Source organism: Novosphingobium sp. SG751A, assembly GCF_013149295.1.
GTDB lineage: Bacteria > Pseudomonadota > Alphaproteobacteria > Sphingomonadales > Sphingomonadaceae > Novosphingobium.
In genome coordinates this window covers 1-57671 of sequence record NZ_JABGCB010000007.1, presented here as the reverse complement: position 1 = coordinate 57671, position 57671 = coordinate 1, and the positions used below count along the sequence as shown (strand labels likewise).

Annotated in this window: 44 protein-coding genes and 1 pseudogene (1 of these 45 running past the window's edge); 15 read left to right on the top strand and 30 right to left on the bottom strand. The window is 61.6% G+C overall.

The annotated features are described in order from the left end of the window. Positions 1-587: the start of an efflux RND transporter periplasmic adaptor subunit gene (locus FHW96_RS10890; protein WP_253950877.1), read on the bottom strand. Its footprint begins 670 nt before the window's first position; the window shows 587 of its 1257 coding nt (coding positions 1-587); the start codon lies at positions 585-587; its stop codon lies off the left edge, out of view. Between the two features lie 85 nt (positions 588-672). Here FHW96_RS10890 and FHW96_RS10885 point away from each other — a divergent pair, with 85 nt between their 5' ends. Beyond that, positions 673-1182, top strand: coding sequence for a DNA-deoxyinosine glycosylase (locus FHW96_RS10885; RefSeq protein ID WP_253950876.1), 510 nt, complete (start codon positions 673-675; stop codon positions 1180-1182). Positions 1183-1292: 110 nt separating this feature from the next. On the opposite strand, the gene FHW96_RS10880 is transcribed toward FHW96_RS10885, so the two are convergent. From FHW96_RS10880 to FHW96_RS10865, 4 genes are read right to left on the bottom strand one after another with little or no spacing between them, the layout of a single operon-like run. Then, positions 1293-2672 (bottom strand): efflux transporter outer membrane subunit, encoded by a 1380-nt coding sequence (locus FHW96_RS10880; protein WP_172340601.1) that lies wholly within the window; start codon positions 2670-2672, stop codon positions 1293-1295. After that, on the bottom strand, positions 2669-3640 hold the full coding sequence (locus tag FHW96_RS10875; RefSeq protein ID WP_172340600.1) for an HlyD family secretion protein: 972 nt from the start codon (positions 3638-3640) through the stop codon (positions 2669-2671). Before FHW96_RS10875 ends, FHW96_RS10880 begins: the two co-directional genes overlap by 4 nt. A gap of 11 nt (positions 3641-3651) precedes the next feature. Then, positions 3652-3882 (bottom strand): DUF1656 domain-containing protein, encoded by a 231-nt coding sequence (locus tag FHW96_RS10870; RefSeq protein ID WP_172340599.1) that lies wholly within the window; start codon positions 3880-3882, stop codon positions 3652-3654. Next, complete coding sequence (locus tag FHW96_RS10865; RefSeq protein WP_172340598.1) at positions 3879-5774, bottom strand: FUSC family protein; 1896 nt, start codon at positions 5772-5774, stop codon at positions 3879-3881. The genes FHW96_RS10870 and FHW96_RS10865 overlap by 4 nt, the downstream gene beginning before the upstream one ends. 147 nt (positions 5775-5921) lie before the next feature. Between FHW96_RS10865 and FHW96_RS10860 the strand changes: the two genes are divergently transcribed. Continuing rightward, positions 5922-6806 carry a LysR family transcriptional regulator gene (locus FHW96_RS10860; RefSeq protein ID WP_172340597.1) on the top strand — a complete coding sequence of 295 codons (885 nt, stop codon included), beginning with the start codon at positions 5922-5924 and terminating at the stop codon, positions 6804-6806. Positions 6807-6936: 130 nt separating this feature from the next. Beyond that, positions 6937-7926 (top strand): VacJ family lipoprotein, encoded by a 990-nt coding sequence (locus FHW96_RS10855; protein ID WP_172340596.1) that lies wholly within the window; start codon positions 6937-6939, stop codon positions 7924-7926. Positions 7927-7949: 23 nt separating this feature from the next. On the opposite strand, the gene FHW96_RS10850 is transcribed toward FHW96_RS10855, so the two are convergent. From FHW96_RS10850 to FHW96_RS10820, 7 genes are all read right to left on the bottom strand, one after another. Beyond that, the gene (locus tag FHW96_RS10850) at positions 7950-8288 is read right to left on the bottom strand and encodes a P-II family nitrogen regulator (protein ID WP_172340595.1); all 339 of its coding nucleotides are present in this window, start codon (positions 8286-8288) and stop codon (positions 7950-7952) included. A gap of 14 nt (positions 8289-8302) precedes the next feature. Beyond that, positions 8303-11434, bottom strand: coding sequence for an efflux RND transporter permease subunit (locus FHW96_RS10845; RefSeq protein ID WP_172340594.1), 3132 nt, complete (start codon positions 11432-11434; stop codon positions 8303-8305). Further along, positions 11431-12567: an efflux RND transporter periplasmic adaptor subunit gene (locus FHW96_RS10840; RefSeq protein ID WP_172340593.1), complete on the bottom strand. Its 1137-nt coding sequence runs from the start codon at positions 12565-12567 to the stop codon at positions 11431-11433. Before FHW96_RS10840 ends, FHW96_RS10845 begins: the two co-directional genes overlap by 4 nt. Before the next feature lie 4 nt (positions 12568-12571). Continuing rightward, on the bottom strand, positions 12572-13801 hold the full coding sequence (locus tag FHW96_RS10835; RefSeq protein WP_172340592.1) for a TolC family protein: 1230 nt from the start codon (positions 13799-13801) through the stop codon (positions 12572-12574). A gap of 176 nt (positions 13802-13977) precedes the next feature. Beyond that, the gene (locus FHW96_RS10830) at positions 13978-15360 is read right to left on the bottom strand and encodes an alkaline phosphatase family protein (RefSeq protein WP_172340591.1); all 1383 of its coding nucleotides are present in this window, start codon (positions 15358-15360) and stop codon (positions 13978-13980) included. Next, the gene (locus FHW96_RS10825) at positions 15360-17618 is read right to left on the bottom strand and encodes a TonB-dependent receptor (RefSeq protein ID WP_172340590.1); all 2259 of its coding nucleotides are present in this window, start codon (positions 17616-17618) and stop codon (positions 15360-15362) included. Before FHW96_RS10825 ends, FHW96_RS10830 begins: the two co-directional genes overlap by 1 nt. Before the next feature lie 127 nt (positions 17619-17745). Beyond that, the gene (locus tag FHW96_RS10820) at positions 17746-17994 is read right to left on the bottom strand and encodes a GlsB/YeaQ/YmgE family stress response membrane protein (protein ID WP_172340589.1); all 249 of its coding nucleotides are present in this window, start codon (positions 17992-17994) and stop codon (positions 17746-17748) included. Positions 17995-18516: 522 nt separating this feature from the next. Here FHW96_RS10820 and FHW96_RS10815 point away from each other — a divergent pair. The 3 genes from FHW96_RS10815 to FHW96_RS10805 all read left to right on the top strand — a co-directional run bounded on the left by FHW96_RS10815 (position 18517) and on the right by FHW96_RS10805 (position 22791). Continuing rightward, complete coding sequence (locus FHW96_RS10815) at positions 18517-20451, top strand: ribonucleoside-diphosphate reductase subunit alpha (RefSeq protein ID WP_172340802.1); 1935 nt, start codon at positions 18517-18519, stop codon at positions 20449-20451. Between the two features lie 391 nt (positions 20452-20842). Then, the gene (locus FHW96_RS10810; protein WP_172340588.1) at positions 20843-21232 is read left to right on the top strand and encodes a PepSY-associated TM helix domain-containing protein; all 390 of its coding nucleotides are present in this window, start codon (positions 20843-20845) and stop codon (positions 21230-21232) included. Between the two features lie 494 nt (positions 21233-21726). Next, on the top strand, positions 21727-22791 hold the full coding sequence (locus FHW96_RS10805; RefSeq protein WP_172340587.1) for a ribonucleotide-diphosphate reductase subunit beta: 1065 nt from the start codon (positions 21727-21729) through the stop codon (positions 22789-22791). 264 nt (positions 22792-23055) lie between these two features. Here the strand turns inward: FHW96_RS10805 and FHW96_RS10800 are convergent, their stop codons facing one another. Both FHW96_RS10800 and FHW96_RS10795 read right to left on the bottom strand, forming a co-directional pair. Continuing rightward, positions 23056-25005, bottom strand: a complete 1950-nt coding sequence (locus tag FHW96_RS10800) for a tetratricopeptide repeat-containing sulfotransferase family protein (RefSeq protein WP_172340586.1) — start codon at positions 25003-25005, stop codon at positions 23056-23058. Positions 25006-25110: 105 nt separating this feature from the next. Then, positions 25111-27651 (bottom strand): TonB-dependent siderophore receptor, encoded by a 2541-nt coding sequence (locus tag FHW96_RS10795; RefSeq protein ID WP_172340585.1) that lies wholly within the window; start codon positions 27649-27651, stop codon positions 25111-25113. A gap of 539 nt (positions 27652-28190) precedes the next feature. Here FHW96_RS10795 and FHW96_RS10790 point away from each other — a divergent pair. Together FHW96_RS10790 and FHW96_RS10785 are read left to right on the top strand one after the other, a co-directional pair. Continuing rightward, positions 28191-29759: a flavin monoamine oxidase family protein gene (locus FHW96_RS10790; RefSeq protein ID WP_172340584.1), complete on the top strand. Its 1569-nt coding sequence runs from the start codon at positions 28191-28193 to the stop codon at positions 29757-29759. A gap of 5 nt (positions 29760-29764) precedes the next feature. Continuing rightward, positions 29765-30214: a cytochrome c gene (locus FHW96_RS10785; protein ID WP_172340583.1), complete on the top strand. Its 450-nt coding sequence runs from the start codon at positions 29765-29767 to the stop codon at positions 30212-30214. Between the two features lie 669 nt (positions 30215-30883). Here FHW96_RS10785 and FHW96_RS10780 read toward each other — a convergent pair. Then, on the bottom strand, positions 30884-32752 hold the full coding sequence (locus tag FHW96_RS10780; RefSeq protein WP_172340582.1) for an ABC-F family ATP-binding cassette domain-containing protein: 1869 nt from the start codon (positions 32750-32752) through the stop codon (positions 30884-30886). Between the two features lie 82 nt (positions 32753-32834). On the opposite strand from FHW96_RS10780, the gene FHW96_RS10775 reads away from it, so the two are divergent. Continuing rightward, the gene (locus tag FHW96_RS10775; RefSeq protein ID WP_172340581.1) at positions 32835-33656 is read left to right on the top strand and encodes a rhodanese-related sulfurtransferase; all 822 of its coding nucleotides are present in this window, start codon (positions 32835-32837) and stop codon (positions 33654-33656) included. Positions 33657-33717: 61 nt separating this feature from the next. Next, entirely contained in the window at positions 33718-34707 is a 990-nt protein-coding gene (locus FHW96_RS10770) for an LLM class flavin-dependent oxidoreductase (RefSeq protein ID WP_172340580.1), read from the top strand. Here the strand turns inward: FHW96_RS10770 and FHW96_RS10765 are convergent. The 5 genes from FHW96_RS10765 to FHW96_RS10745 all read right to left on the bottom strand — a co-directional run bounded on the left by FHW96_RS10765 (position 34676) and on the right by FHW96_RS10745 (position 38040). Continuing rightward, positions 34676-35212: a DUF2478 domain-containing protein gene (locus tag FHW96_RS10765; RefSeq protein WP_172340579.1), complete on the bottom strand. Its 537-nt coding sequence runs from the start codon at positions 35210-35212 to the stop codon at positions 34676-34678. The genes FHW96_RS10770 and FHW96_RS10765 overlap by 32 nt on opposite strands. Then, positions 35209-35514, bottom strand: coding sequence for a cystatin domain-containing protein (locus FHW96_RS10760; protein WP_172340578.1), 306 nt, complete (start codon positions 35512-35514; stop codon positions 35209-35211). The genes FHW96_RS10765 and FHW96_RS10760 overlap by 4 nt, the downstream gene beginning before the upstream one ends. Positions 35515-35707: 193 nt before the next feature. Next, complete coding sequence (locus tag FHW96_RS10755; protein ID WP_172340577.1) at positions 35708-36700, bottom strand: LacI family DNA-binding transcriptional regulator; 993 nt, start codon at positions 36698-36700, stop codon at positions 35708-35710. A gap of 156 nt (positions 36701-36856) precedes the next feature. Further along, positions 36857-37594, bottom strand: a complete 738-nt coding sequence (locus FHW96_RS10750) for an anti-sigma factor (protein WP_172340576.1) — start codon at positions 37592-37594, stop codon at positions 36857-36859. Next, complete coding sequence (locus FHW96_RS10745) at positions 37591-38040, bottom strand: RNA polymerase sigma factor (RefSeq protein ID WP_246404509.1); 450 nt, start codon at positions 38038-38040, stop codon at positions 37591-37593. The genes FHW96_RS10750 and FHW96_RS10745 overlap by 4 nt, the downstream gene beginning before the upstream one ends. Before the next feature lie 134 nt (positions 38041-38174). Between FHW96_RS10745 and FHW96_RS10740 the strand changes: the two genes are divergently transcribed. From FHW96_RS10740 to FHW96_RS10725, 4 genes are all read left to right on the top strand, one after another. Continuing rightward, positions 38175-39401: a S8 family serine peptidase gene (locus FHW96_RS10740; RefSeq protein ID WP_172340574.1), complete on the top strand. Its 1227-nt coding sequence runs from the start codon at positions 38175-38177 to the stop codon at positions 39399-39401. 109 nt (positions 39402-39510) lie between these two features. Beyond that, positions 39511-40305 carry an OmpA family protein gene (locus FHW96_RS10735; protein ID WP_172340573.1) on the top strand — a complete coding sequence of 265 codons (795 nt, stop codon included), beginning with the start codon at positions 39511-39513 and terminating at the stop codon, positions 40303-40305. A 172-nt stretch (positions 40306-40477) separates the two neighbouring features. Continuing rightward, positions 40478-41449: a hypothetical protein gene (locus FHW96_RS10730; protein ID WP_172340572.1), complete on the top strand. Its 972-nt coding sequence runs from the start codon at positions 40478-40480 to the stop codon at positions 41447-41449. Between the two features lie 289 nt (positions 41450-41738). Next, positions 41739-43664: a methyl-accepting chemotaxis protein gene (locus FHW96_RS10725; RefSeq protein ID WP_172340571.1), complete on the top strand. Its 1926-nt coding sequence runs from the start codon at positions 41739-41741 to the stop codon at positions 43662-43664. Between the two features lie 355 nt (positions 43665-44019). On the opposite strand, the gene FHW96_RS10720 is transcribed toward FHW96_RS10725, so the two are convergent. The 10 genes from FHW96_RS10720 to FHW96_RS10675 form a co-directional block, all read right to left on the bottom strand. Next, a complete protein-coding gene (locus FHW96_RS10720; RefSeq protein WP_172340570.1) occupies positions 44020-44202 on the bottom strand; it encodes a hypothetical protein in 183 nt (60 codons plus the stop codon). Between the two features lie 83 nt (positions 44203-44285). Continuing rightward, positions 44286-45011: a M48 family metallopeptidase gene (locus FHW96_RS10715; protein ID WP_216650862.1), complete on the bottom strand. Its 726-nt coding sequence runs from the start codon at positions 45009-45011 to the stop codon at positions 44286-44288. Further along, entirely contained in the window at positions 45008-48292 is a 3285-nt protein-coding gene (locus tag FHW96_RS10710; RefSeq protein WP_172340569.1) for an HsdR family type I site-specific deoxyribonuclease, read from the bottom strand. Before FHW96_RS10710 ends, FHW96_RS10715 begins: the two co-directional genes overlap by 4 nt. Next, entirely contained in the window at positions 48289-49227 is a 939-nt protein-coding gene (locus FHW96_RS10705) for an Abi family protein (protein WP_172340568.1), read from the bottom strand. Before FHW96_RS10705 ends, FHW96_RS10710 begins: the two co-directional genes overlap by 4 nt. A 208-nt stretch (positions 49228-49435) precedes the next feature. Beyond that, positions 49436-49804, bottom strand: a complete 369-nt coding sequence (locus tag FHW96_RS10700; RefSeq protein WP_172340567.1) for a hypothetical protein — start codon at positions 49802-49804, stop codon at positions 49436-49438. Beyond that, positions 49804-51069: a restriction endonuclease subunit S gene (locus FHW96_RS10695; RefSeq protein ID WP_172340566.1), complete on the bottom strand. Its 1266-nt coding sequence runs from the start codon at positions 51067-51069 to the stop codon at positions 49804-49806. Before FHW96_RS10695 ends, FHW96_RS10700 begins: the two co-directional genes overlap by 1 nt. Continuing rightward, a complete protein-coding gene (gene rhuM / locus FHW96_RS10690; RefSeq protein WP_172340565.1) occupies positions 51069-51923 on the bottom strand; it encodes a RhuM family protein in 855 nt (284 codons plus the stop codon). Before rhuM ends, FHW96_RS10695 begins: the two co-directional genes overlap by 1 nt. After that, a complete protein-coding gene (locus tag FHW96_RS10685) occupies positions 51923-53431 on the bottom strand; it encodes a type I restriction-modification system subunit M (protein ID WP_172340564.1) in 1509 nt (502 codons plus the stop codon). The genes rhuM and FHW96_RS10685 overlap by 1 nt, the downstream gene beginning before the upstream one ends. After that, entirely contained in the window at positions 53428-54222 is a 795-nt protein-coding gene (locus tag FHW96_RS10680) for a restriction endonuclease subunit S (RefSeq protein ID WP_172340563.1), read from the bottom strand. The genes FHW96_RS10685 and FHW96_RS10680 overlap by 4 nt, the downstream gene beginning before the upstream one ends. Positions 54223-54249: 27 nt before the next feature. Beyond that, positions 54250-56205 (bottom strand): AIPR family protein, encoded by a 1956-nt coding sequence (locus tag FHW96_RS10675; RefSeq protein WP_216650860.1) that lies wholly within the window; start codon positions 56203-56205, stop codon positions 54250-54252. A 933-nt stretch (positions 56206-57138) separates the two neighbouring features. On the opposite strand from FHW96_RS10675, the pseudogene FHW96_RS10670 reads away from it, so the two are divergent. After that, positions 57139-57600: pseudogene (locus FHW96_RS10670) on the top strand (ArdC-like ssDNA-binding domain-containing protein); the annotation flags it as partial. Positions 57601-57671: the final 71 nt, after the last annotated feature.

Sequence of the window (57671 nt, the reverse complement as noted above, 5' to 3'; positions counted from 1 at the left end):
CCCACGGCGGCGCGGTCAGCCGAAACCGTGCCTTCCAACTGGCCCACCGTCGCGCGCTGGGTGTCGAGCGTCTGGCGCGCCACCGAATCCTGCGAGGCCAGCGTCTCATAGCGCTTGAGGTCCAGCTTGGCCGAATTCAACTGCGCCATATCCTTGGCCAGAGTCCCCTCGGCCTGAGCCAGCGAAAGGCGATAGGGGCGCGGGTCGATCTGGGCGATGACCTGTCCTTCGCGCACCTGCTGGCCTTCCTTGAACAGGATGGCGAAAACCGTGCCCGAAAGCTGGCTGCGCACGGCGGCCGAATCGATGGGCGTCACCGTGCCGATGGCGTTAACCTCGACCGGCATATCGCCAAGGCCCACCGGCACGGCCGAAACCGCCGCCGCAGGCCGCCCGGAGCGCGCATTCTTTTGCGCCCCGGCGCCTGCAAACCATTTGCCGATCAGCGCCACCGCCACCAGTCCGATCACCACCAGCGCATAGGCCAGCCAAGGTTTGCGGCGGGGCCGATGGTCTTCATAATAGGGCGCGGTGTCGGACATGGTGGCATACTCCATCGGCGGCAAGACCGGTGTTTCAAAGGACATCAGAACGCGGCAAGCGATCCACAGCTTGCCCATCGGTTACATTTGGCAGATTGCCACAAGCTGACAACGAAGAAAGTATCGTCAATTGCAACAGAACGTAACAGGCGAGATGCGCTCTGCGGCATTTACGATGGTGGCTGATGACCGGACCCGACTCTTGCTGCTGGGCAGCCTGCCGGGGCAGGCCTCGCTGGCAGCGGGGCGATACTATGCCCATCCGCGCAACCAGTTCTGGCGCCTGCTCTCGCCGGTGGTCGGGGCGGATCTGATGGCAATGGAATATCAGGCGCGGCTTGCTACGCTGCTGGGCGCGGGAATCGGCCTGTGGGATGTGGTGGAAAGCGCCCGGAGGCGCGGCAGTCTCGACGCCGACCTGCGCGAGGTGGAGGCGCGGGATCTGCGCGGCGCGGCGGCCCGCCTGCCCGCGCTGCGGGCGATGGGGTTTAACGGGGCCAAGGCCTTCGCCATTGGGCGGGGGCAGCTCGGTGATGATTTTCCGGTGCCCCTGATCGCCCTGCCGTCCAGCAGCCCGGCTCATGCGGTGGGGATTGAGGCGAAGCAACCGGCATGGGCGGCGTTGGGGCAGTGGCTTTAAAATTTCAACACCGCGCCCATCAACCTTGGCCGAAACCGAAGCGCAACACCGACAGTAATGGGATTGCAAAGGGACAAGTCCCTTTGCCCGCCGGAGGCGCTTCTAAAACCTCACCACCCACCACCAAGCGCCAGGAACAGATTGATTTGATCCAGCACCAGCGCTTCCTTGGCCGCCTGCTCGCGCTGCGCCGCCAGCAGCGCCGTGTTGCGCCCGCCGATGTCCACCTGCGCCGCGGCCTTGCCGCCCTCGCGCAACCGGCGGAGCTGGTCGGCGGTTTGGTCGGCGGCCTCGCGCGCCTCGGTCAGGGAAAGGAGGCGGTTATGGTTCTCGCCATAGGTGGAGATCGCGGTCTGCACCTCGCGCAGGGCGTTGAGTACTTTGCCGTCGAACTGGGCCAGCGCGCGGGCGGTATCGGCCTTGGCGGCGCGGACCTTGGCGCGCGGGCCTGCGCTGGGGAAATTCCAGTGGATCAGCCCGGCGATGCTCCAGCGATTGGTCGCCGCCTGGCCCAGATCTTCCAGAATGCCTGTGGTACCGCCGGTCAATCCGATGCCGATTTGCGGATAAAGCTCAGCGGTGGCCACGCCGATTCGGGCGGTGGCGGCGGCGAGTTGGCGCTCGGCGGCGCGGATGTCGGGGCGGCGCGCGATCATTGCTGCGCCATCGCCGGTGGGCAGCGGCTGCGACAATTTGGGCAGGTGGTGGCAGGCTTCGGCCTCGCGCGGATATTCATCGGGCGTGCGGCCCATCAGGAAGGCAAGCCGATAGAGCGCCGCGCGCGACTTGATCTTGTCGAGCGGCAGCGCGGCCCGCGCATCGGCCAGACGGGCCTTGGCGGCGGAAACCTCGATCGCGCTGCCCCGGCCTTCGGCCTGCAGGCGCTCGGCAAATTCGACCAGCCGCTCCTGCACTTCCACCGAATGCTCGACGATGGCTTCCATCTCCTGCGCGCCGCAGACCTCGACATAGGACTTGGCCACTTCGGCGGCCAGCGTCACCTTGACCGCATCGGCCAGTGCGCCAACAGCGCCTTCATCGGCCCGCGCGGCCTCGGCCCCCCGTTTCAGACGGCCGAACAGGTCGAACTGATAGCTGACCCCGCCGCCGACCGAGCCGAGATTCATGACCGGCAAAGGTTCGGTGAGCAGATAAGATTCGCCCGAAAGCCTTGCGCGCTGGGCGGCGGCCTCGACGGAAAATTCCGGCTCATTGGCGCCCTCGGCCGCCTCGGTCATCGCCCGCGCCCGGCCCAGAGATGCCGCCGCCACGCGCAATTCGGTGTTGGCGCTCAGCGCCTGTTCTTCGAGCCGATCCAGCACCGGATCGTCATAGAGATGCCACCAGCGCGGAGGCAGGGGGGCCTGCGCGGTCATGCCGTCGGCCTGCGACAATTTGGCCGAAACGGGCTTGGGCGCCTGATAATTCGGCCCCATCACGCATCCGCTTAACGCCAGCGCCGTGCAGGCCGTCAGTAACCCCCGCCTCACTTCGCGCCGTCCCGCGCCAGTGTGACCGAGGCGGTCCGCCCGGCGATCAGGGCAATGTCGGCGGGCGGATTGTCCAGCTTGATGCGCACCGGCACGCGCTGGGCCAGACGCACCCAGCTGAAGGAAGGATTGATCGCGGGCAGCATCTTGGAGCTGGCCAACCGGTCATGGTCCTCGATCGCGGCGGCCAGCGAGGCGACATGGCCGGTCAGCACCTTGCTCTCGCCCATCATGCGGATGGTGGCGGCCTGACCCACATGGACATGGGGCAGCTTAGTCTCCTCGAAATAGCCCTCGACGCGCAGCGAGGCGGTGTCGATCAGCGCCATCACCGGCGCGCCCGCGCTGACATAATTGCCCACGCGCAGGTTGAGGTCGGACATGCGCCCGTCGGTGGGCGCCACCACCCGCGTGCGCGCCCGGTTGAGCAGCGCCAGATCGCGCGCATCACGCGCCGCCGTCACCCGCGCCTCGGCCTCGGCCAGCATGGCGGATGCCTCGGCGGCTTTGGCCTGCGCCTCGGCGGCCTTGGACTGGCTCTGCTCGGTGGCCTCGGCGGCGACCAGATCGCCCAGCTTCTGGTTGCGCGTGGCGTCGCGGCGGGCCTGGGTCAGCACCACATTGGCGCTCTGGATCGCGGCGCGCGCGCGCGTCACATCGGCCTGCGCGCTCTGCAACTGGCTGTCGGCCTGGCGGATGGCCAGATCAAAGCGGGCCGGGTCGATCTGAAACAAGAGGTCACCCTTGCGCACGGCCTGATCGTGGGTGACGAAAACCTGTGTCACCAACCCGGCCACATCGGGCGCCACCTGCACCACATCGGCCCGCACGCGCCCGTCGCGCGTCCATGGATCGGCCTGATAATAGGTAATCAGCGCGCGCCCCGCCACAAGCGCGGCCGCCACCAGCACGCCGGTCACAGCATAGCGGACGACTTTGGAGCCAGCAGGAGAAAGCGAGAGAGTCATGGCAGGGGGCCTTATAGCGGGGAATGCAGCAGGGACGGCACAAGCGGCGGCAGCCACAGCGTGACCAGCGCCCAGACGAGAATGAACATCGCGGTGTCAAACAGCACAGGATGCCATACGAAACGATAAAAACGGATGGCGATCAACAGCCGGTGCAGCAGCAGCGCGATCAGCAGCGCGATGCAGCCATGCACGGGGGCCGCGTCAATATAGATGCCGCCAAGGATATATTCGGCGCTCATGCGTAACCTCCGGCGCGAAAGGCGGGGGCGTGGGGAAACAGATTGCGGCGCAGCGCCACCAGCGCGGCGCGGCCCTGTTCCGGCTCGGTGATCAGCGTGGCCGACGTGGCCAGTTGCGGCAAGGGCTGGCTTTGCGTCAGGCGCAGCGCAATGTCGATGGCCTCGAGCATTTCCTCAGGCGCCGCCGTGGCGCGCTTGTCGGACCAATGTGCGGTGCCAAGGCGCAGCATATGTTCGAGCGCGGCGGCAAGGGCGGGCGTGGCATGGCTGCGCAGATGCTGGATCTGGACGATGTTCATGGCGATGCGAATGTCGCGCAGGCCCGCCGTCGCCATATCGGTATCCGCGCCCAGACGCTGGGTGATGAGCGCGAGCTGATCGGTGCTGCGCCCAAGGGCAGCCAGCGCATCGGGCGGCGAGGAGGAGCGCGCCAACGCCACCAGATCACGTCGCATCCGTCCGTTCAGCCGGGCAATCGCCACATCCTTGCTGATCGTGGTCAGGCCCGCCGTCATCCCTGCGGCCACGATCATCGCCACGAACTGGGCCAGATTGGTGTTGAGGAAATGTGCAAAATCGGCGGTATAGGTTTCCTGCAAGGCCAGCGTGCTGCAAAAACCCATCATCAGCGCCAGCGAGAACAGGCCATAGCGCGGATTGGGCAGCAGGCTGCCAAAGAGCAGCAGCGCGGGCGAGAGCACCAGCACCAGCGGAAAGAACCCGTCGATCTGGGGCAGGATATAGAACAGATACAGCCCCGCCAGCGGCATGGCCGAGAGCGTGGCCACGCCGAAATTGAGGATGGCGGGCACCGGATTGTCCATCGCCGCAAACAGACAGCAGAACACCCCCGCCAGCGCGGCCGCCGAGGCGCCATCGTGCCAGCCCGAGAGGATCCAGATCGCGCAGACCACCAGAATGGTGAGCGTGGCCGCCACGCCCGCGATCAGCGCCGACATCGGATCGGCATGCAGTTCTATCGTGCCCTTCTGCTCCTGAGCCGAGAGCGGCGAGGGGCTTTGCGGATTGCCCAGATGGACCAGCAGCGCATCGCATTCGTCCAGCAGCACCCCCGCCTGCCGCCGCCTCAGTTCATAGCTTTCGCGCAGCAATTCGCTCCATTCGTCCTCGCCATCGCCGATCGCGCGCCGCCGGTCCGCCATGCCCGAGAGCACCGGCAAGAGCAGCAGCACGCGGCGCAGCAGCGCCTGTACGCTGGCGGTCGCCTCGCGCCAGTGGGATGTGTCGAAGGGGATGTGCGTGGCCAGCAGCGTGCATTCCACCGCATCGACGGCCAGTTGCTGGCGGTCGCGCAGCGAGGTGGTGGGCGCCGCTCCGCCCAGAATATCGTCATACCACCCGCGCGCATCGGCCAGCCAGCGTTTCAGGCGCGGCTCGAGCGCGGTGGCCACCGATTTGGGCCAGAGCAAACTGTGCGCCAGCGTGGCGCAGGTGATGCCCAGCACGATTTCGGTCACGCGCGCGGCGGCAATGTCGAACACCGCCTCGGGCCGGTCCACGGCGGGAAAGGCGATGATCGCGGCGGTATAGCCCGCCAGCATCAGCATATAGGCGCGCGGCGAGCGGTCGAGCAGCGAGACGGCCAGCGTGACCCCCACCCAGAGCGCGAGGGCAAGGCTGAGCAATTCGGGCCATTCCACCAGCATCGGCACCAGCGCGACCGCCACCGTGGCGCCGCCGCCCGTGCCGATCACGCGATAGATCGCCTTGGACCGGGTCGCGCCCGAGAGCGGGCTGGACACGATATAGGCCGTGCTCATCGCCCAAAAGGGCATGGGCAGGCCGACGAACAGGCTGATCCACAGAGCGAGCAGCGCGGCAAAGGCGGTCTTGGCGGAATAGGCCCATGCGGACCAATTGGGCAATGTCATGCGCAACGACCGCAGGCGGAATGGGGCAACAGATCGATCACGAAGGGGCGACTCGAAAGGGGGGACATCTGTGCCTTAGGCCTCCTTATGCCCTCATACCACACAGCAGTCTGGCGTTTAGCTATAAATATATTTATGGTATGGCTTATGTCGCTCCAACATCTGCGCACCTTTGTCGAAGTCTATCGCCAGCGCTCGATCAGCGGGGCCGCGCGCAGCCTTGGCCTGACGCAACCGGCGGTTTCCCAGCATATCGCCGCGCTTGAGGCTGCCATCGAGCGCGACTTGTTCACCCGCCAGCCCAAGGGCGTGATCCCCACGCTGGCGGGCGAGGAGCTGGCCGCCAGCCTTGGCGACCGGCTCGATATTGCCGAGGCGGCGCTGGCGGCGGCGCGGGCGCGCTCGTCCGACATGACGGGGTCGGTGCGATTGATCGGCCATGGCGATTTCCTGGCCGAGGTGGTGGCGCCGCGCCTGTTGCCGCTGCTCCATTCGGGCCTGCGCATCAGCCTGCATACCGGCGACCGTGAGGCGATCCGGCAGGGGCTGATCGAGGGCAATTACGACCTTGGCCTCTCTGCCTATGTGCTTGCCGACCGTCGGTTGCGCAGCGCGCGCATTCATGAAGAGCGCGTCTATGCCGTGGCCGCGCCGAGAGTTGCCGCGCGCATCATGGCGGCCCCTGATTTGCGCCGGGCGTTAATGGCCGAACCGGTGCTGGCCTATCATCTCGAACGTCCGCTGGTCGAGGATTGGCTGGTGGAAAACCGCCTGCCCGGCCCGCCTGTCAGCCCGGCGGTGGTGGGGCAGGATCTGCGCTGTCTGCGCAGCCTGTTGATGCAGGAATTCGGCTGGACTGCGCTGCCCGGCTATCTTTGCGGCGATCTGATTGCGCGAGGGCAATTGGCCGAAATCATCGCCCCGGTCGAGCGCCCCGTTCACACTTATTCGCTGGTCTGGTCGCCTGCTGCCCTGCGTCATCCGCGCGTGGCTTTTGCGCGAAATGCGTTAATGGCGGGCAGCTTTCCCTAAAAGGGACATTTTCCCACCGGTTTGTCGCAATTTGTCGTAGTTACCACTAGGCAGTCGGCACGAGTTCTCTACAAGGAATGTGCGATGGCGGGGGCCTGAGTTGGGGAACTGTGTAATGTGGGGACGGGCCGTGTCAGGTCGTGGGGGAAAGGACAGCCTGTTGAAGGGCGGGCTGGCGCTGGCATGGATGCTGGCCGCATCGCCCTGTTGGGCGCAATCGGTTTCAGCCGATGCTGCACCGGGCGTTGCTGCGCAGCATAGCGCGGGCGTGGCGCAGGATGCGGCAACAACGCCCAATGTTCCCCCGGTTCAGGACGCCGCTCCGACATCGGCTCAGCCTGCGGCATCCACCCCAGCTTCCGCCGAAACCCAGCCTGCCGAGCCGCCGCGTCACACCGGCCATCGTGGCGCCGAGGAAGAGCCCGGCATCGTGGTTTCCTCGCGTCCGCTGGCGCCCGATCCCGGCCGAGCCATCAATCAGGCCTCCTTTGCCGTGACACAGGCGATTGACAATGCGGTGCTCGAACCCTTTTCCAAAGGGTATGAAGCGGTCGTGCCTTCGCCGGTGCGCGATGGCATTCACAATGCGCTTTATAACCTGCGCGAACCGGTGATCGCGGCCAATTTCCTGATGCAGCACAAGATCGGCAAGACGGCCGAGACCGTGGCCCGTTTTGTCCTCAATTCGACGATCGGTCTGGCCGGGATCTTTGATATGGCCAAGCGCAAGCCGTTCAGAATGCCTTTTCGTGAAAACGGTTTTGCCGATACGATGGGCTTTTATGGTGTGCCTAACGGGCCGTATATTTACATGCCCTTGTTCGGATCGACGACCCTGCGCGATCTGACCGGGCGCATTGTGGATCGTGCGGCCTTGCCTCTGGCAATCGGCCGCAATGTCCTGCCGACGGCGGCCGTCGTGCCGATGATCGTTCTGGGGATTGTTGATCGCCGCGTGGTCAACAAGGAGCGGCTGCGGCAGGAAAAGGAAGCAGCCGATCCCTATACGACCACCCGCGACAATTATCTGCGCCGTCGGGCCGATCAGATCGAGGGTCTGCGCCATCCTCATGGCGAGGGCGAAGGCGGCAAAAAGGCCGAAAAAGAAGAAGAGGGCTGATCGCCAGCCCTCTTCGTCCATGCTTAATCCTCTGCCTCGGCGGCGATGAACAGACATTGTTCGACCCGCATGGTCCAGATCAGCCCGTCGCCCTGGCGGGCGGTGCGGGTGATCTGGCGGATCGTGTCATAGATCGGCTTGGCATTGGCCTCGTCCACGACGATGTGGATCATGGATTTGGGCGTGAAATCGACCAGATCCTGCTTGATCGTCCATGGATTGTTGCCCAGCTTTCCCGTGCCGCTGCACCCTTCGACGCGGGCCACGGTCATGCCGGGAAATTCCGGCAATTGCCGCAGCGCCACGCGCAGCATTTCAAGACGGCTGGGCCGAACTACGGCGCGGATTTCAATCATGGCCATGGTGTTTTCTCCCCTCAGGCCTCGACGCGTTCATCATCAAAGAAGCGATAGATCGTGGGCAGCACCACCAGCGTCAGCACCGTGGAGGTAATCAGCCCCCCGATCACCACGATGGCCAGCGGCTTTTGCACCTCCGACCCCGGCCCTGTGGCGAACAGGAACGGGATGAGGCCCAGCAGAGCCACGGTCGCCGTCATCATCACCGGGCGGAAACGCAGGGTTGCCCCCTGAACCACCGCCTCGCGCACCGATTTGCCCTCATCGCGCAGGTTGCGGATATAGGAGACCAGCACCACGCCGTTGAGCACCGCAATGCCCCAGAGCGCGATAAAGCCCACCGAGGCCGGCACCGAGAGATATTCCCCCGTCACCGCCAGCCCCACGATCCCGCCGATGGAGGCAAAGGGCAGCACCAGAATGATGAGCGAGGCCAGACGCAGCGAGTTGAACAGCACGAACAGCAGGAAGAAGATCGCCGCCACCGTGATCGGCACGATGATCATCAAATGGCCCAGCGCGCGCTCCATATTCTGGAATTGCCCGCCCCATTCGAGATAATAACCATCGGGCAGCTTGATCTGTTTATCGACCTTCTGCTGAAGCTCGGCCACGAAGCCGCCAAGGTCGCGGCCTTTGACATTCATGCCGATGACGATGCGGCGCTTGCCCATTTCGCGGCTGATCTGCGCGGGGCCGTCCGACACTACCACTTTGGCCACGTCCGCCAGACGCGCCTGCGCGCCGCCCGGCGAGGTGATCAGCAGGTTCGAGATCGCCTCGATATTGTTGCGATAGGCTTCGGGCAGGCGGACCACGCCGGGGAAGCGGCGCTCGCCTTCAAAGATCTCGGTGGCCTGTTTGCCCCCCACAGCCGTTTCGAGCAGATCATTCACATCGGCCACATTGAGGCCAAAGCGCGCCAGCGCCGCCCGGTCGATCTCGATGGAGAGATATTGCTGGCCGCTGACCTTTTCGATGCGCAGATCTTCGGCGCCTTGCAGCGATTGACCCACGCGGGCGATTTCCTCGGCCACGCGCTTCAATTCGTCCATGTCATCGCCAAACACCTTGACCGCGATGTCGGAGCGCACGCCTGTCACCATTTCGTCCACACGGTCGGAAATGGGCTGGGCCATGACGATCTGCACGCCGGGCAGAGCTTTAAGCTTTTCGCGCATCGCGTCGGCAATATCGTCCTGATTCCACCCCTTGGGCCATTCCTCGCGCGGTTTCAGGCTGACGATGGGGGTGGATTCATTGGGGCCTTGCGGATCGGCCGGGCTTTCGCCGCGACCCACGCCCGACACCGCCGATTTGACGCCGGGCACCTGCATGATCAGGCGCATGCCCTCCATCTCGATCTTGATCGATTCATCCAGAGCGATGTTGGGCACACGGTTGATGCCGGGCACCACCGAGCCTTCCTTCATTTCGGGAATGAAGGCCGTGCCAAGGAAGGGCAGGATCGCCAGCGTCGCCAGAAAGCCGCCCACGGCAAGGCTGATCGTGCGCTTTTCATTGCCCAGCGCCCAATGCAGCATCCGCAGATAGTACTTCTTCATCACCTTGATGACGCGGGTGTCGTGGTCTTCCTCGCCCCCGTGGCTGCCCTCATGGGCCTTAGGCGCCTTGAGCAGATAGGAGGACAGCACCGGCGTCACCGTCAGCGACAGCACCAACGAAATGGCCAGCGCGATGGCGATCGTATAGGCCAGCGGAGAGAACATCTTGCCCTCCATCCCCTGCAGCGTCATCAGCGGGAGGAAGACGAGGATGATGATCCCCACGCCAAAGATCACCGGCGTCGCCACCTCGACCACGGCGCGCAGGATGATACGGATCTTGCTTTCCCCGCTGTCGCGCGTCTGGCCCAGCAGGAGGAAGGCGTTTTCCACCACCACCACCGACCCATCGACCATCAGGCCGATGGCGATGGCAAGGCCCCCCAGCGACATGAGATTGGCCGAGATGCCAAGGTAATTCATGCAGATGAACGTCAGCAGCGGCGTCAGCACCAGTGTGGACACCACGATGACCGAGGACCGCACATCGCCTAGAAAGACGAACAGCACGATCACCACCAGCACGATGCCTTCCATCAGCACCTTGACCACGGTGTGGATGGCCGCATCGACCAGTTCGGAACGGTCGTAATAGGGCGCGATCTTGAGGCCATCGGGCAACATGCCCTTGCTGTTGATCTGCTCGACGCGCTCCTTGATCTTGGTGACGATGGCCTTGGCATTGCCGCCCGCCATCATCAGCGCGATCCCGCCCACGCTTTCAGTCACGCCATTCTTGATCAGCGCGCCGTCGCGCACGCCCGGCCCGATCTTCACCTCGGCCACATCGCGCAGATAGACTGGCGTGGCCGCGCTTTCGCGGATGACGATCGATCGCAGGTCGTCCTCGCTTTTGACCAGACCCACGCCCCGGATCAGATATTGTTCGGCATATTGGGGCAGCACGCCGCCGCCCGCATTGGCATTGTTGCGGGCCACCGCCTGATAGACCTCGGCCACGCTGACCGAATAGTGGCGCAGCTGATCGGGGTTGACCAGAACCTGATATTGCTTGGCAAAGCCGCCCTGCGAATTGATCTCGGCCACGCCGGGAATCGAGCGCAGCAGCGGGCGCACCACCCAGTCCTGCACCGTCCGGCGGCGGGTTAATTCCTCTTGAGACAGCACTGAATTGCCGTCACCCGGCTTGTCCAGCGTATATTGATAGACCTCGCCAAGGCCCGTCGAGACCGGGCCCAGCACCGGGGCAATGCCCGGCTGCATTTTCGAGCCGACCTCGATCAAGCGCTCCATCACCAATTGGCGCGCGAAATAGACATTGGTCTTGTCGGTAAAGACCAGTGTGATCAGCGACAGGTTAGGCTTGTTGAGCGAGCGCATCTCCTCAAGGCCGGGCAGGCCCGTCATCGCCACTTCGATGGGCACGGTGGCCATGCGCTCCACCTCTTCGGGGCTGCGGCCCCAAGCCTCGGTGGCAATCTGGACCTGAACATTGGTCACATCGGGAAAGGCATCGACCGACAGTTTCGACGCTGCATTCAGGCCAAAGCCCAAAAGCACCGCCGCCACCACGATCACGATCAGGCGCTGTTGCAGCGCCGCGCGTATCAGGGACTGGATCATTGGCCTTCCAATGCCTGCCGGTTGCGCTCGTTATTCAGATGGAAGGCGCCTTCGATGGCGATGCGCTCGCCCGGCTTGACGCCCGAAATCACCACCCTCTTGCCCGCGACCTCCTCGCCCAGCGACACAGCGCGGATGCGGAATTTGGAAGGCGCGGTTTCGACAAAGACATAGTCCTTGTTGTTCTCGCGCACGATGGCCGCATTGGGCACCACGGGCTGCTTTTCGGGCGTGGCCGTCACCAGCATGGTGGCCAGCATCTGGGGCTTCAACTCCCCGCTGCGATTATCCAGCTCGGTGCGCACCACCACGGTGCGCGTCTTGGGATCGACCACCTGGCCCACATAGACCAGCTTTCCCTCACGCTTGGCCCCGCCCAGCGCGGGAATTTCCAGCGCAACGGTCTGGCCCTGTTTCACGAAACGCACCTGTTGTTCGGGCACCAGCGCGGTGGCCCAGAGCTTGGACAGATCGGCCACCACGAACAAAGCGTCGGCCGGCTGCACCACTTGCCCCAGTGCCAGATTGCGTTCGACCACCACCCCGTTCATCGTCGAAAGGATCGGGGTGGAGGAGGAAATCACCCCTTGCCCCCCCAATTGCCCCAGCGCCGAGGCCGATACGCCCAGCAGGCGCAATTGATCGGCGGCGGCGCGCATTTCGGCATGCGAAATGCTGGCCTCGCTCTGGCGGCGCTGCAATTCGGCCGCCGCGATCACATCGGCGGCGTAAAGCTGCTGGGCGCGTTCGGCGGCGCGGCGGTTCAGCTCATATTGCGAGCGAGCGCGCAGATAAGCGAGCTGCTGCGTGGAAAGGTCCGAGCTGTTGATCCGGCCCAGCACTGTCCCGCGCGCCACGTTCTGGCCGATATTGGCGGCCATGTCGGTCACGCGGCCCGTCACGGTCGCGCCGATGCGCGCCACGCGGTTTTCGTCAAACGTGATCTGGCCCGCTACGCGCAGCGTATCGGACACAGCCTCGACGCCCACCGGGGCGACTTTGACGCGGCCCTGCATATTGGCGCCGGCGGCCACCGTCTCGGGGTCGATCTTGGGCTTGGCGGCTTTTTCATCATCGCCGCAGGCGCAAAGCGCCAAGGACAGAGCCAGCGCCACAAAAGGAAATTTGTTCATGGGTTTATCTCTGCGCAAGATTGGAGCTGAGCCGCTGGATTTCGACCAGCGCCACGGCAAGATCGAAACGGCTGTTGATAAGATCGGCGCGCGCGCTACGGAAAACGCGCTGGGCGTCCAGAACGTCGATCAACCCGCGTTCGCCAAAGCGATAGGCCGCCTCGGCGACCTTGAGCGCCGATTGCGCCTGCGACACCACGCCGCCTTCCAGCGCGGCGACCGTGTTCTGGGCGATCTCATATTGTTTGTACGCGATCACCAGTTCCTGACGGACCGCATATTCGCGCGCCTCAAGCCCCAGCGTGGACTTGGACAACTGCGCCTCGGCGGCGGCCACCGGTCCCTTGCGTCGGTCCCAGATGGGCACGGTCAGGCTGACGCCAAAACGGGTCTGATCCTGCTCAGCGTCGCCGCTGCGTTCGGCGCGCAGCGCGATCTGCGGCAAACGCAGCGCCTCTTCGGTACGCAGGCGATAGCGCGCCTGATCCTGTTGCGCGCGGGCCTGAACCAGATCGGGGTTGGTGTGCGCGACCTGCTCGACCAATTCGTCAAACGGCGGCAATTTGGGCAAGGTCTGCAAACGGCCCGTCACGGTGAAATTTTCCGGCAGGGCGGGGCCTACCATCATCCGCAACTGGCTGCGCGCCTGTTGAACCCGCAGCGCGGCGGCGGCGGCGGTCTTTTGCACGTTGAGCAATTCGGCCTCGGCGCGGATCGACTCGAATTTGGCCGTTTCGCCCTGCTTGACGCTGAAGGACACCTTTTGCTGCATCGAGCGTACGATGCCGACATCTTCCTCGGCCACGACCTGTTCGGCGCTGCGGCGCAGCAGGTCGTAATAGGCCATGCGCAGATTGGCGAGCCAGTTGGTCACCTGCCCGGCAAAGCCCGCCTCGCTGGCCGCCAATCCGGCGCGGGCCGCCTCGATGCGCGGCGTGCGCGAAAAGGGCAGGTCGAGCGGCTGCGACAAGCTGTAGCTGGTGGCGGTGCCTGAAATCCCGCTGGCCACTGGCTTGTATCGCATGGGGCCGGTCATGAATTCGACCGTGGGGTTGGGCAGGGCGCGCGCGGTGCTCACCTCGCTGCGGGCGATGGCGACATCGCGCTGAGCAGCCTGAAGAGCAGGATTGGTGTCCTGAGCCAATTGCTCAAGATGATCGAGAGTATAGTTTTCCTGTGCCATGGCGTTTCCGCCGCTCAGCAGAAAAAGCACCAGAATATGGTGTGATCGCATCAGTAATCGAACTCCGCGAGGGCTTAATCCCGTATTTCCAGAACCCTCCCGACGGACGACTGACTATACTATGTTCTATCGCTGTCGGATTGTGGGGTATGGGAAAGCCGGCGGAGCGGCAAATAAAAATCCAATAAACAATTTGCATTTGACGCGCAGGTGCAAGGCCCTGCGCGTCAGAGATTTGAGAAGGTGATGGCGGGCGCCTCGGCCTGATCCAGCCGCGCGCCCATGATCCGCGCCAGCGTGGGCGCAATCGCGCGCATGTCGATCTCGCCCAGATCGCGGCCTTTGGGCACGCCCGGCCCGGCCATGATAAAGGTTGAGCGCATGCGCGGATCGCCGGGGAAGAAGCCGTGCATCCCCTTGTAGGGCGGCACAAAACGCAGCGGCAGGCCCGGCGCGATAAAGCCGGTGGCCAGCATCGGCGGGGCAAGGTTAAGATAGAAGCTGGCCTGAGGATTGCCGCCCGCCTTGGCGATGGCATCGCCCTCCAGCATATCGGTGATGCGATTGGCCGGATCACCTTTCAGGCCCAGCAGCAGGTCGCGCACCCTGGCCACCAGCGCCGCATCATCGGGCCGCGCCAGCACCACCGCCACCGACCCGCCCGAGGCCCATGCCGCCGCGTCCCAACTCTCGATCTTTTGCCGCCCCAGCGGATCGGGCGCGGACAGGCGGATAAGGCCCGCATCAATCAGCGCGCGGCTCAGGTTAAAGGCATTGTCCACTGGGGCAAAGCCATGATCGGAGACCAGCGCGATCACCGCATCGGGATGCGCCTTGCGCTCGGCGGTCACCAACCGGCCGACGATGGTGTCAAGCCCTTCCAGCACGGCATGGCCGGCCGCGCTGTCGGGCCCGGTCTCATGCTCGGTATGGTCCAGAGCGGCCAGATAGACGGTCAGGAAATCGGGATGATGCGTGGCGATCAAGCGGGCGGCAAACCGCCCCCGCGTCTGGTCGGCGGCTAAATCCTCGGCTTTGCCCGGCGCGTAGGGGCCTTCCTTGGCCTCCAGTTCCGGCAACAGGCCGGGGGTGGCAAGCGCGGCCAACAGTTTGGCGTCATCTTCATGCCCGGTGCGCCAGATCTGCGGCAGGTTCCAGCCGATCCTTGCCCCCACGCTGACGGGCCAGTGGACATTGCCGGTGGTCAGCCCGCGCGCCCGCGCCGCGTCCCACAGGGTCGGCACCTTGATGTCGGCGCCATACCAGTACCAGCCGTCCTGATTGATCGCGGTGGGGTCGAAGGTCACATTGTTGACCACGCCATGATGGGCCGGATCGACCCCGGTGATCAGCGTCGTATGGCTGGGATAGGTCAGCGTGGGGAGCACGCCCACCACGCCGCCCGCATGCGCACCTTCGGCCAGCAGCGCGCGCAGGGCCGGGATTTTTAATCCGCGCCGGTCGGCCTCGATCACATCGCCCGGCCGCAATCCGTCGATGGAGATCAGCAGCACCGGGTGATGCGCCGGTTTTGTTGCCGGTTTCGCCGTGGCGGCAGGGATGCACCCCACCGCCAGCAACAGACCCAGAAGCGCGGATTTCACACCCATCAGAAGCCCGCCTTGACCGTGCCGAACACCGCGCGCGGCGCGCCTACCATCAAGGTCTGGTTGTCGCCGCTGAAGCCGAAGCCATTGGTGCCGATGGTCGAGACATATTTCACATCGAACAGGTTTGTCGCATTGACCTGAAGCTCGATGGGGCGGTCCGAGAAGGGCGTCTTGACGCGATAGCCGATGCTGGCGTCAACCAGCGTGCGCCCGCCCACGAACTGATCATTCGTATAGGTGAAATAGCGCTTCGACATGTAATTGACCGCAACCCGGCCAAAGATCACCTTGTTGTCATAGGCCAGTTCGGCGCGGGCCAGATGCTTGGGCGCATCCACCGTGGTCTTGCCGACCAGCCTGTAGGTGCCGATGTCGTCGCGATAGGTGCTGTCATTATAGGCATAGGACAGGGTGGTGGAGAAACCATGGCCCAGACGGGCGTTGACCAGCGCCTCGATGCCTGCCGAGCGCACACCGCCCACGTTCGAAAGCAGATTGGCCGAACCCACGATCCCGGCGGCGGTGGGGATCACCAGCAGGCGATTGTGGAAGTTGGTCAGATAGGCGCCCAGCGTGGCATTGATGCGCGCGTCCGAATAGCGATAGCCGGCCTCATACGTGTCCGAGCTTTCGGGCTTCAGGCTGCCTTTCACCGCGTCGAACCCGGCCTGCGTGGCCGAGAAGGGGCCGCTGGTGGTGGCGGATTGATAGGCGCGGGTGGACTGGGCAAAACCGGCGTAGATTTCACTGTTGCCGCCGATCTTATAGGCCGCGCCGATGGTGGGCTGGAACCAGTCCTTGGCCGCGATCCGGCCCGAGGCGCGACCGCCCGCGATCACGGGGGTGGCCTTGTTGATGACGGCAAAGCCCTTCCAGCCCAGATTGATGGTCAGGTCGCCATATTTCACCGTATCGGCCACATGATATTGCAGCGTCTCGGTGGCAAAGTTCAGCTCCCACTGGGTGGCGAAGGGGTTGCTGGGCCAGTCGAGCAGGCCCTGACCCGGATCGGTGCGGCTGAGCACGGCGTAATAGCGGCGGGCCTGATTGAAGGCATTGTGTTCCCACCAGCCGCCGACGGTCAGCTTATGCGCGCCGATCTCGCCGTCGATATGGCCAAAGATGCCGCCGCGCTTGATCGCATATTCGGTGGTGCGCAGCGAGAGCGGGATGCCGTTCGGGCTGTTGACATAGGGCGTCCACCAGAGGCCGCGGCCCTTGTTGTCATGATAATAGCCCTTGATCTCGCCGGTGAACTTCTCGCTCAACCGGGTCTTGGCGCCGATCCAGCCGAGGAAATCCTTGCGCAGACCGCCGCCCGAATAATAAGCGTCATCGGCATTGGCAAAGGGGGCGGGCCATGCCGTGCCCGCCGAAGGATTGGTGGCCACCGCGCCCGAATAGCCATTGTTGGCGGCCACATCGGCCACCTTCACGGCCAGCGCGTAATTGTTTGAGATATTGTCCCAGTTATAGCCGAGGCGGCCCAGCATTTCGAGGCTGAGATCCTGATAATCGACCTCGGCGCGGTCGGAATAGGAGCCATAGGCCGACAATTCGGTCGCGCCCACCTTGCCCACGATCTTGGCGTTCACCAGCGTCTGGCGCTGCTGACCATAGCCCTTCCACTTGGCGGTTTCGTGGTGATCGACCGAAATAAAGCCGCGCACGTTGCCATTGGCATCGGCCGCATTGACTCGGCCAAAGGTGCGCCAGCTGTTGAAGCTGCCATAGGTGGCCGCGCCGTCCAGCGCGAAATGGTCGAGCGGGTCCATGCTGGAAAATTCGACCGTGCCGCCAAGGTTGTTGGTCGCCTGCGTGCCCAGGGCGCCTGCGCCCTGTGTCACGCGGGTGGCGCCGATATTGTCGGTGATGATTGCGCGGCTGACATGCAGTCCGTTGAGGTTGCCATAGGTGGCATCGCCCAGCGGTACGCCGTCGAGGGTGAAGCCAAGCTGGTTCTGATTAAAGCCGCGGATCGAGACGCGCGTGGCCCATTCATACGAACCGAACGGATCGGCGCTCTGGAAATTGACGCTGGGCAGGTTCTCGATGGCCTTGAACGGGCTGGTGCCGGGCACCAGCACGGCCAGATCCTTGGTGGTCAGCGTTTGCGCCTGACGCACGATGCCTTGCCCCACCACGACGATGGCGTCCGATTCGCCCGCATCGACGGCGGCGGGCGCCTCGGCGGCATGGGCGATGCCAAGCGGGCAAAGCGCGCTGGCGGCAAGCAGAAGATGGCAAAGTTTGGACATGACGACCCCCATGTGCGTGAATGCAGTGATGGGGCGCGGCCTAAGACTGGCCTGTTACGGACAAGTGGCGGAACAGAGGCGCTTTGGTGACGTTTGTGTGAAGATTACAAGACGTTGCTTATTTACATCAATGCCAGCCCATATGCCGCCCGATGAAGATCAGCGCCATAGCCCCCACCACCGAGGCGAGGAACCCGGCCGGGCGGGCGGGGCGCCCCACATCGCCGCGATTGACCACCAGATCGGCCAGCAGCGATCCCCCGATGCCCAGCAGAATCGTCATCCACCACCCCATCGGCACCGTGCCCAGATAAACGAAGCGGGCGATCAGCCCGACAACAAGCCCGGAAAACAGCGCGGCGATCAGGCGGAACATCGGTTTTCTCCGGAAGGGTTGGGTGTTGTAGAAGATTAGTACAGTCCGGCGCGAAGCGCAAAGCCGATCCGCAAGGCACATGCAGATGTGGAGAACTTTTTTGCTTTTTGCCCAATTTGACGCTTGCATGACAGGCCAATGCCCGATTTCCGCCGCGTCGCCGCGCCAGCGGATGGGCGCGGTTAAAATGCGCGACGGGGCGCTTTCCTCTTGCGCATGTTTCCGCCTTTGAGGCACAACAAGTTGTGGCCGGTGAAGGGCACCGACCTCTATCCCTAGTTTCGGTTGCTTGAGGCAGGAATGCCTCGATGCGAGACGATTCTGTGGAAAAGAGCAGCCCCTGCAAGCGCCGGAATGATCGATTTCAACACCATGGAGGGGCAGAACGTGGATTTCAGCAGCGGGGATGAGCGAGCCGAACGCAACAGCGATCTTTCGACTTTGCCGCTGACGGAGCCGCAGACGGGTGCCGATGGCGCCGCCGTTCTGTCCGAAAAGAAGGAGGCGGGCGCAAGCCCGGCTATGCCGATGAATGATAAGACCGATATGGCCGCCGATTTACTGACTGCCGAACGCGCGATGGGTGATCTGCTCAGTGTGGCGGCGGCTGCCGCTTCCTCGCCGAAACAGCCCGAGGACACCAAGCGCGTCGATGCGCGCCGGTTCAACATCGTCACCGATCCTTCGCGCGATGCGCTGCTGACCGATTTCGGGCGCGAGACGCTCGATGACCGCTATCTGCTGCCCGGCGAAAAGTATCAGGACCTGTTCGCCCGTGTGGCCGACGCCTATGCCGACGATGCCGATCATGCCCAGCGGATCTATGACTATATTTCCAAGCTGTGGTTCATGCCTGCAACGCCGGTGCTCTCCAACGGCGGCACCGGGCGCGGCCTGCCCATTTCGTGCTATCTCAACACGGTTGAGGACAGCCTGGACGGCATCGTCTCGACCTGGACCGAAAACGTCTGGCTCGCCTCGCGCGGGGGCGGCATCGGCACCTATTGGGGCAAGGTGCGCGGGATTGGCGAGCAGGTGGGCCTGAACGGCAAGACCAGCGGCATCATCCCCTTTGTACGCGTGATGGACAGCCTGACGCTGGCGATTTCGCAGGGGTCGCTGCGTCGTGGTTCGGCGGCGGCGTATCTCGATGTCAGCCACCCGGAAATCGAGGAGTTTCTCGAAATCCGCAAGACCAGCGGCGACTTCAACCGCAAGGCGCTGAACCTGCACCATGGTGTGCTGCTGACCGATGATTTCATGCAGGCGGTGCGCGACGGGCGCGAGTTTGAGCTGAAATCGCCCAAGGACGGCAGCGTGCGCGGCAAGGTCGATGCGCGCAGCCTGTTCCAGAAGCTGGTCGAAGTGCGTCTGGCCACCGGTGAGCCTTACCTTGTGTTCTCCGACACGGTGAACCGCATGATGCCCAAGCATCACCGCGATCTGGGGCTCAAGGTCTATACCTCGAACCTGTGCAGCGAAATCACCCTGCCCACCGGCAAGGACCATCTGGGCAATGACCGCACCGCCGTGTGCTGCCTCTCCTCGCTCAACCTTGAGACGTGGGACGAATGGAATGGCGACAAGCGCTTTATCGAGGACGTGCTGCGCTTCCTCGACAATGTGCTTCAGGACTATATCGACCGCGCGCCCTCCGAAATGGCTCGCGCCAAGTACTCGGCAAGCCGCGAGCGCAGCGTCGGCATGGGCGTGATGGGCTACCACTCCTTCCTGCAAAAGAAGGGCATCGCCTTTGAAAGCGCGATGGCAAAAGCGTGGAACCTGAAAATGTTCAAGCATGTCTCGGCCAAGGCCGACGAGGCGAGCATCCTGTTGGCGCAGGAACGCGGCGCATGCCCGGATGCGGCCGACATGGGCGTGATGCAGCGCTTTTCTTGCAAGATGGCGATTGCGCCGACCGCCTCGATTTCGATCATCTGCGGCGGCACCTCGGCCTGTATCGAGCCGATCCCGGCCAACATCTATACGCACAAGACGCTCTCGGGTTCGTTCGTGGTCAAGAACCCCTATCTGCAAAAGCTGCTGGCCGAAAAGAGCAAGGATTCCACCAATGTGTGGAACTCGATCCTTGAACAGGGCGGCTCGGTCCAGCACCTCGACTTCCTGTCGCCCGACGAGAAGGCGACCTACAAGACTTCGTTCGAAATCGACCAGCGCTGGCTGCTCGAATTCGCCGCCGACCGCACGCCCTATATCGATCAGGCCCAGTCGCTGAACCTCTATATCCCGGCCGACGTGGACAAGTGGGACCTGATGATGCTGCACTATCAGGCGTGGGAAAAGGGCATCAAGTCGCTCTACTACCTGCGCTCGAAGTCGGTGCAGCGCGCAGGGTTTGCCGGCGGGGTCGAGGCGGACAACACTTCCGAGGCGCCCAAGATCGAATTGAGCGCGGGCGAGCAGACGGACTATGAGGAATGTCTGGCCTGTCAGTGAGTTTTGGCAGGGTTTAATGCCTCCGGCGGGCAAAGGGACTCGGTCCCTTTGCAATCCCGTTACTGGTGGTGCCTTGTTGGCTGCAATGCAGATGGGGTGATGGATTGAAAGCCTGCGGCGCTTGTTAATGGCGCCGCAGGCTTTAATCATTCAAATATCGCGTCCGACACCCATCGGCTGAACCCATGGCGCAACGCAGGCAGTAACGGGAGCGCGAGGGACGAGTCCCTCGCATCTATCCCTTCCTTCTTCCCCCTGACACGCCTTGCGACACTTTCTCACCCTTCGCGGCTTGCCAATATGTCGCATTGCCTGCTTTGCATCCTTGCGTAACCTTGGGCGCGCAACGGGACCGCGCTCGGTCAGGACAGCATTCTAGGAAGGGAATTCAATGCGTAAGTGGCACCGCTGGCTCAGCCTGTTTTTCGGCGTTTTCATGTTGTGGATGGCCGTTACCGGCGTGCTCAGCCAGATTGTGCCGTTGACGCAGGCCAAGCCGCAGCAGGCGCAGGGTACCCCGGCCTCGATTTCCAAGCTCCAGCCCGACTTCGTCTGCCCCGCCGATGTGATGTGCCGGCCCAAGCAAAAGGGCGGCCAGAGCCTCGTCGGCCTGCTCCACCACCTGCATTCGGGCGAGACTTTCGGCCCGATCGGCGTGGTGATCTCGACGCTCACCGGCTTTGCGCTGCTCTTCTTCTCGATCTCGGGCATCTGGCTCTATGTGCAGATGTGGGGGTTCCGCAAGGGGCGCGGGCTGTCGCCGCGTTGGTTCTGGAAATAAGCCTTTGCCTCCGGCGGGCAAAGGGCGGGGGCCCTTTGCAATCCCGTTAATGGAGTTACCTTGCGGTCGGGCGCGCTATGCTCGCATATTGAAAGCCTGCGGCGCTTTTTATCGGCGCCGCAGGCTTTCCTGTTTCTACGCGGCGTCCGACACCCAAGGTCGAACCCCTGACGCAACGCAGACAGTAACGGGAGCGCGAGGGACCAACCGATTTGTCTCGACAAATCGGCTCTTTCAACCAGTCCCTCGCATATTTCCTGCCTTCTTCCTTCCCCAAAAAAATCCTCCGCCGAATCTGTGGGAAAGCATCCGGGGCCGATGCATCGCGGCGCCGAAACTGTTATCAAGCGCGCACAGTCGATGTAACGCATATCCACAAGACCTTGTGGTTGCCTGCTCGCAATACCATCTATCTGTTGATGGGTCGGACCGCGCTTCTATCGGCGCTCCCGCCCGTCTCGGGCCTTGAAAACCGCCGATTCTGGAGTAGTCGCATGTCCCTTCTCGAAGCCAGTAAGACTTACAAACCCTTCGAATATCCGTGGGCTTACGACTTCTGGAAACGTCAGCAGCAGGTCCACTGGCTGCCTGAAGAAGTGCCGTTGGGCGAAGATTGCCGCGACTGGGCGCAGAAGATTTCCGAGCATGAGCGCAACCTGCTCACCCAGATCTTCCGCTTCTTCACCCAGGCCGACGTGGAAGTGCAGGACTGCTATCACGAAAAATATGGCCGCGTGTTCAAGCCCACCGAAATCAAGATGATGCTGGCGGCGTTTTCGAACATGGAAACGATCCATATCGCGGCCTATTCGCATCTGCTCGACACGATCGGCATGCCCGAAACCGAATATGGCATGTTCCTCGAATATGAGGAAATGAAGGCCAAGCACGACTATATGGCCAGCTTTGGCGTCGATTCGGACGAGGATATCGCTCGCACTCTGGCCATGTTCGGCGGCTTTACCGAAGGGCTCCAGCTCTTCGCCTCCTTCGCCATGCTGATGAACTTCCCCCGCTTTAACAAGATGAAGGGCATGGGCCAGATCGTCACATGGTCGATTCGCGATGAATCGCTCCACTGCGAAGGCATCATCAAGCTGTTCCACACCTTCGTTCAGGAACGCGGCTGCCTGACCAAGGCGGTCAAGGAAGACATCATCGATTGCTGCCAGAAGACGGTGCGCCTCGAAGACGCCTTCATCGACCTGGCCTTTGAACAAGGCCCTGTGCCGGGCATGAGCGCCAAGGACATCAAGCGCTACATCCGCTACATCGCTGACTGGCGTCTTGGCCAGTTGGGCTTTCAGCCGATCTACATGATCGAAGACCACCCGCTGCCCTGGCTCCAGCCGCTGCTTAACGGTGTCGAACACGCCAACTTCTTCGAAACCCGCGCCACCGAATACTCCAAGGGCGCTACCCGCGGCGACTGGAACACGGTGTGGACCAGCTTCGATTCGCGCCGCAAGGCCAAGGCCATCGACCCTGCCGCGCTGATCTTTGATGAGGGCGCGGGGACCGAGGATATGTTCAAGGCGGCGGGGATTGCGGCGGAATAAGCGTTTGGTGGCTTATTCGCTTTGCGATTTTTAAAATGCGAGGGGCTAGCCCCTCGCGCTCCCATGACTGTCTTTGTGGCGCCATGAGTTCGGGCTTAGGTGTTGGACGCGAGGTTGAAATTTAACAGCCTGCGGCGCCGGCCAAAAGCGCCGCAGGCTTTCAATATATAAGCATAGCGCCCCCGCCGCCAACGAAGCGCCCTCCGTAACGGGATTGCAAAGGGCCCTGCCCTTTGCCTGCCGGAGGCAAAACCTTTTAATCCCCTACCGCCACCCCTCCAACGCATCCCCCAAGACTTCCTTCAACGGTCCCAGATCGCTTTCAAACGCCCGCCAGTGATCCAGCCCGGAACGATAGATCGGCCGCCGCACCTGCTCGCTGGAAACGGTGCGCACCGCGCGATCATTTTCGAAAAACCGCAGACAGGCCGGATCGAAGCCGACCCCCACCGCGTCTAGCAGGCGGCGCACCTGCCCCTCGGTATCCTCGACCAGATCCTCATAGACCAGCGTGTGGACGGCCCCCGGCGCTACTTGCGCAAAGTGGCGGATCAGCGCGAGATAGTGCCGATAATAGCGTCCCAATTCTTTGAGATCATAGGAAAACTCCTGCCCTTCGGCAAAGAGCTGTTTGAACCCTGAAAAACAGGCCGCCATCGGCGCGCGGCGCACATCGACGATCCGCGCATGGGGCAGGATCAGCCGGATCAGGCCGATATGCCGGAAATTGTTCGGCATCTTGTCGATAAACCGAGCCCGCCCCAGCCGCCGATGCACCGCCGCCCGGTCCAGATATTCCTGACCCCATGCGCGCACCTGCGCCGCATCCGCCGTGGCCAGCGCATCATCCCCGCCCGCCGCAATCCGCGCCGCCAGCGCCCCGATATAGGGCAGCTCCATTGTGCCCTCGATATCCGTGTGGCTGGCCAGAATCTGTTCGACCAGTGTGGAGCCGGAGCGCGGCAGGCCGACGACGAAGATCGGCGCATTGCTGTCTGCGCCCCATCCTTCGCGCCGGGCAAAAAACTCTGGTGTAAACAAAGCCTCGATCCGTGCCGCCTGCGCCGGATAATCCTCGGCCGCCATGGCGAAATGGCGCCGCACCAGCGCATTGCCCCGCGCATAATGGGCAAAGGCATCGCCCGCGCGGCCTGCATCCTCGGCGGCGCGGCCCACGGCAAATTCCAGATGCAGCCGGTCCACCTCGGCCAGATCGCCGCGTGCCAGCAATCCGCGCATCGCCGCCAGATCGCCCTCGCTCAACGCCGCCACTTTCAGATTGGCCAGCGACCACCACGCCTCGCCGACATGCGGCGCCAGCGAGGCGGCGCGGCGATAGGCGGCGATCGCGCCGTCACGCTCGCCCTTGGTGCGCAGCGCATGGCCATGATTGATTGCCACGCGCGGATTGCCGGGAAATTCGCGCGCAAGGCCGGCATGCAAAGCCTCGGCCCCGGCCTCGTCGCCCAGCAGCGCCAGACAACCGGCCTGAAGGTTGCGATAGGCCGGATTGGCCGGTTCAGCAGCCAGCAAAGGCGTCAGCTCGCGCATCGCCGCCTCGGCCTCTTGCCGTACGAACAGCGCGCGGGCCAGATCGAAGCGGGCCAGCGTAAAGCCGGGATCAAGCGTCAAGGCATGGCGCAGCAAAGTTTCGGCATTATCAAAGGCCCGCACCGTCACATAGCAAGCCGCCAGCAGGCGCGAGGCCTCGGCATGGTTGGGCTGGGCCAGCAGAAAGGCGCGCAGGATCGGCTCGGCCTGACCATGGTGGCCAAGGGCGACCATTTCGGCCGCCCGGCCCACATCGGGATGATCGGCCGAAAGTCGCGCCAGCGCCGCCTTGGCTCGCATCTCGCGCGCGCCATCGCCCATGGCAAAGGCCGCATCGGCCAGCGCCTGCCACGCCTCGCCCAGCGCGGGGTCAAGCTGGACCGCCGCCTCAAGCTGTGCCAGCCCGTCGCCCGCCCGTCCGGTCGCGCGCAGGCACAGGCCTAATTCATAGCGCGTGCGCGCCGCGCGGGGGAAGGCCTGCGCCAAGGGAGCCAGCAGGCCCAGCGCCTCGACACACCGCCCCTGTCGCCGCAGGGCCGAGGCAAGGATCAGGCGCGGGCGGGGGTCTTGCGGCGCGCGGGCGGCCAGCGTGCGTGCCAGCTTTTCTGCGCGGGCGGGGGCATCGGCCAGCGCCGCTGCGGCTTGGGCAAAAGGATCGCTCATCACATTATCCGCATAGGGCCAAAGGGCCGCAATGGGCAAAGAAAAAGCCCGGCCTGCGCGTCCCGTAAAGGGCGGCAGGCCGGGCGGCAGGCAACGGTAAAAGACTTAGAAGTTGATGGTCACGCGGGCATAGTAATAGCCGCCGTTGATGCCCCAGGGGGTGAAGGAAAGCGGGGCATTGTACACATTGTTGGCCAGCGGACGTTCGCTGGTCGTGCCCTTGTTGATGGTGGGCATGGTGGGCGCCTGCTTGTCGAACAGATTGTTCGCGCCAAGGTCGAGGCGGATCTTGGGGGTGAACTTGTAGCCCACGTTGAGGTCGGTGATGAAGGTCGTGCCGATCTTCATGTTGCGGCAGGTGGCGGTATCGCCGCCGGCGCAATTGCCGGTGCCGTCGGTGCTGATATGCTGGCTGGTGGTGCCATACATCGTTTCGCGCAGGTTGACCGAGAACTGGCCGATGTTCCACAGCGCGTTGGCGATCAGCTTGACGCGCGGCGTGGCCGTGGTCAGCGCATCCTTGGCGTTCTGGGTCAACAGGTCGGTCTGACCCTGAGCGGCGTTGTAAACCGCGGCGGGCAGGCCATTGACCTTGGTAATCTCGGTCTTGTTGTAGTTCGCGCCCAACGACCAGTCGACCTTGCCCATTTCGCCAAAGTCGCTGCTGTAGCTGGCGGTGGCTTCGACACCGCGGGTGCGGGTGTCAACACCGTTGGTGAAGATGTCGATGCCGGCATAGGACGAGGCATCAGCCAGCGACACACCGCGCGAGATCAGCGCATCGACCACGGCCTGCGACACGACGGTGGTGCCCAGCGTACCGAAGATATCGCCCGAGGGAACGATACGGTCGCGGATCTTGATCTGATAGGCGTCAACCGTAATCTGCAGCTTGGGCAGCGGATGGGCCACGAAGCCGAGCGAGAAGTTGGTCGACTTTTCCGCCTTCAGCTTGGGGAAGCCAAGGAGCTGGGCCGCGGCCGAGTTGGGGGGCAGCTGGCCAAAGGTCGAACCGGGGCCGACGTTGACCGACGAATAATACTGTTCGGCCAGCGTGGGAGCGCGGAAGCCGTTCGACACGGTGCCGCGAATGCCCAGCTGCTCGCTGAAGTCATAACGGGCGTTGAACTTGCCCGCCACGGTCGAGCCGAAGTCGGAATAATGTTCGTAACGGCCCGCCACATCGACATGCAGATGTTCGATCGGGTCGGCGGCCACATCGATGTAACCGGCATAGGAAGTACGGCCATAGGAACCGGCATCGGTGGGCGCAAAGCCGGGATAGGACTGGCCGCCGCCAAAGGCATAGGAGGCATATTCGCCCTGGGCGATCGAATAGTTGCCCTGGCGATATTCACCGCCGAAGGCCAGCGTCAGCGGCTTGGACATGCCCAGATCGAAATCGCGGCTGATGTCGACATTGCCGACCCATTCGCTGTTCGAAAGCTGGCCGTCATAGAAATTGCGCTGGAGGCCGGTCAGAGCCGTCGCGCTGGCCGACTGGGCCATGGCGAACAGGGTGGGGTTGGCCGAATTGATCGTGTAGAGTGAAACCGCGTCTTTGCCGTAGGTCAGCGAGAGGTCATAATTCCACTCGGCGGCCTTGCCCTTGATCCCGGCGGTCAGCGAGAAATCTTCCTCGCGGATGTTTTCCTGCGGCTGGAAGCCCGAGGAAAGCGGATAGACGGTCACGCCGGTGCTGGTGGTGCCCGAAACGCGGCTGGGCGAGCGATAGTTTTCATAGGCCTTGGCGTTGCGGTTGCCATAGGTGCCGAAGGCATAGACCTGCGCGTCCGAACCTACGTCATAGCCTGCGTTGAACGACAGGTTGTAAATCGAATAGCGCGCATCGCCATTGATGTTGTTGACGTTGGGATAGCCGGGGAAGCTCTTGAGACCGTTGGTGACGACGCTGCTCTGGCCGGGCTTGAGCGAGCCGTCCGAATAGAAGAAGCGGCGGTCGTAATTGCCATGCGAGGTATAGTCGTGGAACTTATACTCGCCGGTAATGTTGATGAAGCCCTTTTCGCCCAGCTTGAAGCCAAGATTGAGCGCGGTGGCCGCCGTCTTGCCGCCGTTTTCATAATTGCTGCCGCCGGTGGCAGTGAAGCTGCCGCCGTGGTCGGCGCTTTTCAGCATGATGTTGACCACGCCCGCGATCGCGTCCGAACCGTACTGGGCCGCCGCGCCGTCCTGCAGCACTTCGATGCGGCCGATGGCGTTGGTGGGCACAAAGGACAGGTCGGTGGTGGCGCTGCCCGAATAGGGGCTGCCGCCCAGCACGGCGAGGTTGGCGGTGGTGTGGCGGCGCTTGCCGTTGATCAGCACCAGCGTGTCATTGGGATTGATGCCGCGCAGCGCGGCCGAAAGCGTCAGGTTGGCAGTATCGCCACCAAAGCCCTGGAAGTTCAGCGAGGGCAGCGTCTGGGCCAGAACCTGTGTCAGATCCTGCTGGCCCACGCTTTGGAATGCCTGCGTGCCGATCAACTGGATCGGGGCGGCGCTGTCGGCGGCCTTCATGCCGGTCTGGCGCGTACCGGTAACGATGATCTCGCTCGAAGGCTCGGCTTGATCGGCCTCAGCCGCCTGCACGGCCATCGGCGCGAAGAGGGCAAGCGCCGTGGTGGTGAACAGCAGTTTCTTCATGCAAATTTCCCTCATGGTTAAACCTTGATCCCTGGGTCGGGGCATGGTCGCGACCGGATTCACGGGGGCTGTGAAACCGGGGGCGGGGTCCCGATGAGGAATGGCTACGCCTTGGGGAGCAGGCGGGCATATACTGGCTTCGGCGTATAGACCGGGGTTTTATGTCGCTTTTATTGCTTTATGTCATGCGGATGCCGTGCTGCGGCATTTTATGCCGGAAAAGGGCGTGGATCGACCATAAAATGCGGCATCCCGCCCATTCTGGCGGAAATCGGCCTTCCGGTTCTTTTGGGCAGGGTCATGCGGAATAAGCACATTGGCGTATCAACAAATGCGAAATTTGCGCCGATTTCCCAATCCAGCCCCCAAGCTTTGTTAGGAATCCTCAATTGTCCTGAGAGCCTGACAATCCCTATGGTATTACAGAAGAGGTCGCAGAGCCGCCTTTGTTGCCCCTTTATGTTGCCCCCCTCGTTGCACATGCGAACAGGAACCTGAGAATGACCGACAATTCAGCCGCGAATGGGCTCCTTCCAAAGATGACCAAGCGCGATCTGCTGTCCATGATTGGCAAGACCGCGGGCGCTTCGGCCATGTATATGGCCATGTCCAGCCTCAATCAGGCCCATGCCACCACGTTCAAGGGCAAGCCCAAGCTGGAAGGCGACGTCAAGGGCGCCTCGGTGCTTATTCTGGGCGCGGGCGTGGCGGGGCTGGTGGCGGCTCTGGAGCTCAGCCGCGCGGGCTACAAGGTGCAGGTGCTGGAATATAACAATCGCGTGGGCGGCCGTTCGTGGACGCTGCGCGGCGGCGACAGCTTTACCGAGCTGGGCGGGGCAACGCAGAATGTCGGTTTCGCGCCGGGCAATTATATCAATCCCGGCCCGTGGCGCCTGCCCTATGACCACAAGGGCATGATTTCGTATTGCAACGAGCTGGGCGTCGCGCTCGAACCGTTCATGCAGGTCAACACCAATGCCTTGCTGCACAACACGCAGGCCTTTGGCGGCAAGCCGATCCGCTACCGGGAGATCCAGGCCGATTTCATGGGCCATACCAGCGAATTGCTGGCCAAGGCGGTGAACAAGCAGGCGCTGTCGGACGAAGTGACCAAGGAAGACGCCGAGATCCTGCTCGAAGCCTTGCGCGACTGGGGCTCGCTGGACAAGGATCTGCGCTATGTGAAGGGGCCGGAAAGCTCGGATCGTCGCGGCTGGGCCAAGAATCCGGGCGGCGGCCTTTCGGCCTATCCCGAAGCGTCCGAGCCGATGAAGTTTTCGACCGTGCTGCAATCGCATCTGTGGACCGGCCTGTCGGCAGGCTTTGGCATCGAGCGCCAAAGCTCGATCTTCCAGCCGGTGGGCGGCATGGACAATGTGGCCAAGGGCTTTGAAAAGCATGTCGGCCAGTTCGTGCGCTTCAACAGCAAGGTCGTCTCGATCAAGCAGGACGCCAAGGGCGTGACCGCCACGTTTGAGGACACCAAGACCGGCCAGCGCGGCACGGCCAGCGCCGACTATTGCCTCTGCACCATCCCGCTCTCGGTCCTCTCGCAGATCGACATGAATGTGGGCGACAAGATGGCCAATGCCATCCGCGCGGTGCCCTATGAGGCAGGCTTCAAGGTGGGCCTTGAATTCAAGCGCCGCTTTTGGGAGCAGGACGACCACATCTTCGGCGGTATTTCCTATACCGACCTGCCGATCACGCAGATCTCGTACCCCTCCTCGCGCTATGGCTCGACCGGTCCGGCCACCCTGCTGGGCGGCTACACCTTCGGCGCCTATGCCTATGAATTCACCTCGCTGCCGCCCGCCGAACGTGTGGCCCGCGCGGTGGAATGGGGGGCCAAGATCCACCCGCAATACAAGGACGAGTTCCTCAACGGCGTGGCCGTTGGCTGGCACCGGGTGCCGTGGACGCAGGGCTGTTTCGGCAACTGGAGCCCCGAAGCCCGCAAGGAGCATTACGACAACCTGTGCCAGATCGATGGCCGCATCCTGCTGGCGGGCGAGCATGCCTCGTTCATTCCGGCATGGCAGGAAGGCGCGCTGACCTCCTCGCTCGACGCTATCGGGCGTCTGCATCAACGTGTTGTGGCAGGGTGAAATCCATGAAGAAGATCCTCTTTCCTCTCGTCGCCCTCAGCCTTGGGCTGAGCGCACCCGCCTTTGCCCAGCGCGGCGACGCCACGCCCACCACGCTGATCGCCAAGCCCGGCGAAAAGACCGTTGGCGATGCCGATGGTGCCTTCACCAGCCTGTTCAAATTCAACGAACCCACCGGCGAGGCCATGTACAAGCGCGTCTGTGCCGGTTGCCATATGCCCGATGCCAAGGGCGCCAAGGCGGCGGGCATGTACCCGGCGCTGGCCGCCAACAAGAACCTCGCCACGGCCGGCTACCCGCTCTACATCGTTCTCCACGGCAAGAACGGCATGCCCCCCGTCGGCAAGATGATGACCGACCAGCAGGCCGCCGATGTGGTGAACTATGTGCGCAGCAATTTCGGCAACAAGTACAAGGACAAGGTGACCGCCGCAGACGCCAAGGCGACGCGGTGAGTTAACGGACGGGGTTTAGGCTCCGTTCGATTAGAAGTGCGAGGTGGGGCGGGGAAGGTTTCGGCTTTCCTCGCCCTGTTTTTTGGTTTCGGGGATTTGTGCCTCCGGCGGGCAAAGGGCGGGGGCCCTTTGCAATCCCGTTAATGGAGGGCGATTCGGGTTAAGCAGACATTAAAAGCCGTAGGAATTTTGGGCGCTCAAGTAATCAATAGGCGAGGTGTGGGAAGTGGTAGCTTTTTTGAGCGTTTCAAAAATCTAACATTTTCAATTATTTGCGCATAACGCGTGATTTTTATCAAAAAAATCAATACATTACGCGGAATTGGCGCATTTGTTCGGGTTACGCTGTCAAGCCAATTATTTCAAAATTTTTGCAGATATCGCCCTTGCGTATGCAAAGGGAACTAAGGCAGAAGAAACCCGTCCGGTGGAAATCCAACGCTATCGGAGAAAAGAGTGAGAGATGGAGGCCTCGAATCCATGACGCCCCCTCCACAAGGGCTATCAGTCATCTCTCACTCTTTTCACACTCTCTTCTATCTTAGACGTAAAGTCGAGAGCATTATTTTTTGTCTATGAGTTGATTTCTCGAAAATTAGAAATTCAGATTCGGGATTGCAAAGGGCCCCCGCCCTTTGCCCGCCGGAGGCAAAACACCTCCGGCTAAAATCACCCCTCCAGCTTCTCCACCAACGCCATCCAATGCGCCTCCGCGCCCGACAGTTCGGCCTCCAGCTTTTCGCGCATCTGGCCCAGCTTGCCGATATTCATGCCCTTGAGCGAGGGCGCGGCCTTGGCGGGGTCGGACAGGGCGGCGTCAACTTCGGCGATGCGGGCCTGAACCTTGGCCATGTCCTTTTCGGCCTTGGCGACCTTTTTCTGCAATTCCTTGACCTCGGCCCAGGCAAGGTTGTTGGCCTTGACCGCGGCGCTGGGTGCGGCTTTGGCGCTGCCCTCGGCGGGGGCGGGTTTGGGCTGGTTGCGGCCGAGGATGAAGTCGATGTAATCCTCGATGCTGCCGTCATAGGGCTCGGCGGCCCCGCCATCGACCAGCACGAGGCGATCAGCGGTCATTTCAACCATGTGGCGATCGTGGCTGATCAGGATCACCGCGCCCTGATAATCGTTGAGCGCCTGCACCAAGGCCTCGCGCGCATCGACATCAAGGTGGTTGGTCGGTTCGTCGAGGATGAGGAGATGGGGCGCATCGCGCGTCACCAGCGCCAGCGCCAGACGCGCACGCTCGCCGCCTGAAAGCTGGCTGACCGAGGTGGTGGCCTTGGGGCCGGAAAAGCCGAAGCGGCCAAGCTGGGCGCGCACTGCGCTTTCGGCCTTGCCCTGCATCGCACGGGCCATATGCACCAGCGGCGTGTCGCCTCCGGCCAGTTCTTCCACCTGATACTGGGTGAAATAGCCGATGTTGAGCTTGCCCGCCGTCACCATCTCGCCCTCCATCGCGGGCAATTGTCCGGCCAGCAGGCGCGCCAGCGTGGTCTTGCCGTTGCCGTTGCGGCCCAGGAGAGCAATGCGGTCATCCGGGTCGATGCGCAGGTTGAGCCGGCGCAGGATCGGCGTATCGCCATAGCCCACCGCCGCGCGGTCCAGCGTGATGAGCGGCGGGCGCAATTCGGCCGGATCGGGGAAGTTGAACGAGAGCGAGGGGTCCTCGATCATCCCCAGCACGGGCTGCATCCGGGCCAGCATTTTCGCGCGCGACTGGGCCTGTTTGGCGGTGCTGGCGCGGGCTGAATTGCGGCGGACGTAATCTTCCAGCTTGGCGCGCTGGGCGTCCTGCGCGGCCTTGGCGGCGGCGGCCTGGGCGGCGCGTTCGGCGCGCTGGCGTTCGAACGAATCATATCCGCCCGCGTAAATCGTCAGCTTGCCGCCCTGAAGGTGCAGAATCGTATCGACCACATTGTTGAGCAGATCGCGCTCGTGGCTGATGATCAGCAGCGTGCCGGGATAGGCGCGCAGGAAATTCTCCAGCCACAGCGTCGCTTCAAGATCGAGGTGGTTCGAGGGTTCGTCGAGCAGCAGCACATCGGGCTGAGAAAACAGCAGCGAGGCCAGCGCCACGCGCATCTTCCACCCGCCCGAATAGGAATCGAGGGGCTGGGCCTGCATTTCCTCGGTAAAGCCAAGGCCCAGCAGGATGCGCGCCGCGCGTGCAGGCCCGGTATAGGCGTCAATCGCGATCAACCGGTCATGCACATCGCCCAGCCGGTGCGGATCGGTCGATGTTTCGGCTTCCTCCAGCAGCGCGGCGCGTTCGGTGTCGGCGGCCAGCACGGTTTCAAATGGCGTGGCGGTGCCGGTGGGCGCTTCCTGCGCGATATAGCCAAGGCGCGAGCGGCGGGGCATCTCGATGCCGCCCTCGTCGGGTTCGATCTCGCCGATGATGGCTTTCACCAGGGTGGACTTGCCCGCACCGTTGCGCCCTACCAGTCCCACACGGGCGCCGGTAGGCAGGTTTGCGCTGGCGCGATCAAGAATGGTGCGGCCGCCGAGGCGCACGGTGACATCGGAGATATTGAGCATCCGGGCCGCCTAGCAGGCGAATGCCGCCACCGCCAGAGCCGCCTTTTGCGTATCGCGCCATTTCTCGCTAAAGGGCCGCGCCATGATCACCGTTGCCGCACTTTATCATTTCACGCCCTTTGCCGATCCCGTGCTTTTGCGCGAACCCTTGCTGGCTCTTTGCGAAGATCAGGGGATCAAGGGCACGCTGCTGCTGGCGGGCGAGGGGATCAACGGCACCATCGCGGGCAGCGCGCAAGGCATTGCCGCCGTGCTCGATCATATTCGCGCGCTTCCGGGCTGCGCGGGGCTGGAGGTCAAATATAGCGCGGCGGCGGCCATGCCCTTTGGCCGGATGAAGGTGCGCATGAAGCGCGAGATCGTCACCATGGGCGTGCCGGGCGTCGATCCGCTGGCGATTGTGGGCACCTATGTCGAGCCGCAGGACTGGAACGCGCTGATCGCGGACCCGGAGACCATCGTGATCGACACGCGCAACCATTATGAGGTGGTGGCCGGAACATTCCAGCGCGCCATCGACCCCAACACGCGTTCTTTCCGCGAATTTCCCGAATGGTTCCGCAGCCAGAGGGAGGCTTTGCTGGGAGAGGGGAAACAGCCCAAGGTGGCCATGTTCTGCACCGGGGGCATCCGCTGCGAAAAATCCACCGCTTTCCTGAAATCCGAAGGGGTAGAGCAGGTCTATCACCTCAAAGGCGGCATCCTCAATTATCTCGAAAAGGTGCCTGCGGAACAAAGCTTGTGGGAAGGCGAATGTTTCGTCTTTGATGAGCGCGTGACGCTGGGCCATGGCCTTGCGCTGGGCAGCCATGTGTCCTGCGCGGCTTGCGGTGCGCCGGTGGGCGAGGCGGAGCAGGCCTCGCCGCTCTATATCGCAGGGGAAGCCTGCCCGGCCTGCGCCTAAATCACGCTCCATATCAACGCGCTCCTTGCAGCGCGCCTTGGCCATGCCCAGATAGGAGGCCATGAGCCAGTCCATCCCCCTGTCCGTCCTCGACCTTGTCCCCGTTCTCGAAGGCGGCACGCTGTATGAGGCCTATGGCCATGCCGCCGCCCTTGCCGCCCATGCCGAGGGCGAAGGGTTTGCCCGATATTGGGTGGCCGAGCATCACGGTATGCCCGGCATCGGCGGGGCGGCCACCTCGGTGGTGCTGGCGCATGTGGGCGGGCATACGTCGCGCATCCGCATCGGGTCGGGCGGGATCATGCTGCCCAATCATGCGCCTTTGCAGATTGCCGAGCAATTCGGCACGCTTGACGCGCTCTATCCGGGGCGGATTGATCTGGCGCTGGGCCGCGCGCCGGGGTCGGACGGGCGGGTGGCGATGGCGCTGCGCCATGGCGATCCCGATGCTTTCCCCCAGCAGGTGATGGAATTGCAGGCCTATTTCGCGGGCGATGCGCGGGCGGGCTTTCCCGCCGTGCCGGGCGCGGGGGCCAAGCCGGAGATGTGGGTGCTGGGGTCGAGCACCTATGGCGCGCAACTGGCCGCCGCGATGGGCCTGCCCTATGGCTTTGCCTCGCATTTCGCGCCCGCCATGCTGGACGAGGCGATCGAAACCTATCGCCGCCTGTTCCGCCCCTCGGCGGTGTTGGACCGGCCCCATGTGATGGTGGCCTGCAATGTGTTTGCCGCCGATACGGCGGATGAGGCGCGTTTCCTTGCCACCACGATGCAGCAGGGCTTTGTCGCGCTGCGTACCGGGCAGGGCGGGGGACTGGTGCGGCCGCCGGTTGAAAATTACTATGAAAACCTGCCCGCGCCCCATCGCGCCATGCTGGATCAGGTGATGGCCTGCACCGCGATTGGCACGCAGAGCGAGGTTGAGGCGATGCTGCGCGGCCTGATCGCACGGACCGGGGCCGATGAGATCATCGTGGCGAGCCAGATGTTTGATCAGGAAGCGCGGCGGCGCAGCTTTTCTATTGCGGCGGCAGCGATGCGGGCGCTGTGATCTGTTCCAGCCAGCCTTCGACCGCTGCAAGGTCGGGCGGCAGGGTCTGGGCATAGGGTCCGGCAAATTCGCCCCACGCCTCGACAAAACGGGGCGAGATGGTGAGCAGCACCGGCACCGCCTGATCCAGCGCCGCCAGCAGGCAGGAGAGCAGACCGCTGCCCGCCTCGGCCTCCATCTTGCCGAATTTGCTCAGGATGAGGAGATCGCAAGGCTGGGACAGGCGCCCCTCCACCCATGCCGCCGCCGAAACCAGCGCGCCCGAATCGAGCGTGCAGCCCTGCGCTTCGCAGCCCAGATCCTGACCGAGCGGGAAACGCGCGCCATCGTGGATGCTGACCAGCGTGCCGGGCGAGCAGTCTTCGCCGCTTGCCGGAGGCTCCTCGATTACGCCCGCGATGCGCAGCGATCCGCCCCAGCGCTCGACGATCTGCGCCAACAGGGCCTGCGCGCTGGCGGAACGCTCGGCCATGATCGCGCCAAGGACGGGGGCTGGGGCGCTCAAAGCCGCTGCTTCCCGCTCAGCTTCATCGTGCCGTCCAACTGCCGCCACACCGTCACCTCCCAGCGCTGCCGATTGGTCAGGCGCAGCGTCAGGCGGTAATTCATGCCCGCGACGACCTGCCGGCTGGCAGCGTCAATATGGGCGAGGCGGGCGTGACGGCCCAATTGGCCTGCGGCAAAGCGGGCTGCCTCGCGGACTTCGGGATTGTCGGTCTGCCCTGCGCTCCATCCGCCTGCGATGGGCTGCGCGGATGCGGGCGCGATCAGCAATCCGGCTAGTAATGCTGCCCATCCTGCCTTCATGCCGCATCCTTTCATGGCGAAACGTGTCCTACGATGACGCCCCGCACCGTGAATGGCAAGTTCCACGCCGTGCTAAAACCCCGCCGCGCAGCGGCTATCCATTATCATGGAATATTCACCCGCCATCAGGCCCATACCCAAGTAACTGGATTGCAAAGGGCCCCCGCCCTTTGCCCGCCGGAGGCAAACTTTCTTACCCCCTCGGCGGCGCGCAGGAATCGCGCAGGATGATCTCGAAATCCAGATAATCCCCCGGCGCCTTGTCGGGCGAGACGATGGTTTCCACCCCCGCCGCGCCCATCGCTTCCAGGGGCTGGCGCACGGTGGTCAGCGCGGGCGAGATCAGGCGGCTCATCGGCGTATCGTCAAAGCCGATGATGGAGAGATCCTCCGGCACATTCAGCCCGAATTCGCGTGCGGCCATCAGCGCGCCCACCGCCATTTCATCGTTGGAGGCAAAGATCGCCGTGGGCCGCTGGGGCAGGGCCAGCAGGCTGCGGGTTGCCTCCAGCCCGGATTGCAGGTCGAAATAACCCTGCGCCACCAGTGCCGGTTCCAGCGCCAGCCCGGCCTCGACCAGCGATTGGCAATAGCCGTCATAGCGCAAGGTGGCGCCGAAATGCTGGGGGTGTCCGCGCACGAAACCGATGCGGCGGTGGCCCAGACCCAGCAGATGCGCCATGATCGCCTTGCTGGCCCCGCGTTCATCAGTGGAAATATGCGTCCATTCATCGCCATGCGTGGCCGAGATCAGCGCGATCCGCCCGCCCAATTGCCGCACGCTTTCGACAAATTCGGTGTTTTCCGACAAAGGCGGGCTGAGCAAAATGCCATCGGGGGCAATTGTGGCGAACAGGCGCCGGACCAGACCCAGCAGATCCTTGTCCTGACTGTTCACCGGCTCGACCACCAGATGATAGCCCAGTTCCCGGCACCGCCGCGCCGCGCCGATGTGCAGCGCCGAAATATAGCTGGGGTTGGGATTGTCATAGAGATGCGCGATCAGGAAGGAACGCCCGCCCGCAAGGCGGCTGGCGGCGCGATTGGGCTTGTAATCCAGTTCACGCGCGGCTTCGAGCACGCGCTCCTTCACCTGCGCGCGCACATGCGGCTCTTCGTTCAGCACGCGCGAAACGGTCTTGATCGAAACGCCCGCGCGCTCGGCCACATCCTTGATGGTGGTCACGACTATCCTCTGCCTACGCCGGAAAAGCGATTGTTGCCCCCGCTTTCGGCGCTCTTTATGTTACCGTTGTCATAGGGAGACTAGAGTGCAAGGGCAGGAGAGTTCAACCCTGTTTTTTCACAGGGTTCAAACGAAAAAGTACAAACGATGGAAATTTCAGCGCCAGCCCTTGTCCTTGGCCGCTTTTTCCTGCGCCGCGTCCAACGGCTCACCCACTGCCATGTCCTGCGCAATGGCCATAACGGCGCCATCGGCTGAGCCTGCCTGACGATATTGCGCGCCCGATGCGCCCGATCCGGGCATCACATGCTCCAGCCGCCAGCCATCGCCGCCATGGCAGGCAACGCCCGAGGCCGAGGCCCCCGAAAAGGCGCGGCACAGTGCTCCATCGCCCCGGCGAAACGTGGCGATCATCCGCGTCGCCCCATCGTCGGCGGCCAGTTGCCGGTCGAGCGCATGGGCCAGATCGCCCGAGGCCAGCAGCGCGCCGTCTTTGGCCGTGATCGGCCCTTCGCGCCCCATCATCTGTCCGCCAAGGAACAGGCCCATGACCAGCGCAGCAGCAATCGCCCCGCCAAACCATTTGCGCTGCGACAGGGGGATTTTGGGCTGGGCGACCTTGGCCTCTTCCGCTTTCCTGCGGCGCACCTGCGCAAGGTCGATGACGGGAGCAGGCGTGGTCTGCTCGCGGATCATTGCCTCCCACGCCGGGGGCACGGGTTCCTGCGTCACGCCCGCAAAATGCCCCTGCAGCCGTTCGCGCAAGGCCCGCTCGCGCGCAATCGCTTCGGCAAGGTCAAGGTCGCTCAGCGCCGCCAGCGTGATGCGTTCGCGTGCCGCTTCGTCGATTTCGCCATCGACATAGGCCATGATCTCTTCGCGGCTCACGCTCATGATTCTTCTCCCAAAGCGCGCATCAGCGCCTCGCGCCCACGCGCCAGACGCGAGGTGAGCGTGCCTATCGGACACCCGATGATTTCGGCCGCCTCTTTATAGGCAAAGCCTTCGACCAGCACGAGCATCACCGCCTCGCGCTGTTCATCGGGCAATTGCGCCATCGCGCGGTCCACATTGCCCAGTTCGACATGAGCTTCGATTCCCACATCGCCCGCCATGCCCACATGCTCGCCATCCTCTTCGGGGGCGAAGGTCTGGCTGGCGCGATTGCGCGCGCGGGCCTCGTCGATCCATATGTTGCGCATGATCCGATACACCCATGAATCAAGGCGCGTCCCCTCGGTCCACAGATGCGAGGATTTGAGCGCGCGTTCGATTGTCATCTGGCACAGATCGTCGCCATCGGCCCCGTCGCGCGTAAGGCCTCGGGCAAACCGCCGCATCTGCGGCAAAAGCCTGACCAGTCCTTCGCTGAATTGAGCCGTTGGCAATGATTTGCACCTTGTCATGGATGAAACGGACGACCACGCTCGTTTCTTCCGCGTTGGTGCGATTTTTTTGAACAAAGGGCAAGAGAGTGCGACAGCGGTTCATCAGGCTGGGGATTGCCGGCGCGCTGCTGCTGGCGGCGGCGGGGCCTGCGCTGGCCCAGCTTGGCCTGCCCGCTGTTGGTCAGACCTTGGGCGGGGCGGTCGACAGGCTGCGCGGCACGCTGGACGGGGCCGCCACGCTGGTGGCGCGCCCGCTTGAGGATGTGGCCGCGCTGGCCGATCTGCGGCTGGCGCGGCTTGATGCTTTCGTGCGCCGCAATCGCAATACGGTGGCGATGGACGCCAATGGATCGCCCGCCCGCGCGCATGAACTGCTGCTGCTCGATCCCGACCCGGCTGCGCTGATGTTGGCGGAAAAATCGGGCTATCGGCTGATGGAGCAGGGCGATCTGGAAGGGCTGGGCGTGGGCTTTGCCCGGCTGGAGACGCCCGCCGGTGTGACATTGCCCGATGCCACGCGGGCCTTGCAAAAGCTGTTGCCCGCCAAGACCGTGACGGCCGATCAGATCCATTTCCCGGGCGGCCAGACGGCGCCGGCCTCTGGCCCCTCGGCCATGCCATCCCCACGGGGCGGCACGGTGGGCCTGATCGACGGGGGCATCCGGCCCGATGCCCGCCTTGCCGCGCAGGCCGGTTTTGCCATCGGCGCCCCGCGCCCTAATCAACATGCCCAATCCATCGCTTCGCTGCTGGGCGGGGCGGGGGTGGCGCATGTGTTTGCTGCCGATGTTTATGGTGCGGACCCGGCGGGCGGCAATGCGCTGGCCATCGCCAAGGCGCTGGGCTGGATGGCGCAGCAGCGCGTGCCGGTCGTCTCGATCAGCCTTGTCGGGCCTGCCAATCCCTTGCTGGAGCGCGCAGTTGCGGCGGCGCAGGCGCGGGGGATGTTCGTCGTCGCCGCCGTCGGCAATGATGGCGCGGCCTCGCCTTTGTCCTATCCGGCCTCTTATCGCGATGTGGTGGCCGTAACCGGGGTGGACGGCAAGGGGCGCGTGTTGTTCGAGGCGGGGCGTGCCAGCCATCTCGATTATGCCGCCCCCGGCGCGGACATGACCGCCGTTGGCCTTGCCGGGCGAGTGACTTTGCGCGGCACTTCTTTTGCCGCGCCGCTGGTGGCCGCGCGTCTGGCGGCCTATGCCGGGCCGGTGCCAGGGGCGGGGCGGAGTCTGGTGGCGCTGGACCGCGAGGCGGAGGCCGCGGGCGGGCGCGCCGGGCGGGGCATCCTCTGCAATTCCTGTCGTAAGGGCATCTGAAAAAATCCGCGCCGCGCAGGGAAGAAAACCCATCGCCCCATCGTTTCCTCATCATAGCCAGTCGCAATGCTCTCTTTCCAAGGGCTGGCACAGATGAAGGAGACAGATCATGAGCAAGACTTTCAACATCGCCGCTATCGCCACCATGACGCTGGCTCTGGCCGCCCCGGTTCACGCCCAGTTGCTGGGCGGTGGGCTTGGTGGTGGTTTGGGGATCGGCGGGGCGCTGGGCGGAGCGACGGGTTCGCTGGGCGTGGCCGGATCGGTGAGGCAGGCGGTTGAGGCGCCGGTGGTGCGCGCGCCCGTCATCGCCCGCCCTGCGGTTTCCGTGCCGGTGGTCAGCCGCGTCAACACGGTGGTGGCCGTTCCCGCTATTCGCGGCGTGGTGGTCCCCGCCATTCCCGATGTTGCGGTGCGCCGGGTGGCCATTGTCAACGCCGGGATCATGCCGGTGGCCTATGCCGATGCGCCCGCCTATATCGACCGCCAATATGTCGTGCTGCAAAATGACCTGCGCGGCACCGGGGTCGAGGTCATCAAGCGCAACAATCAGATCGTGCTGGAAATGCCCGCCGATGTGACCTTCGCCTTTGACAAGCATGACATCCAGCCGCGCTTTTACGGCGTGCTGAACGCGGTGTCGCGCACGCTGGGCAAATATCCGGCCACCTATGTCGATGTGAACGGCCATACCGATGCGATCGGCTCCTATGCCTATAACCAGCGCCTGTCGGAACAGCGCGCCGATGCGGTGGCCGATTATTTGGCCGACCGCAGTGTCAATGGCGCCCGGATGCATGTACAGGGCTTTGGCAAGACCGAACCGATTGCCTCCAACGCAACAATCGGCGGGCGCGCGGCCAATCGCCGCGTCGAAATCATCCTCACCCCCTATGCCGCCTGATTATCGGCTACCAACTGCAGGCGGCAGGTCCCCGCAGAGAGGTTCATCCCTTTCTGCGGGGATTTCTTTTTAAAAACTTCGAATTTTCTTTGGAAGAAATCTGCTTCGGCGCTCGTTTACTCAGCAGAACCCCAAGACGTGGTTCCCAACATTATCATGAAGGAGACACGACATGACCCGCATTTCCAGCCTTACTTTCGCCGCTCTGGTTCTCAGCCTCGCCTCGGTGCCTGCCCATGCCCAGTTGCTGGGCGGCGGCGGTCTTGGAGGTGCTGTCGGCGGCGGCTTGGGCGGCGCGATTGGTGGCGCAGGATCGATGGGCGGTTTCGGATCGATGGGCACCATCGGTTCGGCCACTTCGCAGGTTGAAACCACCACGCGCAGCACCGCCACGGCCAGCGGCAACACCACCGGCAGCCAGCATGTCAACACCCGCAACGGCAAGGTGGACGCCAATCGCAGCGTGACCGGCAATGGCGCGGCCAATCTGACGCCTGCGGCCACGACCACCACCCCGGTGACCGGCACGCGCGCGGTTGATGGCGCGCTGTCGGCCAGCGGTTCGGCCACCGGCAGCGGCAGCGCGAATGCGCAATTGATCGGCACCGATCAGGTGGCCAATGGCGCCAGAGCGGCCGCTTCGCGGGCCAATGGGGCGGTGGGCGATGCTCGCTCCGCGGCTTCGGGCGCGGCCTCGCGCGCCAATATGGCGGCGTCCAATGTGGCCTCGCGCGGCAAGGATGCGGCCTCCAATGCCGCTTCCAATGTCGCCGGACGCGCCAATGGCCTGAGCGCCGCCGCGCAGGGCAGCGCGCAAAACTCGCTCTCCGCCGCTGGTTCGCTGGGCAGCAGCAATCTGGCGCTGGCGGGCAGCGCGGCCTCGCAGGTCGCGGGCAGCGCTGCCGTCAAGCCCGGCATGGCGATCACCGCCCCCGATGGCTCGCGTCTGGGCAAGGTGCGTCAGGTGGTGGCCGACAGCAATGGTCGGGTGCAGAGCGTGGTGATGCGCGCCCGCAACAGCGATGTCACGCTGCCTGCCGGTAACTTTGCCGCCAGCGGCAATGGCAAGAGCCTGATCTCGACCATGAATGGCCAGCAGATCGAGAATGCCGCACAAGGGCAGGTCGGCGGCGCGACCCGTTGAGCCCAGAGCTTGGTGATGGAAAGGGGCGGTCCTTGGGGCCGTCCTTTTTCACGTCCGGACTGGGCGGGCATTCTAAGGCGAATCCGGTTCTAAAGCGCCCATCGGATATTTGCCTAGATAAGGCCCTCTCTCAATTTACCGTTATTCGAGAAGATCCATGTACTTATTGGGTAATTCTTGAAAACCGGACCATGCCTGATTTGTCATTCGTGGAAGCGCGAAAGAGGTGTGCGTCCGGAAAAATTTGAAAAATCATTCCGATAAAGAGCCGGTAAAGAGGAATTGGTTCATGGCGCTTAGCATTTTCTCCAGCGTTTCGCCCGAATCCATCGTGGCGGAAATCGAGCGTGTCGAAGCGGCCATGGCCAGCGGCGATCTAAGCGCGAGGGTCGATCCTTCGGTGGGCAAGGGGCAGACGCAGGTGATCCTGGCCGCCGTCAACCGGCTGCTGGAAAGCGCCGCACAGCCGGTGCAGACGCTGGGCCGCAGCATCCAGACCATGTCGAGCGAGCATGACCGGGGCGATATTGACGTGATGGTGCCGGTGGACAAATTCCGGGGCGAACTGGCCGAAATGGCGCGCAGCATCAATACTATGGTGAGCGGGCATATCGCGGTGAAGAAAAAGGCCATGGCCTGCATCAAGGAATTCAGCATCGGCAATTTCGACGCGCCGATGGAGCAGTTGCCCGGCAAGAAAGCCTTTATCAACGAGACGATCGAAACGCTGCGCGCCAATTTGCGCGGGTTGATTACCGAACTGAACTATATGTCGGCCGAGCATGACAAGGGCGATATTGACGTCAAGGTCCGGGCTGAAAAGTTCAAGGGCGATTTTGCCACCGTGGCGCAGAGCATCAACGATATGGTGGCCGGACATATTGCGGTGAAGAAAAAGGCGATGGCCTGCGTCAAGGCGTTTGGCGAGGGCGATTTCGATGCGCCGCTCGAACAATTCCCCGGCAAGAAGGTTTTTATCAACGATACTATCGAGGCTCTGCGCGCCAATCTGCGTGCCATCACCAGCGAAATTCACCGCCTGATAGATGCCTCGACAGCGGGGCAATTGAACGAGCGTGGCGATGATCGTCGCTTTGTCGGTGATTTTGCCAGCCTTATCGCCGGGATCAACGGGATGCTCGATGCGATCCTGCTGCCGATTGGCGAGGGCAACCGCGTGCTGGACCTGGCCAGCAAGGGCGATCTGCTCGAACGGGTCGAGATCGATTGTCAGGGCGACCATCAGAAGATGAAGAATTCGGTCAACCGACTGATCGACAATCTGCGCGCCTTTGCGATGAACGTGGGCGGGGCGGCCAACCATGTCGCTGCGGGCAGCAACCAGATGGCGGCCAGTTCCGAGCAATTGTCCGAGGGCGCCAATGAACAGGCCGCCTCGACCGAGGAGGCCTCGGCATCGATGGAGCAGATGGCGGGCAATATCCGCCAGAACGCCGACAATGCCGCCCAGACCGAAAAGATTGCCCGCCAATCCTCGCGCGATGCCGAATTGTCGGGCGCGGCGGTGGAAAAGGCGGTGGGCGCGATGCGCACCATCGCGGCCAAGATCGGCATTGTGCAGGAAATCGCGCGCCAGACCGACCTGTTGGCGCTGAACGCGGCGGTCGAGGCGGCGCGCGCGGGCGAACATGGCAAGGGCTTTGCCGTGGTCGCCTCCGAGGTCCGCAAGCTGGCCGAGCGCAGCCAGGTGGCCGCTGCCGAGATCGTGGCCGTGTCCTCCGATACGGTGAAGGCCGCAGCCGAGGCGGGCGAGATGCTGACCAAACTGGTCCCCGATATTCGCCGCACCGCCGAACTGGTGTCGGAAATCAGCGCCGCCTGCCGCGAACAGGACATTGGTGCATCCCAGATCAACGAGGCAATTCAGCAGCTTGATCGCGTGACGCAAAAGAATGCCAGCGCTTCGGTCGAGATATCCTCGACCTCGGAGGAACTTGCCTCGCAGGCCGATGAATTGCAGCACATCGTTTCCTTCTTCCGCGTCAACGCCGAGGACAGCATGAGCAGCGCCCAGCCCGTCCAGCGCAGCGCCCCCGCGCGCCAGACCCGCGCCGCCCCGCCGCCCCGCGCCAAGGCGAAAAAGTCCAAGCCCAATTCCGTCATGCACCAGCAAGAGCGCGTCAAAGGCTTTGCGCTGGATATGATGAGCGGCGGTGAAGACGAGGATGACGCTGACTTCGGCCGCGCCGCCTGATGCTGTAACGCTTCTCTCACAGGCATGCCCTCGCTTCGGGATACGGAGCGGGGGTTTGCCGTGTTTGGCGCGCGCGTAAGAGCATTGCCGGTCTAGGGCAGGGTGCTGATTGCCGAATTAGGGAAGTACTTGGAAAAGTAGGTTTTTTTGTCCGAGGCCTTATAGGCCGTCTTTCGGGGCTTTAATGCGCGTATTGCAGAGACGAACAGGGGGCATTTTGGGGCCTCCTGATTGCGGCAAAACGAATAGGCCCCCGCACAGGCCGCCAGAATCGTCCAATTACCGACAGACAGAGGCAAGCACCGGCGGTTAAGCCAGTGCTCAAAGTGGCAGATTTCTGGTATTTTTTCAACCTTCAGCGGACTTTGGCGAAGGTGGAAATGGTGCGCTTAGGGGCATCGAAAAGATTGAATATGTATTTGATTTTCAATAAAGAAAATGAATGAGGGTTTTCGAAGGCCCCCATATCGGCCACCTGATGGGGGAGCATGCCGAAAATCTTTTTTCTGTCTATTGACCCAAATTGACCTTCGTCCATAGCGCGTGACGCAAGTCAACGGCAAACGCGTAGTACATCTTGTTGACCTGCAGCAGATCCCTTTGGAGATGCTATTTTGCCAATCAATCATCTCCTGCAAGAATAAGCTCTGCAAGCGAGTCCAACTCTTGCTTTGCAGCCAGCCAGCTAGGCATGTTCCTGGTCAGCAAATCAAAAAACCGCTTGCTGTGATTGTGCTCCACAAGGTGGCAAAGTTCGTGCAAAATCACGTATTCGATGCAATGGCGCGGTGCCCGAATAAGGGCTGGATTGAGGTAAATTGTCCCGTTGGGAGAGCAGCTGCCCCACTGGGTTTTCATACGCATTAACTTAAAGGGCGGCAAATCATCGACCCATGTAATGTGGTTGCAGATTTCGGCTAATTTATTGCCCAGGTATTGAGTTGCCCGTGCATTGTACCACGCGTTCAATCTGCGTCTTACGGCGGCTCTATCAGCAACCGGCAAAGAAACTTCGAGCTTACCTCGAAGCAGCTTTACCTCAGAGGGTTGCGCACCGCTTATTTTGACGATTAGCTTGTGCCGTCTGCCAAGGTAAAAGTGTGTTTCACCACTCACATATTCGCGTGGCAGAGCGTCGAGTCGAGTTGCGATTGCCGCATCCCGATGCTTGAATATCCATCGCGCCCGCCGCTGCGCAGCCGTCTTGATTTGATCGACGTCAATGTTTTCGGGGGCTTCAATTTCGACATCGCCGCTAGGGTACACGTGAATGCGCACTCGCCCGCTGACACTAGCGGTCCGTCGAACGGAGCATTTTACCTCTTGCTCCCCATATTGAACGATCATGGCTTCGGAACACCGTCACGTGCAAGGCCGACGCGAGTGACCTCAACGACTTTGTCAGTGATGGCTTTCGCTTTTTCTAAGCCAGTCAGGCCAAAGAGGCGCGGTAACAGGGCCTTCCGAATGGCAGCTTCGATGTTTGCCGGGTTCAGCGAGTTTTCAGCGATAGCGCTCTCGACTGATTTCTCCATATCCAATGCTGCCTGAATGAACTCCTTTTGCTCGTGCTCATTTGCAACTGCATCACCGATCTCAAGCCGGATGATGCCGAAATAGGCGCCCGCATGTCGATGCCCTTCAAGGCGCTGTGGCAAATCGTCGACGGTTTTGTTTGTGAGCTTTTCCTCCAAATCCTTGAACAGGACATACTGCTTGTAGGGGTGGTCGAACAGCGCTGAAGCCTCCGCGATGGCCTGCTTGAGGAGGTCGGAAAAGAACAGCTGAGCATAAGGGTCGTCGGCTAATTCCTGCTCGATCGTTTTGCGGACTCTCGACCTGATGATGTCGGTCTCGTTGCGGGTTTTCTCGGCTGACCAAGTTTCAGCAGCTTGGTGGTTGCCAAGCTCATTGACGATCAGAACGCCGTCCACATTCTCAATATCCTCGCCGACAACGTATCGATCGACCAACCTCCGGATCTGGTCCTCATAGGCGCTGTAATCGACGATTTCCTGAGCGTCTTGCTTTACGATCTTACGCAGATTGGTGAAGAACTTGAGGTCGCGCTTGTATGCAGCAATTTGCGTTTCTGTGATTGACGTGTCCTCGAAGAATGAACGTGATCCCAGCGCGATCTTGAGGCACATGCCAAACGCCGTTAGCGCCTCGTAAAAGTCTTCTCTAATCTTTTGATTTAGGTCGACCGATGTGCCGTCCTCGCTTTCACGGGTCTGGGGAACCAGTAATTGTCGATACTGCTCGATGTCAGCCCTGTTTTTGACCGGCTTGAAAATCGCCCACAGATCGGCAAGAAGACCGGGCAATCTCTTATATTCGGTGCTGACATTGGCATACAGCTTGTCGATGTCATCGAGATCGAAGCCACCCTGCGTCCGTTCTGCTAGGTCCTGATATTCCGTGAGCGCGCTATCGAGTGCCTTCAGAATGCCGCGGTAATCGATCAGCAAACCGTACTTCTTCTGCTCATGCAGCCGGTTCACTCGGGCGATGGCCTGGATCAGATTGTGCTGTTCCAGCTTCTTGTCGATGTACAAGACGGCGTTGCGCGGTTCATCAAATCCGGTGAGCAGCTTGTCGACCACGATCAGAATGTCTGGCCGCCCTTCGGTTGAGAAATCCTCGATCACCTGGCGTTCATAGTCTTCAGCGTCGCCATGCACATTTTCCTTCCACCACTGCTGAACCTCGGGCAGCTCTGCTTCATCGACCTCCGAATGGCCTTCGCGTGTGTCGGGAGCTGAAATGACGATGGCGCTGCTGATCAGGCCTGTTGCATCCAGCGCTTTCTTGTAGCGGATGGCGGCGCGCTTGGATTCCGTTGCAAGTTGCCCTTTCAGTCCAAGATCCAGATCCTTGAAGTTCTCCTTGAAGTGGGTCGCAATATCGAGTGCGATCAGATTGATCCGGTCGCCGGAGCCATAGACCGCGCCCTTGGTTCCGAACTTCTTCTTGAGATCGCCTTTCTGCTCGTCGGAAAGTCCAGCTGTGACCTTCTCGAACCAGTTGTCGATCGCTCGCTCGTTCACGTCGAGGATTGGCTTGCGTTCTTCGTAGAGCAGCGGCGTCACCGTTCCATCGGAAACGGCGTCCTTCATAGTGTAGGCATGAACGATGCGCCCGAATTTGTTGGCCGTCTTGTCGTCCTTCAGCAGGGGGGTGCCAGTAAACGCGACATAAGCGGCGTTAGGAAGGGCGTTACGCATCCGTTCGTGGTTTTCGCCGCCCTGGCTGCGGTGCCCTTCATCGACCAGCACGATCATGTCTGCACTGTCGTTCCGGCATTCCGGGTGGCGAGCCGCGCTGCCGAACTTGTTGATGATGGTAAAGATGATCCGCTCGGCGCCTTTGCCGATGCGCTTCGCGAGGTCTCGGCCGGATTGCGCCTTCGCCTTCACGGCATCTTTGGAGGCGATATCCGAACCGAAGGCCCCGCCGGTTAAGAAATTACCTGCCAGTTGCTTTTCCAAATCGCGCCGGTCCGTCACCACAACCAGGCGACACGCTTTCAGCTTCTCATGCTGCAGCAACGCTTTGCACAGCATGACCATCGTAAAGCTCTTGCCCGATCCGGTGGTATGCCAAATCACTCCGCCTTCACGTGCGCCATCGGGCTTAACCTGGCTGATCCGGTCCAGCAGCGCGCGGATGCCGAAAAACTGCTGGTGGCGGGCGACGATCTTATCCACCTTGCGGTCGAACAGGACATAGGAACGCACGAATTCCAGCAACCGCTCGGGCGAGCAAAGGCCAATCAGCAGGCGATCCTGCGCGGTCACCTCCTGCTCTTCGCTCCACAGGTGCTGGAAGTGCGCCCGCACATCGCTAACATGGTTCGTCAGGATAGCGATGTGCGGATCAATCTCTTGCGCGGTGTTCTTGATCTGGTGAAAGTGGTCCTCTGAGAATTCCTCCTCGCGCCATTGCGCCCAGAATTTGCGCGGGGTCCTGGTGGTTCCATAGCGGCCATCGGTCATGCCGATAGACATCAGGAGTTGGGCATAGGAGAACAGTTGCGGGATTTCCTCCTGCCCCTGATTGCGGATGGTCTGGCTGATCCCTTCGTCAACCATCGATTTGTTGGGATTGCCGCTGTCCGGCCGCTTGGCCTCGATCACCAGCAGCGGAATGCCGTTGACGAACCCGACGATATCGGGTCGCCGCGTATGCGTGCCGGGCACAGCGAGAATTTCCATCTCATCACTGATGACGAAGCTGTTTGCCTGCGGCCGCGCCCAGTCGATGATTGGCACGGTGACGCTGTGCTTCTTGCCGTCAACGAATTCGGTCACAGTGATGCCCAGCGTGAAGGCGTTGTAGAGCTTCTCGTTGGCGGTGATCAGCCCTTCATTGAGCGCGGGCGAAGTCAGCTCGCGGACAATCTGATCGATCGCGTTGGTTGAAAGCGAATAGGTCCGCCCCTTGTAGTCGAAGGTCCGCCGCCGCAGTTGCTCGACCAGCACATCGCGCAGAACCACTCCCTGGTTGCTGCCGCGCGAGGCGAGACAGTCGTCAGGGGAAAGATACTCCCAGCCCAATGAGACTAGCGTGGCGAGGGCCGGGATATGGGAGCTGTAGAGCTCGGCGGTGTTAGGGGTGATTGTCACTTCGTGCCGCCCCAAAGCTTGTAATCCTGCCAGTCTGCGGGGAAGCCCATCGCCGATTCGCGCCCCGCTGCCAGCGTAACCATGTGAGCAATGAGGCGCTGCCCCCACGTGTGCGTCGGATCGCACTGGTCAAGCAGATACTTGAGGAAAGTCAATGTATTGTAGAGCTTGTCGTTTGCCATCCGGTTAAGCGCGTTTGCCAGTTCGGGCGGATTGTTCTTCGGCAGCTTGAGGGTTGCCTTCAACGGCCGATTCCACAGCCGGCCATGGTGCGCGCAGATATTGCGCACGGTCGATATGTGCTGGACCATCGGCACGAAGATCTTTTCGTCGAGCGTAAAGGGAGCGGATACTGCTTGTCGGTCGGGGCGATCCTTGAGAAGCGCATACCAACGCGAGAGCAAGCCAAACGACATGAGTTCGGAGGCCATCCACACGGGCGGGCGCTTCGGCCTAGTGTATTTTGCCTTGTAGTGAAGGATGAACGTGTCCTTCGACCTGTCGGTTTCCTCGTCAAGCTTGCGGCAGTTGCCCACGAATTTTCGCTGGTCTGAATAGAGATGCCGGTTCAGGTAGCCATGTGATCCAGCCTTGGTGGCGAGGACATAAGCCCAGCTTCCTCTGACGGCGACTTCGATGCGTTCCACCGCGTCGAGCACCAGCAAACGCAGGTGCCGGTCGAACTCGTAGAGCGAGACGACATCTTCAAAGGTGGTTCCGGGCTTGAAACGCGGGCCGGGCTGACCCTTGGGGTACTCGAAAAACAGCCAGTAAGCGCTCAGGCGATAATAGCTGATATACTGGAGACAATGCTGTGCCAGCGCCTGATCAGCGATTGCCATCCCTTCGCCCTGCAACTTGGCAATTTGCTGGGCGATGGTAAGCGCCGGTTTGGTGTAGGGCACTTTTGGGGGAGGAGCAGGCGGGAGGCTCATGGCTGCACCGCCTTGCCCGGAAGACGGGCAAAAAAAGTCCCGCCAGGTGCGCATCGTTGAGAGGCGTGGCGGGCTCTGTTGCCACGTTGATAGCGACTACGCTCCAAAATGTCAATCGGAACTTGACTTTTGGTCCAGTGCACGTCAATGCGACTCATCGCATTGACGTGCACTGGATCACATGCCGAATTTCCCAATGAAATTGTAGTTAGCATGCTTCCCCCTCAAAATCTAGTTTAGCAGCCGTCTGGCTCCTCAGCTCAGCCACCGCCAGGAACAGGCTGAATAGCTGCCCGGCCAGGCGCTCGGCCTTTTGCCAGGACATGCGCTGCGCGGTGGCGTCGAAGGAATTGTCCCATTGCGTTGGCGGCGGGACGGAAGTGAGTTCGCGGTAAAGGCTGTCCAGTGCAGCCGCGAGGTCGGCTGGCAGCTTGTGCATTTTCGGGCTGCGGATCGGCAGGAGATACTGCTTGCCAGCGCGCGCGAGGCGTTCAGGGCGGGTGCCCTTGCCGGTCGCCATGATCTCCATCGCGCCCAGAAGCTTTTCATAGGCATAGCCATAGGGCGCGATTGCCATCAGACCACCTCGCTTTCCGGGAGTTTGACCCGCCGTTTGCCGGTGAGCAGTTGCTGCATCAGTGCAGCCTTTTCTTGGCGGAGGGCGGTGAGGATGGGGTTAAGGCGATGAATTTCGGTCTCTGCCGCCAGGATCACATTACCGATCTCTTTTTGCTCGGCATGGCTCGGCAAACTGATTGGCGCAGTTTCGATTGCTCCGACAGTCAAGCCAAAACGCGTTGCGCCATTCGCCCGAGAGGCGAAGAAGTGGCGCGTTCGCGGGTGCTCGAAAAAGAACTTCAGGAACTGACCATCAGTGCCATCCTTCGGTCGCAAAATAGCGAGGTGGTAGCCGCAGACAAGATCGGGCGCGGTATTTTGGACAAATGTGGCGATTGCGATGTCGTCAGGCGTCTCTGAGTCCTTGGTGATAATGACATCACCAACCTTGAGGCCGAATTTGCGGATTTGCGCTTCGGTCGCTGTTGCGGCCATGAAATCCATGTCGGACACGATCTGGTCGGACCGGTATACATCCATGTAATTACACAGCCGAACTGGCCGCTCGCCCTTCACCGATTTCTTGTCGACGTTTGATACAAGGACGCTCGCAACGCTTTCGATGGTGGTTTCCCGCCACTCGCCCGAAAAGCCGGGGAGGCGTTTTTTGGGTGGGGTGGTGCCGTGCGGGAGTAGCCGCTGCATCAGCGCCTGCTTCTGCGCGCGGGCGTTGGCGATCAGCGCCTCGACCGTCTCAATGGCACGATCCCAGGTTCTGATGATATCGACGATAGCAGACTGCTCAGCGTATGGCGGATAGCAGATTTGCAATCGCTTGAAGTACGGTAGTCCGATTGTTTTGATCGTAGAGCCGACCGCCTGACGTTCAAATTCGTGCTTGTTAAACTGGAGCCACATATAGAGAAACCAGTTGTGAAGGCCAAGAGAAGAGGAGCAACGCCAAGCAATGAAATGCTGGCTCACGGCCATGTCACCCTCCAGAACAGCGCTCTTCCCTACGCCTGCGTCACGCGAAAGAATTACTGTGCCAGATGGGTGAACAACGGCGGAGGATTTGGCGATGCCGAGCTCCGAAATTTCTTTGTCCGTTTCCGAAATAGTACCCGCATCAAGCCTGTGGGAATCGGCGAGCGAGACCCATTTGATCCCACCGTTCCAGTATTCGGGGTATTCTTTGTCGGGGGTATGACCACTCCCGCGCTTTGTGACGCTGTCGAGCAGCGAGATTTTCCAGCCCTCCGGGGCCTCCATCCGCCGCGCCATCAGTTTACGTCCCGCTTCTTATCGGCGGCGAGCTTCTTCACCTTGGCGGTGGCCTCGATGAAATGCTGTTCGACCGTGCTGGGCGCATTGATCGCGCGATTGTGCCAACGGTCGTATTCGGCATCGACATGCCGCTGCGCCTGCTTGGTGGAAACCCGGCCCGCGCCATCGAGCAGCGGATGATCACCCAGCTTGAGGAAGTCGTCCAGCTTGGCGATCCAGTCGGCCATGTGCATCGGCTTGGCGGCATCGGCGCGGGCCAGTTTGGTTTCCGCTGCCGTCTGGCTATGGGCGGCGTGGTGCATCTTGTTCTGCACCGTTTGGAAAAACTGCGTGCTGGTCTCCGCCTTGGGATAATAGTCTACGGCGGTGGTGTAGATATCGAGCACCTTTTTGTAGAACCGCTTTTCCGATGCGCGGATATCGCGGATGCGGGCCAGCAGCTCTTCGAAATAGTCGTTGTCCGGCTCCTTCAGCCGGGCGTTGTCCATGACGAATCCCTTGACCAGATATTCGCTCAGCGCGTCGGATGCCCAGCGCCGGAACTGCATGCCGCGCAGCGACCGCACGCGGAAGCCCGCCGCGAGGATCATTTGCAGGTTGTAGAGCAAAATCTGGCGGGAAACCTTGCGTTTTCCCTCAGTTTGAACTGTCAAGTTTTCTTTGACAGTTGCCGCTGCCTCCAACTCGCCCTCTTCCAGAATGTTCCTGACATGCAGGCTGATGCTCTGCTTGGTGGTCTGGAACAGCTCGGCCATTTCGGCCTGGCTGAGCCAAACGCTGCCGTCGCTCGCGTGAAGGCGAATAACGGTGGCGCCGTCTTCCGTCTGGTACTGGATGATCTCGCCAGCCATCAGTAGCCAAGCTCCCTGAGGTAGCTGTCCATCTTCTCTTCCAGCGCGGCGAGTTCAGCCTTCAGCTTCAGCCTCTCGGCACGAACAGCGACCAGATCGATCTCTTCCTCTTCCTCGAAGGTATCGACATAGCGCGGGATGTTGAGGTTGTAGTCGTTCTCGGCCAGCTCCTCGGGCGTGGCGAGATAGGCGTATTTGTCAACGCTCTCCCGCTTGCGATAGGTCTCGACGATCTTCGTCAGATGGTTTGCATCAAGCTGGTTCTGGTTCTTGCCCGCTTTGAACTCGCGGCTGGCATCGATGAACAGCACCTTGTCGTCCGTCTTGGTCTTGCGGAAGATGAGGACGCAAGCCGGGATGCCGGTGCCGTAAAACAGCTTTTCCGGCAAGCCGATCACGGCTTCGAGCAGGTTTTCCTGGATCAGCTTCTGCCGGATCGTGCCTTCGCTCGATCCTCGGAAGAGCACGCCATGCGGCGCGACCACGGCCATGCGCCCGGTCCTCGGCTTCATCGTCTCGATCATGTGAAGGATGAAGGCATAATCACCCTTCGTCTTGGGCGGCAGCCCGCGACGGAAGCGCCCGAACCTGTCATTCTCCGCCGTGTCGACGCCCCACTTTTCCAGGCTGAAGGGCGGGTTTGCGACGACCACGTCAAAGTGCTTCAGCCGGTCTTCCGCGTCGAGCAGCTTGGGGTTGCGGATCGTGTCACCCCATTCGATGCGGTGGTTGTCCTCGCCGTGAAGGAACATGTTCATCTTGGCGAGCGCCCAAGTGCTGCCGATCGATTCCTGCCCAAAAAGCGCATACCGCTTTGAACCCCCGAATTTGGCCTGCACGCGGCGACCGCACTTCATAAGGAGGGACCCAGAGCCGCAGGTTGGGTCGCAGGCTTCCTCGCCTTCGGCCATATCCATGATTTCGGCCATGAGCTCGGAAACTTCCGGCGGCGTGTAGAATTCACCCGCCTTGCGCCCCGCGTCGGCGGCAAAGTTTTTGATCAGGAATTCATAGGCGTTGCCAATCACGTCAAGGTTACCAATGCGTGAGGGGCGCATGTTTAGCTCTGGACGTGAGAAATCCTCCAGCAGGTGGCGCAGGATGTCGTTCTTCTGCTTTTCCTCACCCAGCTTGTTGGAGTTGAAGCTGATATCCTGAAATACGTCGCGCAGTTTGCGGACGTTAGCCTCTTCAATAGCATGGAGCGCCTTGTCGATCCGCTCGCCATTGCCCGGTTCGTACCGCGCGGCATAAAGCGTGGTGAAGTTGGCGGATTCAGGCAGCACAAAGCGCTCATTCGCCATCAGCTCTGCGATCAGCTCGGGCGTGTCACCATACTGCTTTTTGTACTCGGCGTAGTGATCCTGCCACACGTCTGACAGGTACTTGAGGAACAGCATGGTTAGGACGTAGTCTTTATAGACGTCGGCCGAGACCGTCCCGCGGAAGGTGTCGCAGGCGGACCATACGGCCTTGTTGACTTCATCCTGTTTGATCTGATCGTTCATGATAATCTCGATGTATTCAGCGTTGACGAAGTTTCCAGCAATCGTTTTGCGATGGCATCCATTTCAAGCGATCTATTTTCAATAAGCTGATTGAGGATTGCCCGCTCGGTCCTTGCTGCAGCACTCAGTTCCACTATCCGCTGCTGCTCGGCCAGCGATGGGATCACAATCGGCAACTGCTCAACAACTTCACGCTTAAGATTCAGAATATAGGAGCCAGTGGCGCCGGCGGTGAAGTGACCCTGAGCCGGCTTCTGGTTCAGTTGCCAAGCAAGGAACTCCGGCAGGACAGACTGCCGTTTGGTGCGAATGACAAAAAAGTGGGGGGAGCACACGACCTGCTCCTGCCGTTCACCAATGCAATATGCAATATTGCGCCCGCCTCGTGTCGAGAGAATTACATCCCCCTTGTTCAAGAAGGCCTTTGCACTGACGCGCGGAAGTTCCACTCGCGAAAGGCCCGGCCAATCAATTCCAGCGGCTGCGTCGGTGTTGCGCATCTGGATCACAGCAACGTCACCGTCGGGAAGTTCGTCGATCTTGCCGCGAAACGGGTATCCGGCAGAGATTGTGGCAATCTGGCCCACCAGTTTCGAAATATTTGCATCAAAGCGTTTCATGCAGGAGTTTGTTGACCAAGGGGCGAGTTTTGTCAAGCCCATCTGCATCAAGGTCAGCGGCGCATTTTGAAATCCAGGTGTTTTGAAAACCCAATACTGGGGTGATTCGCCATTTGCAGCAGGCCGGGTAAGGGGCGGCGGCGTGTCCGCCGTCGTCCCCAAAAATTCCAACCGGCGTATACCTCAGGTAACGTGTTGCTATTTCAATGCACCTGCAATGAGATCGCGTGGAGCTACGCCGCCGAACGCCTTGCCCATACCCCGTTTCGTAAGAGCGATACCTTCCGTCAACTTTGGCGTCAGCTCCATACTTTTCCCAAATTTCTCTGATTTCAAAAACGCATTAAGATCGCCGTTGAATGTATTGCGGAACGCAGGCTCCTCAAAGATGCTTTCATCGCTACCTTGGGTAAAATAGGTATCGATCACCTCGATAGCATTACTCAGCAGCGCGTCACGAGAAGCCTCGTTATTTAGCGTTTTTGCAAGTGCAACGGAAATGCTGCGATTATCAACGGGTAATCGCTCGCGGTTCATCACATCTTTTAACAGATCGATTGCGACCATATAAAAGATGAAGCGACTTTGCCTGCGGGTCAATTGTGCCCCACGCCCGAACCCATAGCTATCTGCTGCTTCTTGAAGCAAAAACGATGCGTACAAATCCTCAACACCGAAGGCGGGTTGCCCCTCCTCAGGTGTAGCGACAATTTTCTTGAAGACGGACCCTTCTGGCAAAAACGGCGGATTCTTTCCGAATGCCATCCCTGCTTCTCGAAGCCAGCCTGCGCCGAAAACTTTAATTAGGTCGGCCGCATTTACGTGACGATTGAATTGACGTGTTGCGGGGTTCGCATTCTGCAAGGCCTTCTGGGAATCCCAACCACCTCGTTGAATTTCTAAATAAATGTCGTAATTGTTTGCCATAGCATTTTGCCACGACCGGAAATCGCTAGTGAGGGCAAGAAAGTCTTTTTCCCGAACCGCATTCTGACTGTTCGTATAGCGCGTGATGGCCTGGAGGAGTTGCTCGCCCGATTGGCCAACTTTCACGATCTTGGTGACCACCGCCCCTGCCGAAGCACGTTGCTTCCACTCTTCTATCTCTGGATTCACTCCAGTGCCGCCAGAGCTGAAACGCTGATGGAAAACCTCCCAAATTGTGCGAGAGGTTTGGCAGCCATTAACAATGTATGGCTCCATCAATTTGATATGTGCCCCGTCTTGCTCCCAGTCTGAGCAAACAATCGTGATTCCGTTGTTATAAAGGCCAAAGCGTTCCGGCGCATTCCGAAGCGTCTCTTGCATCCCACGATTTACTTTGCCTCGACCGCCGAGGAATCGGCGGACGTTCTTTTCGTAAATCTGATCGAGGTCTCCTGTCCTCTCTCTGTATCCGAGAAGGAAATGATACAGGTCCGTTAATGGCGTCGAACCCACCAGAAGTTCCTTGCCGGAAGGAACAGCGTGCGACACCAGATCAATGATTAGTAGGTCGCGGGACTCTGAAATTTCATCCCCCAGTCGAGAAAATATGGTTTCGACGGAAATTGTCTCCACATCAAAAAGACCGCCCAATCTCTCGCGGCCGATGGACCTGATGTCGTTTAGCGCACGCCGCTCCGCTTCATTGAGCGGACGCTCAGTTGCAAAAACTAAAATGATTTTATCATTATTTGACGCCTGAGATCGGAATAAGGCCAGCCTCTCCAGCAGACCTTCCGCCAGAGAATTAAGCTTGGACCTTTTGCCATCCAGTGTGTCAATCACCTTCTGAGCTTCAACCAGCAAGGTTGTCGGACCCTGGAAGGCCCCTCCATACTTGCTCTGAACAAGATACCAGATATGGCCGGGCTGGCTGTCAGATTCTTCATCGGACCCCACGTCCAGAACGGCAAGATCAATGCCGCCATCACCTGCGCCATCGCAATAGATGAGTTCAGTCCCAGCCTCGGAAGCGTCAAGCCACTGCGTTACCAACTTTTGGGCGAAGCGCCTGCCCAATTCAACGGTGGAGGGGGTTCCCTCGACGATACTTTCACGCCAAGATGCCAGAAAGGCGTCGAAGTCCACTACACCATTTTCCATTTTGACCTCATTGATCCTGCGGCACAAATTTACCGGCCAACAAATAGCGGTATCTGAAAATTGCATCGAACATGCAAGGCTCCGATCTATTTCCCCACAAGCCGACTTCAAATCCTGCTACGCTGCCTCAAACGGTCCCGACAGACAGAACACTAATTTTTCAAATCAATCAGGAAGAGCGGCTTTGACGAATTCTCCGCGAGCCTCTTTCCAATAACTACAAGGTCGAGGTGCAGCATCGCGGGGTATTGCTCAGTGGACAATAGCGGCTTGACGTCATCGGCAAGCTCTATCTGAGGAGGCTGCGCCGACCAAAGATACCTCCATCTTGAACGCCTGATACTCGTTGGGCCAATTCATCGTCTTCTTCGTAGCCCTTTCCTAATGAAGTAAGGCGCCGTAGTTCCCCTTGAACGCTGGCTGCACAATCGTCCGAGAGCAGGGCGAAGTAGAGAACGAGGCGCACGATGTCCTCGCCATGCGCACCGTATCCTTGGCGCTACGCTCATTCTGCTGAGTTCGTAGTGGCCATTACGCAATCGGCCCATTATCGCCGTTTCCGGCATTACTGGGAGGAACTGGAAACTCCTGTACGTAGCGTATCGCTGTGATCTCCTGAACCTTTAGGGCCATCCTGCCCGTCGCTTCCGCGCCGTCCATGACTAGGCTCCAGGTCGCCTCCGGCGCCCCCGGACCGCATGTCTGCGTTCCGTCCCTTCGGGTGACGATCCTTTGTCCAAAGTCCTGAAGTTCTGCTGACGCCGCGCGTGCCGCACGGCGGCGTTGGTGTTGCCTTCCCCTCGGAGCGCGGGAGGGCGGCGCGCCCTTTTGGGCGGTCCCGTCCGTGCTGCAAGCCGGTCATGCTGCCCGGCTCCTCCACGTTGTTGCGGCCAGAGGTGCAGCCCGGCCCTGTGGTCCCGCCCTGACGGACGCTGGTGCCGCCCACCCCCCGCTCCGGGGGAAGCCGATGCTGGTTTGGGGTGGCGCAAGGAGGATACCATGCGTCAGACAAGCAAAACTCGCGTTGCGGGCGAGGGTGAAGCGCCGCGCGGCGGGAACCGCAATGCCCTTTACGATGAAGTGACCGCAAAGATCATCGCCCAGCTTGAGGCGGGACGCTTTCCATGGGTGCAGCCATGGGGAACGGTGGACGGTTCGGGGCAGGGGGCTGGTATTGGTCCGGCCCTCCCGCATAATGCGCTGACCGGCAGAAGCTATTCAGGCGTCAATGTCCTGCTGCTCTGGGGCAGCGTGATCGAGGGCGGCTATCCCTCGCAAGGCTGGCTGACCTTTCGGCAGGCTCTGGAAGCAGGCGGCCATGTCCGCAAGGGCGAGAAGGGCGTCACGGTGGTCTATGCTGACCGCTTCACCCCGCAGGCCGAGAAGGCACGCGCGCAGGAAAGCGGCGAGGATGCAAGATCGGTTCCGTTCCTCAAACGCTTTACCGTCTTCAATGGTGCGCCGTAACGGCGGAAGTATAAAGGAGCTCTACCATGAGTAGATGATCTTGCTGGCTATAGATCATGCCCACT

What these genes read in the sequence shown, in the direction of transcription:
- FHW96_RS10870 (WP_172340599.1), bottom strand. Translation starts at nt 3,882, where the DNA reads ATGAGCGCCGAATATATCCTTGGCGGCATCTATATTGACGCGGCCCCC.
- FHW96_RS10730 (WP_172340572.1), top strand. Translation starts at nt 40,478, where the DNA reads ATGACCCGCATTTCCAGCCTTACTTTCGCCGCTCTGGTTCTCAGCCTC.
- FHW96_RS10685 (WP_172340564.1), bottom strand. Translation starts at nt 53,431, where the DNA reads ATGAACGATCAGATCAAACAGGATGAAGTCAACAAGGCCGTATGGTCC.
- FHW96_RS10825 (WP_172340590.1), bottom strand. Translation starts at nt 17,618, where the DNA reads ATGTCCAAACTTTGCCATCTTCTGCTTGCCGCCAGCGCGCTTTGCCCG.
- FHW96_RS10830 (WP_172340591.1), bottom strand. Translation starts at nt 15,360, where the DNA reads ATGGGTGTGAAATCCGCGCTTCTGGGTCTGTTGCTGGCGGTGGGGTGC.
- FHW96_RS10840 (WP_172340593.1), bottom strand. Translation starts at nt 12,567, where the DNA reads ATGAACAAATTTCCTTTTGTGGCGCTGGCTCTGTCCTTGGCGCTTTGC.
- FHW96_RS10785 (WP_172340583.1), top strand. Translation starts at nt 29,765, where the DNA reads ATGAAGAAGATCCTCTTTCCTCTCGTCGCCCTCAGCCTTGGGCTGAGC.
- FHW96_RS10695 (WP_172340566.1), bottom strand. Translation starts at nt 51,069, where the DNA reads ATGGCGCGGCGGATGGAGGCCCCGGAGGGCTGGAAAATCTCGCTGCTC.
- FHW96_RS10750 (WP_172340576.1), bottom strand. Translation starts at nt 37,594, where the DNA reads ATGAGCGTGAGCCGCGAAGAGATCATGGCCTATGTCGATGGCGAAATC.
- FHW96_RS10770 (WP_172340580.1), top strand. Translation starts at nt 33,718, where the DNA reads ATGAGCCAGTCCATCCCCCTGTCCGTCCTCGACCTTGTCCCCGTTCTC.
- FHW96_RS10720 (WP_172340570.1), bottom strand. Translation starts at nt 44,202, where the DNA reads ATGGACGAAGGTCAATTTGGGTCAATAGACAGAAAAAAGATTTTCGGC.
- FHW96_RS10860 (WP_172340597.1), top strand. Translation starts at nt 5,922, where the DNA reads ATGTCGCTCCAACATCTGCGCACCTTTGTCGAAGTCTATCGCCAGCGC.
- FHW96_RS10675 (WP_216650860.1), bottom strand. Translation starts at nt 56,205, where the DNA reads ATGCAATTTTCAGATACCGCTATTTGTTGGCCGGTAAATTTGTGCCGC.
- FHW96_RS10715 (WP_216650862.1), bottom strand. Translation starts at nt 45,011, where the DNA reads ATGATCGTTCAATATGGGGAGCAAGAGGTAAAATGCTCCGTTCGACGG.
- FHW96_RS10850 (WP_172340595.1), bottom strand. Translation starts at nt 8,288, where the DNA reads ATGGCCATGATTGAAATCCGCGCCGTAGTTCGGCCCAGCCGTCTTGAA.
- FHW96_RS10810 (WP_172340588.1), top strand. Translation starts at nt 20,843, where the DNA reads ATGCGTAAGTGGCACCGCTGGCTCAGCCTGTTTTTCGGCGTTTTCATG.
- FHW96_RS10865 (WP_172340598.1), bottom strand. Translation starts at nt 5,774, where the DNA reads ATGACATTGCCCAATTGGTCCGCATGGGCCTATTCCGCCAAGACCGCC.
- FHW96_RS10845 (WP_172340594.1), bottom strand. Translation starts at nt 11,434, where the DNA reads ATGATCCAGTCCCTGATACGCGCGGCGCTGCAACAGCGCCTGATCGTG.
- FHW96_RS10745 (WP_246404509.1), bottom strand. Translation starts at nt 38,040, where the DNA reads ATGCGGCGGTTTGCCCGAGGCCTTACGCGCGACGGGGCCGATGGCGAC.
- FHW96_RS10780 (WP_172340582.1), bottom strand. Translation starts at nt 32,752, where the DNA reads ATGCTCAATATCTCCGATGTCACCGTGCGCCTCGGCGGCCGCACCATT.
- FHW96_RS10795 (WP_172340585.1), bottom strand. Translation starts at nt 27,651, where the DNA reads ATGAAGAAACTGCTGTTCACCACCACGGCGCTTGCCCTCTTCGCGCCG.
- FHW96_RS10735 (WP_172340573.1), top strand. Translation starts at nt 39,511, where the DNA reads ATGAGCAAGACTTTCAACATCGCCGCTATCGCCACCATGACGCTGGCT.
- FHW96_RS10800 (WP_172340586.1), bottom strand. Translation starts at nt 25,005, where the DNA reads ATGAGCGATCCTTTTGCCCAAGCCGCAGCGGCGCTGGCCGATGCCCCC.
- FHW96_RS10805 (WP_172340587.1), top strand. Translation starts at nt 21,727, where the DNA reads ATGTCCCTTCTCGAAGCCAGTAAGACTTACAAACCCTTCGAATATCCG.
- FHW96_RS10835 (WP_172340592.1), bottom strand. Translation starts at nt 13,801, where the DNA reads ATGCGATCACACCATATTCTGGTGCTTTTTCTGCTGAGCGGCGGAAAC.
- FHW96_RS10790 (WP_172340584.1), top strand. Translation starts at nt 28,191, where the DNA reads ATGACCAAGCGCGATCTGCTGTCCATGATTGGCAAGACCGCGGGCGCT.
- FHW96_RS10875 (WP_172340600.1), bottom strand. Translation starts at nt 3,640, where the DNA reads ATGACTCTCTCGCTTTCTCCTGCTGGCTCCAAAGTCGTCCGCTATGCT.
- FHW96_RS10775 (WP_172340581.1), top strand. Translation starts at nt 32,835, where the DNA reads ATGATCACCGTTGCCGCACTTTATCATTTCACGCCCTTTGCCGATCCC.
- rhuM (WP_172340565.1), bottom strand. Translation starts at nt 51,923, where the DNA reads ATGGCTGGCGAGATCATCCAGTACCAGACGGAAGACGGCGCCACCGTT.
- FHW96_RS10700 (WP_172340567.1), bottom strand. Translation starts at nt 49,804, where the DNA reads ATGGCAATCGCGCCCTATGGCTATGCCTATGAAAAGCTTCTGGGCGCG.
- FHW96_RS10820 (WP_172340589.1), bottom strand. Translation starts at nt 17,994, where the DNA reads ATGTTCCGCCTGATCGCCGCGCTGTTTTCCGGGCTTGTTGTCGGGCTG.
- FHW96_RS10725 (WP_172340571.1), top strand. Translation starts at nt 41,739, where the DNA reads ATGGCGCTTAGCATTTTCTCCAGCGTTTCGCCCGAATCCATCGTGGCG.
- FHW96_RS10760 (WP_172340578.1), bottom strand. Translation starts at nt 35,514, where the DNA reads ATGAAGGCAGGATGGGCAGCATTACTAGCCGGATTGCTGATCGCGCCC.
- FHW96_RS10815 (WP_172340802.1), top strand. Translation starts at nt 18,517, where the DNA reads ATGCCGATGAATGATAAGACCGATATGGCCGCCGATTTACTGACTGCC.
- FHW96_RS10705 (WP_172340568.1), bottom strand. Translation starts at nt 49,227, where the DNA reads ATGAGCCTCCCGCCTGCTCCTCCCCCAAAAGTGCCCTACACCAAACCG.